The organism is Alteromonas sp. K632G, from assembly GCF_017653625.1.
Lineage (GTDB): Bacteria > Pseudomonadota > Gammaproteobacteria > Enterobacterales > Alteromonadaceae > Alteromonas > Alteromonas naphthalenivorans.
In genome coordinates this window covers 173,015-230,685 of sequence record NZ_JAGGDM010000003.1, presented here as the reverse complement: position 1 = coordinate 230,685, position 57,671 = coordinate 173,015, and the positions used below count along the sequence as shown (strand labels likewise).

The 57,671-nt window shown below is 43.3% G+C and carries 47 protein-coding genes, 2 tRNA genes and 2 pseudogenes (1 of these 51 cut by a window edge); 31 read left to right on the top strand and 20 right to left on the bottom strand.

The annotated features are described in order from the left end of the window. Nucleotides 1-166 precede the first annotated feature (166 nt). From J5X92_RS05175 to J5X92_RS05160, 4 genes are read left to right on the top strand one after another with little or no spacing between them, the layout of a single operon-like run. Nucleotides 167-841: a histidine phosphatase family protein gene (locus tag J5X92_RS05175; protein ID WP_208804886.1), complete on the top strand. Its 675-nt coding sequence runs from the start codon at nucleotides 167-169 to the stop codon at nucleotides 839-841. Between the two features lie 28 nt (nucleotides 842-869). Next, nucleotides 870-2,084 carry an acyl-CoA dehydrogenase family protein gene (locus J5X92_RS05170; RefSeq protein WP_208804884.1) on the top strand — a complete coding sequence of 405 codons (1,215 nt, stop codon included), beginning with the start codon at nucleotides 870-872 and terminating at the stop codon, nucleotides 2,082-2,084. A 30-nt stretch (nucleotides 2,085-2,114) separates the two neighbouring features. Continuing rightward, complete coding sequence (locus tag J5X92_RS05165) at nucleotides 2,115-3,134, top strand: phosphotransferase family protein (protein WP_232363224.1); 1,020 nt, start codon at nucleotides 2,115-2,117, stop codon at nucleotides 3,132-3,134. Between the two features lie 59 nt (nucleotides 3,135-3,193). Further along, nucleotides 3,194-4,168: an NADPH:quinone oxidoreductase family protein gene (locus J5X92_RS05160; RefSeq protein WP_208804882.1), complete on the top strand. Its 975-nt coding sequence runs from the start codon at nucleotides 3,194-3,196 to the stop codon at nucleotides 4,166-4,168. A 136-nt stretch (nucleotides 4,169-4,304) separates the two neighbouring features. On the opposite strand, the gene J5X92_RS05155 is transcribed toward J5X92_RS05160, so the two are convergent. From J5X92_RS05155 to J5X92_RS05140, 4 genes are all read right to left on the bottom strand, one after another. Then, the gene (locus J5X92_RS05155) at nucleotides 4,305-4,652 is read right to left on the bottom strand and encodes a lactoylglutathione lyase (RefSeq protein ID WP_208804880.1); all 348 of its coding nucleotides are present in this window, start codon (nucleotides 4,650-4,652) and stop codon (nucleotides 4,305-4,307) included. A 272-nt stretch (nucleotides 4,653-4,924) separates the two neighbouring features. Then, nucleotides 4,925-5,230, bottom strand: coding sequence for a hypothetical protein (locus tag J5X92_RS05150; RefSeq protein ID WP_208804878.1), 306 nt, complete (start codon nucleotides 5,228-5,230; stop codon nucleotides 4,925-4,927). 211 nt (nucleotides 5,231-5,441) lie between these two features. Beyond that, nucleotides 5,442-6,206: a glucose 1-dehydrogenase gene (locus J5X92_RS05145; RefSeq protein WP_208804876.1), complete on the bottom strand. Its 765-nt coding sequence runs from the start codon at nucleotides 6,204-6,206 to the stop codon at nucleotides 5,442-5,444. A 10-nt stretch (nucleotides 6,207-6,216) separates the two neighbouring features. Further along, nucleotides 6,217-7,131 carry a haloalkane dehalogenase gene (locus J5X92_RS05140; protein WP_159529837.1) on the bottom strand — a complete coding sequence of 305 codons (915 nt, stop codon included), beginning with the start codon at nucleotides 7,129-7,131 and terminating at the stop codon, nucleotides 6,217-6,219. A 245-nt stretch (nucleotides 7,132-7,376) separates the two neighbouring features. On the opposite strand from J5X92_RS05140, the gene J5X92_RS05135 reads away from it, so the two are divergent. The 4 genes from J5X92_RS05135 (at nucleotide 7,377) to J5X92_RS05120 (ending at nucleotide 13,526) form a co-directional block, all read left to right on the top strand. After that, the gene (locus J5X92_RS05135) at nucleotides 7,377-9,497 is read left to right on the top strand and encodes a 3-hydroxyacyl-CoA dehydrogenase NAD-binding domain-containing protein (protein WP_208804874.1); all 2,121 of its coding nucleotides are present in this window, start codon (nucleotides 7,377-7,379) and stop codon (nucleotides 9,495-9,497) included. A 10-nt stretch (nucleotides 9,498-9,507) separates the two neighbouring features. Further along, nucleotides 9,508-10,689, top strand: a complete 1,182-nt coding sequence (locus J5X92_RS05130) for an acetyl-CoA C-acyltransferase (protein ID WP_208804872.1) — start codon at nucleotides 9,508-9,510, stop codon at nucleotides 10,687-10,689. A gap of 9 nt (nucleotides 10,690-10,698) precedes the next feature. Further along, nucleotides 10,699-12,498 (top strand): acyl-CoA dehydrogenase C-terminal domain-containing protein, encoded by a 1,800-nt coding sequence (locus J5X92_RS05125; protein ID WP_208804870.1) that lies wholly within the window; start codon nucleotides 10,699-10,701, stop codon nucleotides 12,496-12,498. Nucleotides 12,499-12,569: 71 nt separating this feature from the next. Further along, nucleotides 12,570-13,526 carry an alpha/beta hydrolase gene (locus J5X92_RS05120; protein WP_208804869.1) on the top strand — a complete coding sequence of 319 codons (957 nt, stop codon included), beginning with the start codon at nucleotides 12,570-12,572 and terminating at the stop codon, nucleotides 13,524-13,526. 131 nt (nucleotides 13,527-13,657) lie between these two features. On the opposite strand, the gene J5X92_RS05115 is transcribed toward J5X92_RS05120, so the two are convergent. The 3 genes from J5X92_RS05115 to J5X92_RS05105 all read right to left on the bottom strand — a co-directional run bounded on the left by J5X92_RS05115 (nucleotide 13,658) and on the right by J5X92_RS05105 (nucleotide 16,160). Then, entirely contained in the window at nucleotides 13,658-14,053 is a 396-nt protein-coding gene (locus J5X92_RS05115; RefSeq protein ID WP_013783794.1) for a DUF3718 domain-containing protein, read from the bottom strand. A gap of 479 nt (nucleotides 14,054-14,532) precedes the next feature. After that, on the bottom strand, nucleotides 14,533-15,489 hold the full coding sequence (locus J5X92_RS05110) for a sugar-binding transcriptional regulator (RefSeq protein WP_208804867.1): 957 nt from the start codon (nucleotides 15,487-15,489) through the stop codon (nucleotides 14,533-14,535). Nucleotides 15,490-15,503: 14 nt separating this feature from the next. After that, nucleotides 15,504-16,160: an HAD family hydrolase gene (locus tag J5X92_RS05105; RefSeq protein WP_013783796.1), complete on the bottom strand. Its 657-nt coding sequence runs from the start codon at nucleotides 16,158-16,160 to the stop codon at nucleotides 15,504-15,506. 705 nt (nucleotides 16,161-16,865) lie between these two features. On the opposite strand from J5X92_RS05105, the pseudogene J5X92_RS05100 reads away from it, so the two are divergent. The 3 genes and pseudogenes from J5X92_RS05100 to J5X92_RS05095 form a co-directional block, all read left to right on the top strand. Further along, nucleotides 16,866-18,113: pseudogene (locus J5X92_RS05100) on the top strand (hypothetical protein); the annotation flags it as partial. 13 nt (nucleotides 18,114-18,126) lie between these two features. After that, a pseudogene (locus tag J5X92_RS21390) lies at nucleotides 18,127-18,207 on the top strand (hypothetical protein); the annotation flags it as partial. An 18-nt stretch (nucleotides 18,208-18,225) separates the two neighbouring features. Beyond that, nucleotides 18,226-19,188, top strand: a complete 963-nt coding sequence (locus tag J5X92_RS05095) for a mannitol dehydrogenase family protein (RefSeq protein ID WP_244360250.1) — start codon at nucleotides 18,226-18,228, stop codon at nucleotides 19,186-19,188. Nucleotides 19,189-19,335: 147 nt separating this feature from the next. On the opposite strand, the gene J5X92_RS05090 is transcribed toward J5X92_RS05095, so the two are convergent. Beyond that, entirely contained in the window at nucleotides 19,336-19,728 is a 393-nt protein-coding gene (locus tag J5X92_RS05090) for a DUF3718 domain-containing protein (RefSeq protein ID WP_013783799.1), read from the bottom strand. A 192-nt stretch (nucleotides 19,729-19,920) separates the two neighbouring features. After that, the gene (locus J5X92_RS05085; protein WP_013783800.1) at nucleotides 19,921-20,823 is read right to left on the bottom strand and encodes a LysR family transcriptional regulator; all 903 of its coding nucleotides are present in this window, start codon (nucleotides 20,821-20,823) and stop codon (nucleotides 19,921-19,923) included. A 190-nt stretch (nucleotides 20,824-21,013) separates the two neighbouring features. On the opposite strand from J5X92_RS05085, the gene J5X92_RS05080 reads away from it, so the two are divergent. Continuing rightward, nucleotides 21,014-21,469, top strand: coding sequence for a MaoC family dehydratase (locus tag J5X92_RS05080; protein WP_013783801.1), 456 nt, complete (start codon nucleotides 21,014-21,016; stop codon nucleotides 21,467-21,469). A 39-nt stretch (nucleotides 21,470-21,508) separates the two neighbouring features. Here J5X92_RS05080 and J5X92_RS05075 read toward each other — a convergent pair whose 3' ends face one another. Both J5X92_RS05075 and J5X92_RS05070 read right to left on the bottom strand, forming a co-directional pair. Further along, the gene (locus tag J5X92_RS05075; RefSeq protein WP_197467658.1) at nucleotides 21,509-22,627 is read right to left on the bottom strand and encodes a mechanosensitive ion channel family protein; all 1,119 of its coding nucleotides are present in this window, start codon (nucleotides 22,625-22,627) and stop codon (nucleotides 21,509-21,511) included. A 347-nt stretch (nucleotides 22,628-22,974) separates the two neighbouring features. After that, nucleotides 22,975-23,463, bottom strand: a complete 489-nt coding sequence (locus J5X92_RS05070; protein ID WP_244360248.1) for a hypothetical protein — start codon at nucleotides 23,461-23,463, stop codon at nucleotides 22,975-22,977. Nucleotides 23,464-23,703: 240 nt separating this feature from the next. Between J5X92_RS05070 and J5X92_RS05065 the strand changes: the two genes are divergently transcribed. Then, nucleotides 23,704-24,012 carry a hypothetical protein gene (locus J5X92_RS05065; RefSeq protein WP_057791435.1) on the top strand — a complete coding sequence of 103 codons (309 nt, stop codon included), beginning with the start codon at nucleotides 23,704-23,706 and terminating at the stop codon, nucleotides 24,010-24,012. Nucleotides 24,013-24,089: 77 nt separating this feature from the next. On the opposite strand, the gene J5X92_RS05060 is transcribed toward J5X92_RS05065, so the two are convergent. Next, the gene (locus tag J5X92_RS05060) at nucleotides 24,090-24,272 is read right to left on the bottom strand and encodes an entericidin A/B family lipoprotein (protein WP_057791438.1); all 183 of its coding nucleotides are present in this window, start codon (nucleotides 24,270-24,272) and stop codon (nucleotides 24,090-24,092) included. A 41-nt stretch (nucleotides 24,273-24,313) separates the two neighbouring features. Beyond that, the gene (locus J5X92_RS05055; RefSeq protein WP_208804865.1) at nucleotides 24,314-25,288 is read right to left on the bottom strand and encodes a mechanosensitive ion channel; all 975 of its coding nucleotides are present in this window, start codon (nucleotides 25,286-25,288) and stop codon (nucleotides 24,314-24,316) included. Between the two features lie 402 nt (nucleotides 25,289-25,690). On the opposite strand from J5X92_RS05055, the gene J5X92_RS05050 reads away from it, so the two are divergent. The 14 genes from J5X92_RS05050 to J5X92_RS21385 all read left to right on the top strand — a co-directional run bounded on the left by J5X92_RS05050 (nucleotide 25,691) and on the right by J5X92_RS21385 (nucleotide 43,425). Beyond that, nucleotides 25,691-28,402, top strand: a complete 2,712-nt coding sequence (locus J5X92_RS05050) for a TonB-dependent receptor (RefSeq protein WP_208804863.1) — start codon at nucleotides 25,691-25,693, stop codon at nucleotides 28,400-28,402. A 197-nt stretch (nucleotides 28,403-28,599) separates the two neighbouring features. After that, nucleotides 28,600-28,905 (top strand): 4a-hydroxytetrahydrobiopterin dehydratase, encoded by a 306-nt coding sequence (locus J5X92_RS05045; protein ID WP_013783808.1) that lies wholly within the window; start codon nucleotides 28,600-28,602, stop codon nucleotides 28,903-28,905. Between the two features lie 182 nt (nucleotides 28,906-29,087). Beyond that, nucleotides 29,088-29,164: transfer RNA gene (locus J5X92_RS05040), tRNA-Met, on the top strand. Nucleotides 29,165-29,233: 69 nt separating this feature from the next. After that, nucleotides 29,234-29,310: transfer RNA gene (locus tag J5X92_RS05035), tRNA-Met, on the top strand. A 386-nt stretch (nucleotides 29,311-29,696) separates the two neighbouring features. Further along, the gene (locus J5X92_RS05030) at nucleotides 29,697-33,026 is read left to right on the top strand and encodes an MHYT domain-containing protein (protein ID WP_208804861.1); all 3,330 of its coding nucleotides are present in this window, start codon (nucleotides 29,697-29,699) and stop codon (nucleotides 33,024-33,026) included. Beyond that, complete coding sequence (locus tag J5X92_RS05025) at nucleotides 33,026-34,021, top strand: two-component system response regulator (protein WP_061997666.1); 996 nt, start codon at nucleotides 33,026-33,028, stop codon at nucleotides 34,019-34,021. The genes J5X92_RS05030 and J5X92_RS05025 overlap by 1 nt, the downstream gene beginning before the upstream one ends. Before the next feature lie 344 nt (nucleotides 34,022-34,365). Continuing rightward, nucleotides 34,366-34,824, top strand: a complete 459-nt coding sequence (gene rimP / locus J5X92_RS05020; RefSeq protein WP_126872772.1) for a ribosome maturation factor RimP — start codon at nucleotides 34,366-34,368, stop codon at nucleotides 34,822-34,824. Between the two features lie 45 nt (nucleotides 34,825-34,869). Next, complete coding sequence (nusA, locus tag J5X92_RS05015) at nucleotides 34,870-36,363, top strand: transcription termination factor NusA (RefSeq protein WP_126872773.1); 1,494 nt, start codon at nucleotides 34,870-34,872, stop codon at nucleotides 36,361-36,363. A 25-nt stretch (nucleotides 36,364-36,388) separates the two neighbouring features. After that, on the top strand, nucleotides 36,389-38,995 hold the full coding sequence (infB, locus tag J5X92_RS05010) for a translation initiation factor IF-2 (RefSeq protein ID WP_126872774.1): 2,607 nt from the start codon (nucleotides 36,389-36,391) through the stop codon (nucleotides 38,993-38,995). A 182-nt stretch (nucleotides 38,996-39,177) separates the two neighbouring features. Next, the gene (gene rbfA, locus J5X92_RS05005; protein WP_013783814.1) at nucleotides 39,178-39,579 is read left to right on the top strand and encodes a 30S ribosome-binding factor RbfA; all 402 of its coding nucleotides are present in this window, start codon (nucleotides 39,178-39,180) and stop codon (nucleotides 39,577-39,579) included. After that, entirely contained in the window at nucleotides 39,580-40,554 is a 975-nt protein-coding gene (truB, locus tag J5X92_RS05000) for a tRNA pseudouridine(55) synthase TruB (RefSeq protein ID WP_057791453.1), read from the top strand. A gap of 103 nt (nucleotides 40,555-40,657) precedes the next feature. Beyond that, nucleotides 40,658-40,927: a 30S ribosomal protein S15 gene (gene rpsO, locus J5X92_RS04995; protein ID WP_013783816.1), complete on the top strand. Its 270-nt coding sequence runs from the start codon at nucleotides 40,658-40,660 to the stop codon at nucleotides 40,925-40,927. Nucleotides 40,928-41,066: 139 nt separating this feature from the next. Beyond that, complete coding sequence (locus J5X92_RS04990) at nucleotides 41,067-42,287, top strand: YjgN family protein (RefSeq protein WP_126872775.1); 1,221 nt, start codon at nucleotides 41,067-41,069, stop codon at nucleotides 42,285-42,287. Between the two features lie 4 nt (nucleotides 42,288-42,291). Continuing rightward, entirely contained in the window at nucleotides 42,292-43,425 is a 1,134-nt protein-coding gene (locus J5X92_RS21385; RefSeq protein ID WP_126872776.1) for a M48 family metallopeptidase, read from the top strand. Between the two features lie 78 nt (nucleotides 43,426-43,503). Here J5X92_RS21385 and J5X92_RS04980 read toward each other — a convergent pair whose 3' ends face one another. From J5X92_RS04980 to J5X92_RS04965, 4 genes are all read right to left on the bottom strand, one after another. After that, on the bottom strand, nucleotides 43,504-44,418 hold the full coding sequence (locus tag J5X92_RS04980) for a GGDEF domain-containing protein (protein ID WP_348272382.1): 915 nt from the start codon (nucleotides 44,416-44,418) through the stop codon (nucleotides 43,504-43,506). Beyond that, complete coding sequence (locus J5X92_RS04975; RefSeq protein ID WP_208804857.1) at nucleotides 44,415-45,230, bottom strand: alpha/beta hydrolase; 816 nt, start codon at nucleotides 45,228-45,230, stop codon at nucleotides 44,415-44,417. Before J5X92_RS04975 ends, J5X92_RS04980 begins: the two co-directional genes overlap by 4 nt. A gap of 190 nt (nucleotides 45,231-45,420) precedes the next feature. Further along, entirely contained in the window at nucleotides 45,421-46,245 is an 825-nt protein-coding gene (locus tag J5X92_RS04970) for a hypothetical protein (RefSeq protein ID WP_208804856.1), read from the bottom strand. A gap of 136 nt (nucleotides 46,246-46,381) precedes the next feature. Then, on the bottom strand, nucleotides 46,382-47,938 hold the full coding sequence (locus tag J5X92_RS04965) for a bifunctional GNAT family N-acetyltransferase/carbon-nitrogen hydrolase family protein (protein WP_057791465.1): 1,557 nt from the start codon (nucleotides 47,936-47,938) through the stop codon (nucleotides 46,382-46,384). Between the two features lie 253 nt (nucleotides 47,939-48,191). Between J5X92_RS04965 and J5X92_RS04960 the strand changes: the two genes are divergently transcribed. Both J5X92_RS04960 and J5X92_RS04955 read left to right on the top strand, forming a co-directional pair. Then, nucleotides 48,192-48,863: a 2OG-Fe(II) oxygenase gene (locus J5X92_RS04960; protein ID WP_062087284.1), complete on the top strand. Its 672-nt coding sequence runs from the start codon at nucleotides 48,192-48,194 to the stop codon at nucleotides 48,861-48,863. Between the two features lie 200 nt (nucleotides 48,864-49,063). Continuing rightward, a complete protein-coding gene (locus J5X92_RS04955; protein ID WP_208804854.1) occupies nucleotides 49,064-50,752 on the top strand; it encodes a response regulator in 1,689 nt (562 codons plus the stop codon). A gap of 176 nt (nucleotides 50,753-50,928) precedes the next feature. Here J5X92_RS04955 and J5X92_RS04950 read toward each other — a convergent pair whose 3' ends face one another. The 3 genes from J5X92_RS04950 to J5X92_RS20955 all read right to left on the bottom strand — a co-directional run bounded on the left by J5X92_RS04950 (nucleotide 50,929) and on the right by J5X92_RS20955 (nucleotide 55,096). Then, nucleotides 50,929-53,496 carry an ExeM/NucH family extracellular endonuclease gene (locus J5X92_RS04950; protein ID WP_208804852.1) on the bottom strand — a complete coding sequence of 856 codons (2,568 nt, stop codon included), beginning with the start codon at nucleotides 53,494-53,496 and terminating at the stop codon, nucleotides 50,929-50,931. Nucleotides 53,497-53,780: 284 nt separating this feature from the next. Then, nucleotides 53,781-54,524, bottom strand: coding sequence for a DUF2252 family protein (locus J5X92_RS20960; RefSeq protein WP_244360243.1), 744 nt, complete (start codon nucleotides 54,522-54,524; stop codon nucleotides 53,781-53,783). After that, entirely contained in the window at nucleotides 54,476-55,096 is a 621-nt protein-coding gene (locus tag J5X92_RS20955; protein ID WP_244360240.1) for a DUF2252 family protein, read from the bottom strand. Before J5X92_RS20955 ends, J5X92_RS20960 begins: the two co-directional genes overlap by 49 nt. A 341-nt stretch (nucleotides 55,097-55,437) precedes the next feature. Between J5X92_RS20955 and ahpC the strand changes: the two genes are divergently transcribed. Together ahpC and ahpF are read left to right on the top strand one after the other, a co-directional pair. Continuing rightward, nucleotides 55,438-56,001, top strand: coding sequence for an alkyl hydroperoxide reductase subunit C (gene ahpC / locus J5X92_RS04940; RefSeq protein ID WP_013783827.1), 564 nt, complete (start codon nucleotides 55,438-55,440; stop codon nucleotides 55,999-56,001). A 148-nt stretch (nucleotides 56,002-56,149) separates the two neighbouring features. Further along, nucleotides 56,150-57,671: the 5' portion of an alkyl hydroperoxide reductase subunit F gene (ahpF, locus tag J5X92_RS04935; protein WP_208804850.1), read on the top strand. 68 nt of this gene lie beyond the right edge of the window; only the first 1,522 of its 1,590 coding nucleotides appear in the window; the start codon lies at nucleotides 56,150-56,152; its stop codon lies off the right edge, out of view.

Here is a 57,671-nt window from a genome sequence, read left to right as displayed (position 1 = left end):
TGGTAGAAATAAACCCAAAACCAACAGCTTCAACGTCATTGGGGCGTGTGCAGTCGCCTTTACTCCCCATAGCCTAACATGATGTATTCCCATTCAAAATATCAATTAAACTTATGGTGCTACTTTTCTTACCATGGTTAACATAATGATAACATCAGAGAGTAGTATGACTGACATCTATCTAGTACGCCACGGACAAGCATCTTTTGGCGCAGCAAACTACGACAAGCTCAGCGATTTAGGCGCGCAGCAGTCACAGTGGCTCGGGCACTATTTCAAGCAGCGTGATATTACTTTCGATAGCGTTTTTATGGGTGACATGGTGCGCCACAGAGAAACCGCCGAAGGTATTGCCAAAGGAATAGGTTCTTTACCTGAAGCGAACATCAACAGCGAACTGAACGAATTTAATTTTCAGGCTGTGGCAACAGCGTTTTTAACCCGATATCCAGATCAAAAAGTGCCAGAAGGTGCGTCTCGGGCAGAATATTACCGGTTGCTTAAAAAAGCCATGCTGGCATGGGCAGCTGATGAACTCGACCATAACTTATTGGATGAGAGTTGGGCAGGCTTCGAAGATAGGGTTGCTACTATGCTGGGCGCGCTTCAAACCACAGAAGCTAAGCGAGTCTTAGTAGTGAGTTCAGGTGGTGCAATTGCCATGATGTTAAAACACATACTCGGATACGACGCTTCAACGGTTATTAACATGAACTTGCAGATCAGAAATGCGAGTTTTTCTCAGTGCTTCGCGAATACTCGTGGCGTGCATTTGAACAATTTCAACAGCGTACCACATTTAGATGTTGTGGATAGATTGCACGCTGTGACATACAGCTAACCAGCGCTATTAGCGGATAAGGACAGTTATGAACTTTGAATATAATGAAAGAACACAAACGCTTTTAAAGCAATTAAGAGCCTTCATGCAAGAAGAAGTGTATCCAATTGAAAAGGAATATGTTCACGCGGTAGAAAATGGTGAAAATCGTTGGCAAACCCCCGATATGATGCAAACCCTCAAGCAACGCGCTAAAGACGCGGGCCTGTGGAACCTTTTCCTACCTGAGGAATACAAGCCTTATGGCGCTGGATTATCAAATGCTGAATATGCCCCTTTGTGTGAAGAGATGGGACGGGTGCTGTTTAGCTCAGAAATTTTCAATTGCAGCGCGCCTGATACAGGCAACATGGAAGTATTGGCGAAATACGGAAATGAAGAGCAGAAAAAGCAATGGTTAGAGCCACTGCTTAATGGCGAAATTCGTTCTGCCTTTGCCATGACCGAGCCAGCAGTTGCTTCAAGTGATGCGACTAACATTGAAACCTCAATTACCCGAGATGGCGATGAATACGTCATCAACGGGCGCAAATGGTACACCAGTGGTGCTATGAACGAAAATTGCAAAATCATGGTGGTCATGGGTAAAACCGATTTTGAAGCTGCTCGTCATCAGCAACAGTCACAAATTTTAGTGCCAATGGATACGAAAGGGGTCACCATTGTGCGCCCAATGGCCGCAATGGGTTATTTTGATGAACCTGTAGGGCATGCTGAAGTTTTGTTCGATAACGTACGTGTTTCAGTAAGTAACTTATTACTCGGTGAAGGTCGCGGTTTTGAAATAGCGCAAGGTCGCTTAGGCCCTGGCCGTATTCATCATTGCATGCGTTTAATTGGCTGTGCCCAGCGCGCCTTAGATTTAGCCTGCGAGCGAGTAGAACAGCGAGTAGCGTTTGGTAAGCCACTTAGCAAACAGCAGTCTGTGCGAGAAAGTATTGCACAAATGCATTGTGATATTGAGCAAGCGCGCTTACTAACGCTGAAGGCTGCCGATAAAATGGACAGATACGGCAATAAGGTCTCTCGAGATATTATTGCTGCTATTAAAATTGTTGCACCCAAAATGGCCTGTAAGGTTATTGACGAAGCTATTCAAATGCATGGCGCTGCCGGTACAAGTCAAGACTACGCCTTGTCAGCCATGTACGCGTATGCCAGAACCATTCGTCTAGCCGATGGGCCTGACCAAGTGCATATGATGCAACTAGGTCGCAATCTGATTGCCGAAAAGAACGCTTAAGGAGTATCTGTGGCTACGCACACGCTAGATATAGAAACGCTAAATCACTACCTAAATAAGGCGTGCCCAGAAATAGGCACGGTGTTGTCGGCAGAGAAATTCTCAGGTGGGCAATCTAACCCTACGTTTAAACTAAATGCTGATTCTGGCGTTTACGTGCTGCGTCGCCAACCGCCGGGGAAACTGCTTAAGTCTGCCCATGCAGTTGACCGCGAGTATCGCGTTATCAATGCGCTAAGTAATACAGAAGTACCTGTGCCTAAGGTTTATCACTTGTGTGAAGATGCCGACATCATTGGCAGTATGTTTTACATTATGGCCTACGTTGAAGGCACCATTTATTGGAACAGCGCTTTACCGGAAGTAGAGAGCCCGAAAACTCGGGGCGCTATGTACGATGAAATGAACCGCGTGCTGGCAGTGATGCACAGTGTTGATATTGAAGCCGCTGGGTTAACAAGTTACGGCAAGCCAGGAAGTTACTTTTCTCGCCAGTTAAGCCGGTGGACTCAGCAATACCGTGCTTCTGAGCTTGAGCATGTTGAAGATATTGAGCAGCTTATTACTTATTTAGAAGAAAATTTGCCTGAAGATGATGGGCAAATAGCCTTGGTTCATGGCGATTTTAGGTTAGATAATATGATGTTTGATATGTCTAATCTTGATGCACCTAAAGTCATTGCGGTGCTTGATTGGGAGCTGTCTACCTTAGGGCACCCGTATGCCGATTTGGCCTATCAATGCATGCAGCTGCGTTTACCGAGTGACATTGCCCACGCTTCCGGTTTGGGTGGATTAGACCGAGACGCGTTAGGAATTCCTAGTGAAGAAGAATATGTAGATGCATATTGCAAGCGACGGGGTATCGACAAAATAGACAACTGGACGTTTTACCTCGCGTTTAGTTTTTTCCGTTTAGCAGCCATCCTGCAAGGGGTAGTAAAGCGTGCACATGATGGAAACGCATCAAGCGACAAGGCAATGCAGTTAGGTGCTATGGTGCGCCCTCTGGCACAAATTGCGAATAAAACGATTCATCAAAACAGCTAAACCACCGCGCTCATTAATAAGCGAGCGGTAGGCAAAGAAACGAATTATTAGGAGTGGCTATGAAAGCGATTGTATGTGAAGCATTCGGACCAATAGACGATTTAAAATGCAAAGAAATTGATGACCCAGTAGTTAAGCCTGGTCACGTAGTCGTTAACGTAGAAGCGGCTGGTGTAAATTTCCCTGATGGGCTACTTGTACAAGGTTTATATCAAATGAAACCGCCATGCCCCTTTGTGCCAGGAAATGAAGTGGCTGGTGTGGTAGCCGAAGTGGGTGAAGGCGTAAAGCATATTAGTGTAGGCCAGCGCGTTATTGCATTATCTAATCTAGGTGGCTTTGCCGAAAAAGTACTGGTACCTGCTACGCATGTTATGCCACTACCGGATCCTATCGATGTGAAAGAAGGTGCAGCATTAGTGACTGCCCATGCTACTGCCCATCATGCACTAAAACAGCGTGCTAAAATTCAACCGGGTGAAACGCTTGTGGTCACGGGGGCGGCTGGTGGTACTGGCTTAGCGGCAGTGCAAATTGGTAAAGAAATGGGGGCAAGGGTTATAGCCGTTTGTTCTACCGAAGAAAAGCTTGCATTAGCCAAAGAGCATGGCGCAGATATACTTATTAATTACAAAGAAAAGAATTTAAAAGATGCTATTAAAGAAGCCACCGACGGCAAAGGCGCCGATGTGGTTTACGAATGCGTTGGTGGCGACACATTCCACGCTTGTAGCCGCAGTATGGCGTGGGAAGGGCGATTGCTTGTAGTTGGCTTTGCAGGCGGTGAAATTCCTCAATTTCCTGTGAACTTATCGTTAGTAAAAGGCTACGCGGTAGTAGGCGTATTTTGGGGTTCGTTTACGCAGCACGATCCAAAAGGGTTTGCTGCTAACATGCAAGAGCTTTTAACCTGGTATGTGCAAGGTAAAGTGAAAGTAGTGGTAGATGAGGCCTTACCTATGGAGCGTGCCACTGAAGCCATGGCTAAAGTGATGAACCGTGAAGTAAAAGGTAAAATGGTTATTACGCCGTAGCTTTTAAAAGAGCATCTTAAAATAAGCTCTTAAATTAACCTCTTCAGAGAACAGCCCAAAAGGCACAATAGTTAAAGCGTAAAAGCATGGCTAACCAAAGGTGATTATTCCACTAGGTGCCATGCTTTTTTATTGCCTAAGTTTTTCTAAGCTCAGTAATATGTAATAGTTCGCCGCTTGGCCCCCATAGATAAAATACCTTCCCCCACGTTTCTATAGAAACATCCGAAATCTTAAGCTTATCGGTAGCTTTTTTACATAATGAATGTGCTGTTTCAATATCCAGTACACAAACCTGCAGCATAAAGTTTTTCGCCAAATCTTCACTGTAGAAGTTCTGTAAAAAAAATTGGCAATCGCCATTTTCAAATAAGGTTAACGCATCGGAAACAAATTCACCTTTAAAGCCGATTAGTCTGTAAAACCTTTTCGATACTTCGTAATCTTTACTGGGAATAAATACTTTAATGTGGTCAACGTCCATGCGTTTCTCCAACCAATGTCTAACTGACTTTTAGCCGTATTGTGGCATACTTATGACGTTGATCATAGGCGGCCAAATGTAGATGAATACAGATAAGTGTAGATAAGAAACGGCGTTTATATCAGCAATGTATTTAGCTATTGCCTATAAGAAGCAGATGCTAATAGGCTTGAATAATCTGGGGGCAAAAGCAGGTTGGTCAAGTTAGAAGCAGAGCGGCGATTGCTTACCGGCATGCTAATAATTATGGGCTTACGAGCATTAACTGGCAATTACTGGGCTACAACTATGCCTTGTGGTAACGCAGTATGTAGCAGGCGCGTAGCGTTAGAAGCAGAAGGCTTTTGTGTTGAAACAGAAATCAAACGTTTAAGCACAAAAGAAGAAGACTGGCTTCGTACTTTTTTAACCGTCACTGGCGAATTCTGCGTAGGGTTTACATGCTGAAAATCAGATGTTTGAACTGAAGAAGACGTTGCGAATTGCGTTGATAGTTCGTTAGCGAAACCGTTCGAAGATAGGCCCAAACCAACAACAACGCTGCTTACAGTAATGAAGTGTCTTAGTGTCATTTTCATAAGTGCTCTCAGTGTATAGTCTCTAAACGTATACTGTGGTTGGGAAAAAAGTCAGAAGCGACCAATAAGTCGCTTCGTCCGAAGGTTTTGTTTGTTCCCCTTCATTACAACTAAAGTCGCACTAAAACAAAACATCACTCTTCATACTTAGGTATGAGACCTAATACTTTTGGATGCCCCCCCAAACCATCAACAGGCATCTACCAAGTGCTTACCATGCTGTTACCCCGCCATCTACCGCAATAGTTTGTCCATTCATATAGCTGTTACCGGGGGACAACATGAGGATCATGGCATTCACAATTTCTTGAGGCTCGCCTAACCGTTTCATTGGGCTTCCCATACCTAGTTGGGCTTGCGCCTCTTTGGTGTTGTAACCATCCACATTTAAAATATTGGTAGGGCTATAAAAAGGGCACACTGCATTTACCCGTACATTCTTACGTCCATATTCAACAGCAGCAGTTCGAGTCACGCCAGCAACCGCATGTTTGGCAGCAGCATAAGCGCCACCTTTTGGAGCCCCGCCTAATCCAGCAAGGGAACTAACGTTTAATATATGTCCTTGCTTCTGCGATAACATTTGTGGAAGTTGGTACTTCATGCCAAACATCACGCCTTTTACGTTTACAGCAAACTGAAGGTCTATTATCTCTTCGGTCATTTCATGCATGGGGGCAGGTACATGAGCGATACCCGCATTGTTGATGGCGATATCTAGGCGACCAAACTTCTCTTTTGCCAACGCCACCAAGGCTTTGTTTAATTCTTCACTGGCAATATCGCCTGCTTTCGTTACCACATCAGTATAGCTCGCCACGTCTGATCGACATGACGCCAAGTTTTCTTCATTAATATCCGATAACACCAGTTTGGCACCTCGGCTACCTAGGCCTTCTGCTAATAGGCGGCCGAAACCGCTGCCCGCGCCAGTGATCAATATCACTTTATCGCTAAAATCTAATAATGAATCCATAGTGGTTTCCTTAAGCTTGTCCAGTTGAATTAATAAAAGTGATAAGAAGATCGGCCAATTCCGGGCCTTTATCTTCTTGCACGAAGTGTCCGCCTTTCACTACTGTGGTGTGCGGCACGCCGCGACAGCCAGGTATGAATGACTGCATTAGCTTGTCACCGCCAGCGGTAACTGGGTCGCTGTCACTGAATGCGGTCATAAATGGTGTATTAAATTGTTTTAACCTTACCCATGCTTCACGGTTTGCTTGAGTTTGTGGATCGTCGGGTGTGGCGGGCACTAATAACGGAAATTGTCTGGCCCCTTCTTTATATTCTTCAGAAGGAAAAGGGGCGTCGTAAGCATCCAAAGTTTCTTGAGAAAGCATAGATACAGTTCCCCCCTTAACCACACCTGATACGGGAAATACAGGAACATCTTGCGAGAAGCGACGCCAGTTCAAAAATGCCTCGGGGGGCTTGTGCTCACCGGTAGGTAAAAACGTATTAGATGCCATGACGCCAGCAAAGCGGTCGGGCATGTCGGCTACCAGTCTTAAGCCTAGCAATCCGCCCCAGTCTTGGCAGAAGAGGGTTACTTTTCCTTCAACGGTTTGATTAAACCAGTCTTTAAGCCAAATAAGGTGGCGGGCATAGGTGTAATCTTCTCGCCTAGTGGGTTTATCTGAACGGCCAAAGCCGATGAGATCAGGTACTAGCACATTAAAGCCTGCATCGGCTAGTATCGGAATCATGGTGCGATACAGGTAAGCCCAAGAAGGCTCGCCGTGCAGAAGAAGAATAGTGTGGCCATCTTTGGGTCCGCACTGATAGTAGGCCATGACTATTTCGCCGCTTACGGTATCGGTAACGTGTACGTACCTCGGCTCATAGGGAAAGTCGGTAATAGAAGAGAATGCACTTTCAGGGGTTTTTAAAACTTGCATACTTGCCCACCTCAAATGTGAATCAGATGTAACTAATTAGTGTGTTCATTAACAAAAGCACTAGCGAGGTAATCTGTCAATTCTTCCTTATACCCCATCGAATATGCGCTTAAGGGCAGTTGGGCACAAATAAAGGGGTTGCTGTCCATATTAAATATTGTGATGAATGTCTATAACACCAATAAACTTGGATGATTGACAACACTGCAATAACATCCGGTTAACGTGAATAACAGGATACCGTTATGACAGAGATGGAAAACAAGGCAGTGGACTACAAAGTCCAACAGGGCATAGCAACTATTACTATGCAAAGCGCGCCAGTAAACGCACTTTCTCGCGCAGTACGAGTTGGGCTAATAGATGGCATCGAAAGCGCATTAAGCGACGACAGTGTTAGTGCTATTGTAATCACTTCTTCTCTCGCCTTATTTTCAGGTGGCGCTGATATTAGTGAATTCTCCGGTGGCGATTTATCGCCAAATCTTCCTGAAGTCCTCGATAAAATTGAAAATGCTACCAAGCCCGTGGTGGCAGTATTGCCAGGGCCTGCGTTTGGGGGCGGATTAGAAGTCGCGCTAGCGTGTCATCACAGAATTACCTTTGCTGGAAACCAAGTGGGCCTTCCAGAAGTCAACTTAGGTATATTGCCAGGCGCGGGTGGAACGCAGCGTTTACCGCGTTTAGCCGATCCTGCTACCGCGCTAACTATGATTGTTACAGGTAAGCCTACTTCGGTAGTGAAGCTTCCAGGTGTATTCGACAAAATTTCAGACAAGCCTGAGCATTTGCTTGAAGACACCAAGCAGTACCTTGGTTCATTGAATACTGAGAGTGGTATTAAACGCACCTGTGACATTACCCTGACTATGTCTGAAGAAGTGCAGGGCGTATTTGATGCCGTTACCGCACAAACGAAAAAAGCAGCACGCGGATTTTTTGCCCCCTTAAAATGCATTGAAGCGGTAAAAGGCGCATATACATTAGCCTTTGAAGATGGCCTTAAGCACGAAGGTAAATTGTTCATGGAATGCATGAACACCCCACAAGCCCGTGCACAACAGCATTTCTTCTTTGCCGAGCGAGCAGCGGGTCACGTGAGTGATTTCGACAAGAGCACGCCAGAGCGCAGTATTGAAAAAGTCGCGGTTATTGGTGCTGGCACCATGGGTGGCGGTATCGCCATGAACTTTGCGAACGCGGGTATTCCAGTCACTATGCTAGAGCTTAAGCAAGAAGCGCTAGATAAAGGCTTGGCGCTTATTCGTAAAAATTATGAAAACTCAGCCAAAAAAGGCAAGTTAACCCAAGAGCAAGTGGAAACACGTATGGCGCTGTTAAGCGGCACCACAACGTATGACGACCTAGCTGATGTAGATCTTGTTATTGAAGCTGTATTTGAAAAAATGGAAGTGAAGAAAACCGTTTTCACTACCTTAGATAAAGTCTGTAAGCCAGGGGCTATTTTAGCGTCTAACACGTCTACCCTTGATGTGAATGAAATTGCCGCGTGTACCTCACGTCCACAAGATGTTATCGGTCTTCACTTCTTCTCGCCAGCTAACGTTATGAAGTTGCTTGAAGTGGTTAAAGCTGAAGATACGTCGGCTGACGTTATCAAAACCTGTATGAAATTAGCCAAGCGCATTAAGAAGGTAGCGGTATTGGTTGGCGTATGTTTCGGTTTTGTTGGCAACCGCATGATTGAACCTTATGGCCGTGAAGCTAACCGTTTATTGCTTGAAGGCGCAAGCCCTGAGCAAGTCGATCGCGTGCTTACACAATTCGGTATGCCTATGGGGCCATTCACTATGGGTGACATGGCAGGATTAGACATTGGTTACTACGTACGCCAGTCTCGCCAAGCCTTTATTTCACATGACCCTACATACGGTGCTGTGGCAGACCGTTTAGTTGAGAAAGATCGTAACGGTCTTAAAACGGGCAGGGGTGCTTATCTTTATGAAGCTGGCAGCCGTGTTCCCATTCCAGACCCTGAAGTACTAGAAATTGCTAAACAAGAAGCTGCTCGCCTAGGGGTTACGCAGCGCGATGACATAAGCGATGAAGAAATTTTGGTGCGTTGTCTATACACCCTAATTAATGAAGGCGCATGTATTCTTGAAGAAGGCATAGCGGCTAAGTCTAGCGATATCGATGTTATCTATGTCTATGGCTATGGCTTCCCAGTTTATCGTGGCGGCCCTATGCAGTATGCAGACGAAGTTGGACTGGGTGAAATCGTCGATAAGCTATCTACCTACGCTGAGAAACTGGGTGACTACGGAAAAATGTGGTTACAACCAAGCGACCTATTAATCAAGCTAGCGCAAGAGCGCAGTAGCTTCGCAAAATTTAAAAACTAAGGAGTACGCTATGCGCGATGCAGTAATAGTAAGTACCGCAAGAACGCCTATTGGCCGTGCCTATAAAGGTGCACTTAACAATTTACCTGCCCCTACATTAGGTGGTCATGCTATTCGTAACGCCGTACAACGTGCCGGTGTCGATCCTGCCAGTATCGACGATGTGATCATGGGCGCTGCCCTAACGCAAGGCAGTGGCGGCATGAACATCGGTCGTCTAGCTGCATTAGCTGGCGATTTGCCAGTTACCGTTGCAGGTATGACGTTAGACAGACAATGTAGCTCTGGTATGTATGCTATTGCTAATGCCGCAAACAGTATTCGCACTGGCGACACCAATATTATGGTTGCTGGCGGTCTAGACTCAATTTCTTTGGTACAAACCAAGGCAATGAACATGTCTCGCGCCGTTGACCCACAACTAGTGGCTAAGCATAAGAATATTTATATGCCTATGCTGCAAACTGCTGAGGTTGTGGCACAGCGTTACGGTATTAGCCGTGATGTGCAAGATGAATACGCTTATCAAAGCCAAATGCGCACAGCGGCGGGTCAAGAAGCAGGTAAGTTTGACGACGAAATTGTGCCAATTACGGCCACTAAAGCCATTTTCAATAAAGAAACCGGCGAGACCAGTGAGCAGGAAGTCACGTTGTCGAAAGACGAAGGTAACCGCCCTGATACACAGCTTGAAGGTTTGCGTTCATTGAACCCTGTGATTGAAGGCGGGTGTATTACTGCGGGTAATGCGAGTCAACTGTCTGATGGTGCAAGTGCTACTGTCATTATGGATGAGCATTCTGCCGCTAAAGGCCAAGCGCAACCATTAGGTATTTACCGTGGTATTGCGGTAGCAGGTTGTGAGCCAGATGAAATGGGTATCGGCCCAGTGTTTGCCATTCCTAAGCTGTTAAAGCAACACGGCTTAACCATGGACGATATTGGTTTGTGGGAATTGAATGAAGCCTTCGCAGTGCAAGTGCTTTATTGCCGCGACAAGCTAGGTATTCCTGATGAATTATTAAACGTAAACGGTGGCGCAATTTCAATTGGTCATCCTTACGGAATGAGTGGCGCACGTATGGTGGGTCATGCATTAATCGAGGGCAAACGACGTGGTGCGAAATACGTTGTTTGTACTATGTGTATTGGCGGCGGTATGGGTGCTGCTGGTTTATTTGAAGTTATATAGGTATTTGGTATGGAAGGTTATAAAGCTCCACAACGCGACGCCATGTTTGTTACACATGAGCTATTAAACTATCAAGAACACTATCAAAAGCTTGGCTTTGATGAAGCATCAGAAGATTTAGTATCAGCTATCTTCTCTGAAGCGGCTAAGTTTTCTGAAAACAGCCTAGCACCCATCAATATGTCGGGTGATGAAGAAGGATGCAAGTGGGTAGATGGTGAAGTCACTACGCCGGCTGGTTTTAAAGAAGCTTATCAGCAATATGTTGAAGGCGGCTGGCCAAGTATGTCTCACCCTGAAGAGTTTGGTGGTCAAGCACTGCCTTATTCACTTTCTTCTATTATTGCTGAATGGTTTTCCGGTGCAAACCACTCGTGGGCTATGTATCCTGGCTTAAGCCAAGGCTGCATGGAAACTATTAAAGCGCACGGCACTGAAACACTTCAAAACCAGTATTTACCGAAGCTGATTAGCGGTGAATGGACAGGTACCATGTGCTTAACAGAAGCGCATTGTGGCTCAGATTTGGGCATGCTTAAATGCCGCGCAGAACCACAAGACGATGGCAGCTACAGTTTGACGGGTACGAAGATTTTCATCTCGGCCGGTGAGCACGATATGTCTGAAAATATCGTTCACATTGTACTTGCTCGTTTGCCTGGCGCGCCAGAAGGGACAAAAGGTATTTCGTTATTTGTTGTACCTAAGTTCAACGTGTCTGATGAAGGCGAAAAGCTAGATCGCAACGGCGTTGCGTGTGGCAGTATTGAACACAAGATGGGTATTAAAGCCAGTGCAACCTGTGTGATCAACTTCGACGGTGCGAAAGGCTTCTTGATTGGCCAACCTAATCGCGGCCTCAACTGCATGTTCACCTTTATGAACACTGCCCGAATCGGTACTGGCCTTGAAGGCTTAGCTGCTTCTGAAGCGTCTTTCCAAGGTGCATTACGTTACGCTAAAGATCGTATTCAGTTTCGTTCTTTAACGGGTCGTAAGAACCAAGATGGCCCTGCAGATCCCATTATTGTACATCCTGATGTTCGTCGTATGCTACTTACGCAAAAAGCGTTTGCAGAAGGTAACCGTGCATTAGCTGCTTACTGCATGCAGTTGGTTGATGTGACCCTTTACGGTGATGATGCACAAGAGAAGACACTGGCAGATACTAAGCTTGCGTTCTTAACACCGATTGTTAAAGCCTTCTTGACAGAAACAGCGCAAGAAAGCACTAGCTACGGTATGCAGGTGTACGGTGGGCATGGTTTCATCAAAGAATGGGGCATGGAGCAGTTAGCACGTGATACCCGTATTTGTACTATGTACGAAGGGACTACAGGTATTCAAGCTATCGATTTATTAGGCCGTAAAGTGATGGGCTCTAATGGCGAATTGCTCAATGTATTTGTGCAAGAAGTGCGTGAATATTGCGAATCGCTTCGCGGTAAAGCGCAGTTCAGTGCATGGACTAATGCATTAACGTCTCATTTAGATGAGTGGCAGCAACTTACCATGGATATTGGTAAAGCAGCAGCGTCTAATCCTGATGAGATTGGTGCCGCGTCGGTGGATTACCTTATGTACTCAGGCTATGTGACAGTCGCTTATTTCTGGCTGAAAATGGCCGTTAAAGCACAAGAGCAACTTGATGCAGGTAGTACTGAGACCGAGTTCTATAAGAGTAAAATCTTAACTACTGGTTTCTATTTCGATCGCTTACTAACGCGTACCCGTTCACTTGTATCAGCAATGCATTCAGGTGCAGACAACCTTATGTCTATGCCAGAAAGCATGTTTGCTATCGAGTAAACACGATATGTAATGAAATGCCGAGCACCTGCTCGGCATTTTTCTTTTTACCGTTTTGCGAAAGGCTAGGTATGCCACTAAACGCAGTAACATCTCACACCATTTCTATTCAACGTCACTCTATTTATTATCTAGAAAGAAAAGGGCAAAGCTCAGATAGCCCGTTACTCATTTTGTTTCATGGATTTCCTGAAAATGCCCATGCTTGGGAAGCGCTCATAGACGCCTTGCCAGCAAATTATCATGTTATTGCGCCTGATTTACCGGGTTACCATCAATCAGAGCCATTAAAAGATAGCAGCGATTACCAAGTTCCTTCGCTGGTTTCTCGTATGGGGGAATTTGTTCAAACGGTAAGCCAAGGTCGAAAAGCGATATTGGTGGGTCATGATTGGGGTGGGGCGATAGCTTGGCCGCTAGCAGCTTTTCAACCTAATTTGTTTACTAAGCTGGTTATTTTAAATGCCGCGCACCCAAGCACTTTCACCCAAGCGCTTAAAACCAGTCGCGCTCAGCGCAAGAAAAGTGAATACATAAAATCGCTAGTGGCAGACGATGCAGAGGCAGTTTTAAAGCAGACCGATTTTGCGTTGCTTAAGGGGATGCTCGGCTCTGCTCTGTTTGACGGAGACATGCCCAAAAACGCGATGTCCAAAAGCGCCATGCCCAAAAATAAAGATCATAAAGCTAGCCCAGATAGCTACGGGCAAAGACTACTTCGTAGTTGGCGCAATACTCCAACATTGTCAGCCATGCTGAACTATTACCGAGAAATGCCACAAATGGCACCCGATGAGCACGCACCTGAAACAGAATTGTCACGCTTACGCGTACCGGTTCTACGCGTCACTTTACCTACATTGGTATTATGGGGGCGTTTAGATGATGCGTTTGATGAAGGTATCTTGAATGGTTTAACAGTGTACGTTCCCGACCTACGAATTGTGTATCACGATACGGCAACACATTGGGTTCACAGAGAGCAAGCGAATTGGGCGGCAAAAGAAATAACTGATTTTGCAACGTAGGATTATTTAAGAAAGTGTGAGAAAAGCGATATGGGAAAAGGGGCGTGGCCCCTCTCGGGGCCACAAGCACGGCATCCTGCCGTTACCATGTTGAACTGCTGTATCTTTACATGGTGCGAAGTATCTTAAAACTAGATACGTTCGTTAAGCTCGCTAGAGATAGGGCTTGATTGAAGACCTTGCTCAGCAATCCACGCTTGAAGTGTTTTACCGTCTGCTTCTGGGTTTTGTAGTTCACGACTTGGCATTTTCTTAACCAAAAGTGTACCTACATCTACCGCGTTGTTTACGATAGCAGTACGGATTAGGCTGTTGCCGTTACACGAAATACCTGAGTAGTAATCATGTAATTTTAATTTGAAATCTGATTGTACACGACGCATCTTTTTACGTAATTCGCCTTTATCGTCTGCTTGAACGATAGTACAGATGTTGGCTAGCGCTTCGTTTACATCGGCTTGTGCTGCGTTAGAGAAAGCTAGAGTAGATGCTGCGATAACTAAAGAAGTTTTAACAATTTTCAACATGGTTAATTTCCTTTCGTATTTAATATTTAATTTAAAGTTTGTCTGTTCGGTTCGGGAATAATTAAAAACCAAATGGGCAGGTCAGAAAACATGCAAGCAAATAACAGGGTATCCCAAAGTATACCTTATACCAAAGTTGTGGGATGGGAGTTGGGTTCTAGCCCTTTATTTACAAGGTGCCAAGCTAAAGTATAAGAAAAATTTGAAATAGTCGAACTACTTCAATTTATCACCAGATAAGCGAAAAAATAAACTTGAAAGGGTAATTCAACGAAAATTTTGTCAGCTCAGAAAGCTCAAAATTACTATTTTTCACGCTTTATTTGAATTTTGTTGGATGACAAGCAACGTTATGGGCAAGTCTACTTTTTAATGAACAAGAGGGGGGGCTATTGAACTGCAGTATTGAATCAAAATAATAAAAGGCGTAGATAAATAACCAATCCGATTACTCATCTACGCGTTACTGAAAAGCCCCGTTAGCTACTGAGTAAGGCTTGGGCAGTGGTTTCATTGGTAATGAGTGAATTGATAAGTTTAGATCGCAACGCGCCTAAAATAGCGTCTTTCTTATTCATACCTGCCGCAATACCCACAACTGGCTTATCAGACGCTAGGGTTAATTTGCTACTGGTTACTCTTCGATTTACTTCGCAATCCACAATAGCGCCTTCACGATTGTAAACCCATCCGATGACCTCTCCAGTGGCCCCCATAGACGACAAGCTTTGCGTTTCGTTATCGTTAATGAAGCCATCAACATGCAGTGGCGATGTGTTGCCTAAATTACCAATGCCTACAAAAGTAATGTCTGCTTGTCGAGCCAGTTTGTGAATTCGCGCAATGTGAGCTTGTTGATGCAGTTGCTCGCGTTCAATTTCAGAACCCGCAATAACAGGCAGTGGCATGGGGTAATGTTGGGCCTTTACTCTATCGGCAATGTGTACTGCAACATCATAGCGGGTGGCTTCACCATTGTTGGCAATATTCCCTACCAAAGACACAATTTTGTGCTGCGGGCAGTTCATTAATGCTAGTTCGTCAGCACACGCGCGTAAAACGCGGCCAGTACCAAATGCAATTGTTTGTGGTGAGTCAGATTTAAGCGAGCGCTCTATGGCACTGGCTCCTGCTTGCCCCAAGCCTAAGGTAGAGTTTTCGTCGCCAACCACAGAGGGCACGACTTCACAAAATTGCAAACCGAAGCGCTGTTGAATAGTTTCAGCTAACTCCATGCAACGGGCAATAGGGTGCTCGAGTCGCACCTTCACGAGCCCTTCAGACATGGCCAGCGCCACTAAGCGCTGGGCACTTTGTCGAGAAGTATTTAAACGTTTCGCAATTTCGTCTTGTGTCTTACCGCCTACATAATAAAGCCAGCCAGCACGAGCGGCTTCGTCGAGACGTTGATTTTCTAGTTGTTGTTTTTTACTCATTTATTCTTGTTCCATCAATCAGATACCAACTTAGGGTAGGCTTGTATAAAGTTATCCCAATGGGAAATGGTTGTCGTGTGGTTTGTTGGCATATCCTTTAAATGACTCCCCCCCGTGTAATGAATAACCTGCATGTTTGCGGCAATACCAGCCTCAATGCCCGCAGGGGAGTCTTCAATAACAATACATTGTTTAGGCGCAACACCCATTTTTTCAGCCGCGTATAAAAAAAGATCGGGGGCTGGCTTCCCATTTTTTACTAAAGAGCGTGTAAATATATTGCCAGTGAAATACTGGCTTAAACCAGTACAAGATAAGGCGTACTCTGTGCGCTCGGGCGAACTGCTAGTAGCAAGACAATAGGGAACCGTTAGCCTAGATAGTAGGCTTTCAATGCCCAGCGTAGGCATCAAATTTTTAGCAAAGCTTCGCTTCAGCAAAATATGAAATTCATCTTTAATTTGAGTGGTGACAGTCAGGCCAAAATCATGATGAATTTGTTGTTCAACATGTTGCATACTTTTGCCAAGAAATTTGCTGATAAAATATTCCGCGTTAATCGACACTCCATAAGTCTCAAGTAAGCGCTGCCAGCTTTGCATCGACAACATTTCACTATCAATTAACACGCCATCACAGTCGAAAATGACAAGGCTGCTTTCAATTGTCATGTAATTCCTTAATGCATTCCAGATACGCATGTACTCCATTAAGAAGCAATTTTACGTACAAGCCCGAGAATAAACCAATTCAAGTTTACCTAATTAAGCTATTTAGCTCTATGAGTAAAATGAAGGGAAAGCCCTTTGGGTTAACACGCTACAACTGGGGGAAAAAACGCCTCTTCAGGCTATTCTTCATCATTTCTCACCATTTTGTCAGTAGAATACTTCCATTGAGGTAAATGACGAAAGAGTATTAAACAGGCTGCCAGGCCGTATCACTTCAAAATACTTATTTTACTTACGCATAACATATCGTGCCCTTACCGAGTTTTTAAGTCAACAAGCCCCCTATAGGCACAGTAATAACAGTTAAATTCAAACAAAAATGAACCTACAAGTAATAACATTTATTGGATACAAATTAACTTGTTAACCGAATTATAACGTTAGGCTTGTTAATTCCGTTTACATTTAAACATCGATATGTAAGTATTGCCCGTGAGAAATAACTCACAGCTGTGGCAAATGCCCATTTGGGTTAACGGTTACTGAGCCAAACCTAAAAATTTCCAATTATGTTTTGGGTGAAGGCGTCGTTTTATGAGTGTTAACGTACTGATAATAATATTCATAACAAGTGTAGTTTTGGTAGCTAGCAGTAAAATGCACTTTGGACATACCAAAGCGGTGAATAAAGTAGCGAGATAGAAAATGAAAACAGATTCAAGCAATGGCGACATTGCACAGATAGGTGACGAGCAACTCCCAGTTGCAAAACACCAATTGAAGGGCTGGAAGCACTTCATGGGACTTTATGCTGGTGAGCACGTTGCAGCCACCGAGTTTGTGTTTGGTGCTACCTTTGTTGCCTTAGGCGCAACCATGACCGACATTCTGTTTGGTTTACTTATCGGTAATATATTAGCGGTACTTAGTTGGACGCTAATCACTACGCCCATCGCCGTAGATACACGCCTAAGTTTATATACTTACTTGCATAAAATTGCGGGTGATTCGATGACCAAGCTCTATAACTGGGCCAACGTCATCATATTTACCGTTATATCTGCCGCAATGATAACCGTATCTGCTACGGCGGTCAGGTTCGCATTGAATATTCCCGCCCAACTTGATTGGTATCCAACGAACCTGGCGTTTGTAGGTGTTGTTGCAGCGGTTGGCGTCATCGTGGTGTTTGTCGCCATGTACGGCTTCAATGCGGTGTCTGATTTTTCTCGTATTTGCGCACCTTGGTTATTCACTATGTTTGTGTGTGGTCCATTAGTGCTAATGCCAGCATTGGCTGATGCAGTAATTGGTCAAACATTCTTAACAAGTTGGGCTGACTTCATGCACATAGGATCTGTGTCGGTATGGACTGGTTTAACCCCCTCTGGTGAACAGGGTATTGGCTTACTCGAAGTTATTGGCTTCTCTTGGGCAGCAAATACAATCACCCATTTTGGTTTGATTGATATGGCTATGCTTCGTTTTGCTAAACGTAAAGTTTACGGCCTTACTACTTCTGCTGGTATGCTTTTCGGTCACTATGTGGCATGGATTTCTGCAGGTATTATGGGGGCAGGTACTGCTATTATCGTCCAAAAATCTATTACAGAATTAGACCCAGGTGATGTCGCCTTCCACGCATTAGGTCTATCAGGGTTGGTCATTGTTATTGTTGCTGGTTGGACAACCGCGAATGCTAACTTGTACCGCGCGGGCTTAGCAGCTCAAGCTATTTTTAAAGATAAATCTCGAATTAAAACCACCGCCACAGTAGGCATGGTTACCGTTGTTATCGCGTGTTTCCCATTCGTATTTACTAAACTGCTTCCCTTATTAACCTATGCTGGATTATTAGTAGTTCCTGTTGGCGGTATTGTATTCGCTGAACACGTCATCTTCCCGCGTATTGGTTACACTCGTTATTGGGCACATTTCCAAAACTTAACCCACTACCGGCGAATTTATTGCACAAAATCCTGACGTTCAGCACGATTTAGCCAATCCAGAATCGCCAAAATTAGTGTTTGGCTATTTAACGGCAGCACTTAAAAAGCGTAAAGAAATGGGCATCGCACCTTTTACGGTGATGTCGTGCGATAACATTCAACATAATGGTGATGTACTCAAAGCCATGTTGTTGTCTTATGTTCGTCTTGCGGATACCGATTTTGCTAATTGGGTTGAGGAAAACGTAAGCTTTCCTAATTCAATGGTCGATCGCATTACTCCCGCAACGACTGATGAAGACAAAGCGGCATTAGTTGAATCAGGTATTGAAGACAGCTGGCCTGTAGTATGCGAACCGTTCGATCAATGGATTATTGCTGATAAATTTTGCAATGAACGCCCAGCGTTTGAAGATGTTGGTGCACAGTTTGTAGACAATGTGGCACCTTATGAAAAATTGAAGCTAAGAATGCTAAACGCGGGTCACTCTGTGTTGGGGTTAACGGGTTCACTTGCCGGGCTTGATACAATTCATGAAAGTGTAGCCCAAACGGAACTTCGTTCTCTGCTAGCAACCTTCATGGTAGATGAAGTAATGCCAACCCTAGATCCGGTTGCAGGTATTGATGTTCACGATTACAAAAATATTTTACTAGCACGATTTGCAAATCCGTACATTAAAGATTCACTGTCCAGAATTTGTTTGGAAAGCTCAGCAAAAATTCCTGTGTTTTTGTTACCTACCATTCGTGAGAACTTAGCAAATGGTGGAAAAGTTGATATTAGTGCCCTAATACTTGCAGCGTGGAGTTTCTATTCAGATAAACGCACGTCGCAAAAAGGTACGCCGCTCGTTATTCAAGATCAACTTGCTGATGAATTGCACAATGCTGCTTCACGTTACCAAGATGATGCTTTGTCTTTCTTGAAAGTGACCAGTGTTTTCGGTGATTTAAGCGATGAGGCAGGCTTCACGCCTGTATATCAAGGTTACTTGAGCCGAATTTATAGCGGTGAGTCTATTTTAGAAATAGCTAAATCGCTAACAAGTGCACCAAACGAGCCAGCTCTCGTCTAGTAGATACAAAGAAAAGAGGCGACCTTGTGGTCGCCTCTTTAAGTGCAGATTACTCTGCAACCATGTTGAATCTTTTCACATGGTATGTGAATTTTTTATTTGTAAACGTCCGCTCAGGGCTGCTTATAATCTTCCGCTCAGGGCTGCTTATAATCTTCCGCTCAAGACTGTGGCAATTTCGTTACCTTCCAAACCATTCTCAGCAACCCATGCTTGCAACGTCTTACCGTCTGTTTCTGGTGCTGATAAATCACTCTTTGGCATCTTTTTAACTAGCAGTGAACCTGCTTCTACAGCGTTGCTCAGCATTGCTGTACGTATCAGGCTGTTGCCGCTACAGCTAACACCCGAATAATAATCTTTTAGTTTAAGGCGATAATCTGATTCTACAGAACGCATTTTCTTGCGTAGCTCACCTTTATCATCTGCTTGTACGATAGTACAAATGTTTGCTAATGCTTCGTTTACGTTGGCTTGCGCCATGCCAGATACACCCAGAGTTGCTGCGATAACTAGCGAAGTTTTAACGATTTTCAACATGGTCAATTCCTCGGTTTAATTTAAAAGTATGTTCGTTCGTTGGGTTCTATTAAACGCAAAATTTTTGAGGTTAGAAAGCCTTGGTCTAATACTAAGGTATACAGTTTAATATCTAAGTGGCGTTGAAAGGGTAAGCGCAAAAAAAGGCACACCACTAAGAAGAGGTGTGCCTTAGGGAATAACGAGTAAACGTTAATGGCTTTTAAAGTGGCTCGACACTTCCATAATCTGCTCACGCATCCACATATGGGCGTAATCGTGATCTGCACTTACGTGCCAATATAAGAAGTACTCTACGGTAGGTAGATCGAAAGGTAATTCATAAATGGCTAAGTCGTAGTGTTTAGCTAGATGAAATGGCAAACAAGCTATAAGGTCGGTTTTCACAATTGTACTGGGCACAGTTAAAAAGTGTTGGCTTCGCATAACTTCTTTACGGCGTTTACCCATTCTATCTAGTGCTACATCAATAGGGCCGGCACCTGATTTACGTTGCGACACATTAATGTGACCTAAGCGTAAAAAGGTGTCTAAATCTAAACCGTTCTTTAACGCAGGGTGGTTCTTTCGTGCTAAAACCACAAATCTGTCTTGCGCTATTTTTTCTTTGCATAAATGCGGATCGCTAAATGTGGACGCATCGGCGAAGAAATCTAAGGTACCGCTGGCCATCGCAGATACAATCTGACTACGAGGAATTTCGTAATTAGTTAGGCTAATATTGGGCGCTAGGTTTTGTAACCGCGAAACCAGCCTTGGCATTATGCTAACTTCTAGCAAATCTCTGCTAGCAAAGTTAAATGCCTTTTCTGCAGTTAAAGGGTCAAACGTATGACTCTCTTGCACGCTTTTTCTTAACAAGGCTAAGGCTTGTCTCGCAGGTACAATAATATTCTGTGCAACAGGGGTGGGTGTCATGCTATGACCGGTTCTTACGAACAATGGGTCGTTCAGCATTTCCCGTAAACGAGCCAGTGAATTACTCACCGCAGGTTGTGTAATACACAATACATCAGCTGCTTTTGTTAGGCTTCCCGCAGTATATATGGCGTCGAATACGGCGAAGAGGTTTAAATCAATTCTATTAAGATTCATTGCGCAATCCTTGTCTGGCGAGTGCCAGTATGAAAATACCAAAAAGTAACTGGCGAATTCTTTGGTTAATATTATTTTTACCTTATTGTAACAAGGTTATTTATAAATACCTATTATTAAAAGTTAATTGAAATATTCAATACATCAATAGTACTGTTCGTCTTAAATTAACTACCATTGGTCAAAAAATATGAAAACACTCATCGACTTAGAGGTTGGGGAAACCCTTGAACAAGCTGAATGGCTCACCATTTCGCAAGATATGATTAATCAGTTTGCTGAAGCTACGGGTGACTATCAATGGATACACCTTGATACTGAACGGTGTAACAAAGAGAGCCCATTTAGAACTACTATTGCGCATGGCTTTCTCACCGCGTCGGTTATGCCTAAGGCCTTTGAAGGTGTACTTGCTGCATCTGACGAAATTGCATCAACCATTAACTATGGTATCGATTCATTACGTTTTTTGGAGCCCGTGAAATCAGGCGATGCAATCAAATATCACTTCAAATTGGTAGAAGTCGTCAACAAACCTGCTGGTAAACTATTTAAAATGGAATCAAGCTGCGAGCTGGCCTCGTCAGGCAAACCAGCACTGGTGGGGACTTTTCTTATGTTGGCAGTAATGCAACCTAGCGAGTAATAAATTCGCTGTGAGTACACTATATTTTTACTGTGTACTCTACTGGCTAGGAGGCTCGCCCGCGTTGTTGGGGATGTTGGTAGTTTGAACATCAATACGCGGGCTCTCTTGTTCGGTATTAATGGCGCGTATTGGATAGGGAATAATAATACCTTCTGCGGCATATCGCTTATGTAATGCCTTTATGAATGCTGATTTTATAAAGAAGCGATGGAAGTACTCTTTTGCTCTCAACATCACCGTGAAATTGATGCTGGAATTATCAAAGGTGTGGTACACCACGAAGGTATCGTAATCATCAATTCCCCATTCATGGGAAACCAATATTTCTTTGGCTACCTCAAGGGTGACTTTCTCTACGTGCTCAAGATCAGAGTTATAATGTACACCTACATCAACCGGTACTGATAACTCTTTACTCGGGTAGAAATAATTAATTATCTTAGATTCAGCTAATACACTATTTGGTACAATAATAGTGTTGTTGGGTAACATTTTTATCCACGTGGAGCGCCAACCAATACGCTCTACAAAACCTTGCTCTTTACTCTCTAATTCAATGAAGTCGCCTACTCTAATAGGCTTGTCCATAACCAGTTGTACCCCTGAAAAGAAGTTCTCTAGAGTGGGTTGAAGGGCAAGCGCAACGGCAAGCGATGTGATACCTAACGACGCGATAATAGGGGTAATTGAAATGCCTAACGTACCCAACATTATTAATATACCAATACCTACGATAAGGCCTTTCACTATGCCTTTAATAATGCCCGTGCTACTTCTAAGTGAATCTGAGCGCTGTGTTTGATTGGCAAGTAACCCAACAGCAAAACGATTTAAGAAAAGAATAGCGGCAGTGATCAGTAATATTTTAGACGCAAGGGAAATTGAGCTCGCATAGGACGCGTTTACAATACCGTACTTGTCGAACAGCCAGTTTAAAATCCAAATATCGATGACGAAAATAAGGATGGTGAGGGGCAGGTTTAAAGAGTGTGCCAGTAACGAGTCGTAGAAATGTGAGGTGCGATCGGTAAGCAACAAAAACTTTCGTAGAAAGATGCGCTTAATTAAGAACATAAAAAGGTTCGCAATTATCACAGTAAAGGTGATAACTAATTCAGGCACTAACAGTAAGCCTGCAAAGTCAACTTCTGGCATGGCTATCCCTTGACCAATAACATACAAATACGCGACGAAGTCATTCACACTAAGACCGATTTGAAATCAATGCGTGAATATACACACTTACATGCAGCAAATAACGTTCCAGCCAAGTTTACTCAATTGAATCTAGAGAGTAATTAAGAGTATCGGGGTTTATTATTATCCGCAAAGTCGTTGATTGTTATTACTATAGGCCTTTCAACACGGGTAGTCGCGGCATGTTTGTGATTTTACTTAAAAGGAGTGTCAGTGTTAGGCCGCGAAGAAGTAAGCTGGGAAGTTGTTTGATTCAACGCCAAACAAATGCACTAAGTTAGTGCAAATCGGTTTTTCTTTTATTCTTATATTTTCATCTTCAAATCGTTAAAAAGACATACCAATTGCAAGACCGGCAACCACAGCGCTTTCATGGTTTCTATGATAGTCATAGTGCAGTTGCGGCGAGACCGTAATACCAGATATCTCGAACTCATATAAAAACCTAATCGTGCAACTTCCATTTTATGGCTACCGTGAAATTCTACCCCGGGGCCAATCTGGGCGATAAAGCGGTTAGTAATGTGGAGGTCCGCAACCAGTAAATACGTGTAGGCGTCTAAATCTTCAAATGCATATTCGGCAACGAAGCCAAGCCCCAAGAAATCGCTAATACGATATTCATAGTCAATACCTAGGGTAAACGCATTACCGCACTCTTCTGTATACGTTGTGCCTACAAGGGCGGAAAGATGATGAGGTGACGTTTGCCAATGATGAGCATTTCCTTTTGCAGCAACAGTAGGGGCAAATGCCAAGGCTGTAATCAATCCTGTAGCTATTTGTAATCGCATGGTGTGCTCACTACTCTTTATGGTGTATTCCTAGAAAAACGTTTCTAACACTCCCTAAATCGTAGGTAAGATATTAAAAGCTTACCAATGAACTTTAGTTGAAATGCACATAAAACAGATAAATTAGTCATTCCACTTCTATTACTTAAATAGGTAAACTCTAGGCAAGGGATGCTTACAAGAAGGGCAACTGAAAGCTCATCTAGAGGCAATAACAAATTAATAGTAAGGAGCGCTGCGATGAATAACGAAGAAGAAACGACTAAGTTCCTGGAGGCTTGTACTACTCAGCTTGTTAGTTTGTACAACGCAAGTAAAGAAGGAAAAAACGTAGATGCAGATAAATACCGGGTGCAAGGGTTTATGCATGCAGGCGAGCTTCTTGGGGTAATAAGCAAAGGCGAAGGGCAGGCGCTTATCGCTGACTTACACTTACAGGTTTTTGGAGAAACCATTGACGAACGAGCAAAAAGAAAGAGTAAACTGGAAGCGTTAAAGGCGTCAGATCCAGATGCCTATATTGAAATTCCAGCGATAGAAAGACGTTAACTGGCATTAAGCATTTGTATTGTAAGCCACGACTATAGGCGTCTACAGCGTGGCCTAAATACAATATTCGTGTGAAGTTAATTAGATGCGTCTTCAGCACCTTCTTCAATCGCTTCACCAGCGCTTTGAATGTCTTCTCCCGCACCTTCTACCGTTGCACAGCCATTCATACCTACTACAGCAGATGAAAACAACAGGGCAGTAAAACTACCTCTAAGTAATTTCGATGTTAAAAATGACGACAAAACTGACTTTTTCATGGCATATCTCCTGGTTTAATAATCAATGTTACTTTGATGCTTTACTCATCACTTGCTTCGCCATCCGCATCTGGTTGATCGCCAGAACTGCGAGTTGGACTAGATTCGGTTTCTAATGTGGCCTCTTGCTTTTCAAGCATATTGTTAAGGTTATCGCTTCCCTTGGAATTAAAATCCAATGTACGAATAGGGAAGGGAATTAAGATATCGTTTTCTTCCAATACACGTTTAACAGTGCATATCGCTTCATGGCGTACCACCATAAAGCCGGGGTCGCCTGGGTATCGTATCCAAAACCAAAGCAATAGATTAATACTAGAATCACCAAATGACGCTGCGTAAACCGCCGTTTCGTCTTTCTTTATTACATAGTCTTTTTCATTCATAGCGTCGGTAATGACTTCGGCGGCTTTTTCAATGTCATCGGCATAGGAAATGCCAACAGGAACCTCAATACGTCTAATACCTTCCACTGAGTAATTAGTTAAGATATTTCTAAAGAGAATTTTATTGGGAATGATTTCACGTTGCCCGTAAAAGGTAGATACCAAGGTGTTTCGCAGGTTAATTTCCTCTACCGTGCCGAAAACCCCCTCAGCTTTAACCACATCACCGATTTCGAATGGTTTACGAATACCCATCGCAATTCCCGCAATAAGGTTTTCCGTCATATCTTGAAAAGCAAAGCCGATGGCCAAACCCACAATACCCGCACCGGCAAGTAACGAAGTAACCGTTCCCTTAAGGCCAACAAAATCCAGCGCAATGAAAATACCGAAGACAACAATGAGCGACTTAATAATAGAGGTAAGTAATTTGGCGATTTGTCGAGACTCGAATGCTCTTCGCATTACCTTTCCGACAATATTTCCGACTACTTTTGCCAGTATTCCGAAAACAATAGCGATTAATATTGCTACTACAAAGTTGGGTAAGTGCTTAATTCCGCTCTCGATCCAACCCTCAAGCTTCTGGTTTATCAGTTGGTAAAAGTCATCAATATTCGGAAAATCCATAGAACTCTTTCATTTAGCAAACAATATGCAGTGTCTATTCAAGATTTATTCCGTCATAGTTTTTCTTTAACTTTATGTTTTGTAAAAGAAAATTAAATCGGTTTTTTTGGCGGTGAAAAATTGATAAGCAAAAAATACAAGAGTGGGAAATAACTACGCAATAACTAAATGAATTTTATAGGTGTTAGACAAAAGTTTGTGTGGTCTGACCATGTGTAAAATTAATGTAAATGTATTATTCACAATAAATTTACAAAGTGTGTGATGACGCTTAACATCAATATTGCAGGTCAAAGATTGTTCATTGACCTTTCACAATAACAATGAGAAATCGTCCAGCCTGTTGCTAGCGGAAAGTGTGGGTTTTACCGGTAGTGATGCGCCCAGATTTGGAATCACACTATGAAATTTAAAACGCGTAAGACTGCAGTAGCTGCCTTAGTCAGTTCTGCCTTATTTTGTTCTCCTTTTTTAGCGTATGCGCAAGATGCTAACGAAGAAGTTGAAGCTGAATCTAAAAGTAAAAAAGATGTAGAGTTAATTCTCGTTACAGGGAGCTTTGTTCGTCGCAGTGAGAACTTTGAGTCACCTTCACCGTTAGCGGTAGTAGACAGCGTTGCTATCGATTCAATAGGTGCTAAAAATATAGCGGATATTACACAAACATTAACGATTAATACTGGCGCAGAGAACAACCCTGATGCCTTTACACAAAACGCCACAGCCGGCACCTCAAACATTAACTTACGTGGGTTGGGTGTTGCATCTACCTTAGTATTGTTAAACAACAAACGCCAAGTGGTAACCGCTCAACCTACGAACGAAGGGTTAAATTTCGTAGATACAAGTTCACTCGTGCCTATGATTGCCATTGATAGAATGGAAGTCGTAAAAGACGGTGCATCAGCCTTGTACGGTTCTGATGCGGTTGCAGGGGTGGTCAACTTTATTACCAAACGTAATTACGATGGTGCGATGGTCAGTGTTGATTATCAAGACGGCGCCCATGGCGATAACAAAGAATACATATTCCAAGGTTTATGGGGAGCAACAGGTGACAAGGGCAGTGTACTAGCAGCAATAAGCTACACCAACCGTTCACCGCTCTTTCTAAGTGACCGACGTCTAAGTCGTCCTGAAGATGACACCAGTGCGTTAGGTAACCCTGCATCATACTTTGTGACTATTCCAGGCGCTGGCTCATTACCTATCATCGACCCTTATGGGTGTGAGGAATTCGGTGGTGCACCAAGCTTGCTTGCTCCAAGTGGTACAATTCCAGGCTTAGAGGTTGGCTTCTGCGGCTTCGATTTTGGTAAGTTCTATTCTTATGTTGCCGATGAAAGTCGAATAAATTCCTATGTAAGAGCAGACTATGAGTTTGCTAATGATATTACATGGACAGCTGAGCTTAGTATGGCGCGTAACCGTGCTGAACGTGGCGGAGCGCCAAGTTTTCCTATTTTAACATCACCGATTGTTCCTGATTACCACCCTCAAAATCCATTCGGTCAGTCTGTTGCCTTCTTTGGCCGCGCTGAAGGAAATGGCTTCGATGGTGATCCAGCAAACACAGAATCAGATACCTTTAGATTCAGCACCAATTTGCAAGGTGTGACTGACAGCGGTTTCTGGGAGGTGAGTTATACCCGTGCAGTGAATGATTTCTTATTCAAAGTACCTGATGTATTAAACACTGAATTTCAGCTTGCGCTGTATGGTCTAGGTGGCTCGGCATGTGATCCTATTGCGGGAACACCTGGCGAAGGGAATTGTGAATTCTTCAACCCTTTTGCTACTGCTTATTCGTCAGCACCTAACTCTGATTATGTAGTTGACTCGTTCACCGGCACAGAAATCATAGATTCAAAAGCTGATCTTGAAGTGTTCGAAGCATTTACTTCATTCGATATCTTTGAAATGAGTAGTGGGTTTGCTGCGTTAGCAGTAGGTGTGCAATATCGCGAAGAGCAGTTAAGCCAAGATTATGATGATTTGGCTAACCAAGACAGCTTCACCTTCGTTATAGGTAATCCAGATATTGATGGAAGCCAAGACGTATGGGCTGCCTTTGGTGAACTTGCTTTACCATTAAGTGAAGATTTAGATATGCAACTCGCCGTTCGATATGAAGACTACGGCGGTAGCATTGGTAGCACAGTAGATCCTAAGCTTGCGGTTTCGTATCGTGCAACTGATGAATTCTCGCTACGGGGATCGATATCTACGTCGTTTAGAGCGCCTACCGTGTTCTTAGCACAAGGTGGGGCTACGTCACTACAACAACTTATTGACCCAGTACAAGGTGCTACGGCGTTTGTTGCGGTGAGGACTTCAGGTAACGAAGATCTTAAACCAGAAGAATCTACTGCATATAATATTGGTTTTTCATACGAGCCTTTCAGAGATTTCTCTATTGAGCTTGATTACTGGAACTTTGAGTTCAAAGATTTAATCATTCAGGAAAATGCGCAAGCAGTATTAAATCTTGACCCTACCGATACCGACCGCATTATTCGTGCTGGCGACCCGTTAAATGGCCCTGTGTTACAAGTTAACAACACTTACGTGAATGCAAGTGAGATGGAAACGTCGGGTATCGATTTTGTGACTAGTTACAAGATTGACACTGAGTTTGGTAGTTTCACGCCGTCTTTAAACGGTACCTACACCATGAAATATGACCTGATGGATCCGCAAGCGGGTAATATTGACGGGGCAGGGCGCAGAAACTTCAACAATATCGGGGTTTCTTCACCTGAACTTAGAATGAACTTCGGTCTTGCGTGGAAAAACGACATTCACGCGGCTAACTTATTTGTTCGTTACATTTCTTCGTACGATGATGACCAAAACTGCGCAGATGGCACTACAAACTTAGGTGCCTGTACAAATGGTTTATACGAAGTAGATAGCCATGTCACAGTAGATGCTCAGTACAACATCGACTTAGGTTCGCTATTTGAAACGGAACAAAGTTATGTTGTCACTGTAGGCGGATTGAACTTATTTGATGAAGATCCTCCTCAGTTGTTTACCAATAGTGGTTTTGATTCAAAAGTGCATGACCCCCGTGGGCGTCAAATTTATGCACGGTTAGCGGTAGAGTTTTAACACTCAACCTTTTTAGCCTGAATAAACCCAGCGGCCTATGCTGAGTGCTCATGACAATGCGCATTCGCTTAGGCCGCTTTTTTATGTAAAGAATTCTCGCCAATATTTGTATTTTTACTTCATCACTTTCTTATCTAAAAAGCTGAATTCATAACGCGTATTGTTTACATTGTTTACTTATAAAAAAGGAGGCTTAAATGAGTACGCTATTAACCCGTGAACAAATTCAAGACAACCTTGAAACTTTAAATGAAGGTTTAGAGGAAAACGAACGGTGGGCATTAAGCGATAATGCTATTGAAAAGACATTTACCTTTAAAAGTTTCATTCGTGCATTTGGTTGGATGTCACAAATTGCTATTTGGGCAGAGAAATTAAAGCATCATCCAGAATGGTTTAATGTTTATAACCGGGTTGAAGTGAAATTAACTACTCATGATGTGGGTGGTTTAAGCGAATTAGATTTTAAACTGGCAACAAAAATGGAAAGCTTTAAACCCTAAACGTTTAAGTTTTGACCTTAAATTGTTTGGCGATTAAACATAACGATTAATAATGAAGCGAACAGTCAGAAAAGTGAAATAATTAAGTAATAAGTCCTTGTGTTACAAAAGTGCGTATGTATAATACGCCCCACGTTGAAGGGAGACATCAAACACCTCAAACCAACAACGTTATTTTCTGGCGCGGGATGGAGCAGTCTGGTAGCTCGTCGGGCTCATAACCCGAAGGTCGTAGGTTCAAATCCTGCTCCCGCAACCACAGAAAATTAAACGATTTAAATACTGAGTTGTCTAAGTATAGAGACAAGCAGTAGTTCAAAAGAACAGACGCGGGATGGAGCAGTCTGGTAGCTCGTCGGGCTCATAACCCGAAGGTCGTAGGTTCAAATCCTGCTCCCGCAACCACATTATAACCCTGGCTTATGCCGGGGTTTTTTGTTTCTAAAGCACAGCTTCTTGATTTTCATTTCTCAATTACTTCACTTCATTATATGTCTTCACGCTAACCCCCTGTTTTGTTGTCAATACAGACCATCCTAAATTTCTCAGTAAAGCCTTTGCATGCACCAAAGGTGGTAGCTTTCGCTTAATTGCCAAAGCTCATATATAAGCCCGGCTCTTAAGCGGGATTGCCGGCACACGCTTGGCCAATTTAATTTACAGCGCATATTTAATTAGTGAACGTAAAATGGTAAAAGTAACCCTAATAATAGAAAAAGAAGAAATATACCCTTGGTATATTTGATAATTCTTAAATTTCCTTCGCTTCGAAATGCGCGCTTTTGGGTAGTATGATTCAAGAATATTTTACGATAGGGCAAGAGGTCACCTTGCTCGATGGAAGTTATGACTTTGGCTTAGTAGCACTATCGTTAACGATTGCTATTTTTGCGTCATTTATGGCATTTAACGTCGCCACTCAGGCCGCCGTTTCTACTAATAAATTCAGAAAATACACCTTACTCAGTGCGGGTAGTATCGCCATGGGGGGCGGGATATGGGCCATGCACTTTTTGGGTATGCTCGCCTTTGAGTTGTGCACCGCCGTTTCCTATGACGTAGGGATAACCTTAGCGTCTGCATTACCGGGCATAGCCGCGGCTTGGGTAGCGCTTTACCTCATGACAAAGCCTACCATTTCATTCACCGAAATATTAACTGGCGGCGTGCTTGTGGGGTCAGGCATCGGCACCATGCACTACAGCGGTATGGCGGCTATGGAAATGTCGCCTTTACTTCGCTACAGCCCTTCATTATTTATACTCTCAATTGTTGTCGCAGTTTGCCTCGCGATGCTGGCCCTATGGATCAATTTTGGCCTAAGTGCTGTGGGGATAAAAAAGTCGAGCTTGGGAAGGGATGCTTTAATTGCAAGTATTGTAATGGGCCTTGCCATAGCAGGTATGCATTACACGGGAATGTTAGCAGCCAGATTTGTTATGCCGCCAGGGATGGAGTTTACTTCACAGCCTTCTGAAATATCAATTTATCTAGCACTTTCAATTGCAATGGTTACGGTTACGCTCATTGCATTAGTGCTGGGTATTACCTTGTTGTTTAAGTACAAAGATGTCAGTTCACGTGCTATCGAGAGCGAACGAATTCAGCGGGCTATTACGGATATTGCGGTAGATGCCATTATTACAGTAGACAGTACCGGCATTATTAAAACAGCTAACCCGGCAGTCACTGCGGTGACAGGATATTCACCGGAGGAGCTTATTGGTCAACAAGGAAAAATACTGGCGCCAGATGACAAAAAATCAATTTACAGCAGCGATTTCTTTGAACAAAAATCAGTACCGACTGAGCAAATAATTGGAACCAGCCGAGAGGTGGTCATTGTTGGTAAAGGTGGGGAATATATCCCTGTTCGGGTTGGGATTGGGTATACCAAGGTAGATGGTAATGCCTTATTCGTTGGTTTTTTCTCTGACTTAAGAAAACGCAAAGCAATGGAAGATGCGCTGCGTGAAAGTGAAGCTAAGTTCAGGAGTTTTATTTCTAATATCCCAGGTATGGCTTATCGTTGTTTGAATGAGCCTAATTGGCCCATGGAGTTTATCAGCCAAGCAGTAAGCGAGATAACGGGATATGCCGCAGATGATTTTATTTTGCCACACCCTAAAATTACGTTTGGTTCCCTTTGTCACCCCGATGATGTGGCGCGCGTAGAAGCAGAAGTGGCTGCCCATAAAGCATTCAGTATTGAGTACCGTATTATTAATAAAGCGGGTGATATTCGGTGGGTGACCGAACATGGTGTTCATATCCTTGATGAGCAAGGCAACACTATTTATTTAGATGGCTTTATTTCTGATATTACCGCCCGAAGGGAAATGGAAGAAGAACTTAAAGCGGCAAAAGAAAGAGCAGAGCAGGCTGCCGCTGCTCGCACAAACTTTCTTGCCAATATGAGCCATGAAATAAGAACGCCAATGAATGCCATTATTGGTTTCAGTGATTTAATGCTTGCAGAAAAAATGCCGCCAGAACAGCACGGTCACCTTACCACGGTAAATCGCTCTGCACGTTCACTGCTGCACCTGTTAAACGATATTCTTGATAGCGCTAAGTTAGATAAAGGCAAACTCGATTTAGATTATCGCGACTTCATAATTCGCGAAGAAGTCGATACCGTGATTTCTACATTTTGGCTTGAAGCCAAGCGCAAGAGAATTTCATTAGAAGTACAAGTGGGGAGCGAAGTTCGCGAGGCCTACAATGGTGTTCCAGAGCGTATTAGGCAGGTGCTTAATAACTTAATTGGTAATGCTGTTAAATTCACTGGCGATGGCAGTGTGGTGTTAGAAGTATCCAGTGACAGCTCTTTTGTCTACTTTAAAGTAAAAGACTCGGGTATTGGCATGAATAGCGAGCAGGTCAATCGTGTATTCGACGCATTCGCCCAAGCTGACGCGTCAATGAGTAGAAAGTATGGCGGCACAGGTTTAGGCACAACTATCTCTAAACAGCTTGTTGAATTGATGGGCGGAAACATTTGTGCGCAAAGCGAGCTTGGCGTTGGTAGTACTTTTACCTTCCGCTTACCGCTTGTGCCAGCAAAAGCCCCTATGGCAATGGAAGAAGGCAAACCTGTCCAATTGCCACCAATGCATATTCTTATCGTGGATGATATCGCTCAAAATATTGATTTGTTGTCTTTGTTATTATCGCGTTCTGGGCATACCGTCGAAGTAGCGCGCGATGGCCAAGAAGCACTGGAAAAAATGAATATCCCCGGTATTGAATTGGTGTTGATGGATTTGCAAATGCCGGTATTAGATGGCCTAGAAGCATCAATACTAAGACGAAAATATGAGGTTGAGCATGGCCTACCTCCGATGCCAATTATCGCGTTAACAGCCAGTGTGTTAGTTCAGGATAGACATGCCGCAACCGATGCGGGAATGGATGGCTTTGCGAATAAGCCTATTGATTACCCCGTACTTACTCGAGAGATGGCACGGGTGCTGGGCAAAGAAATTGATGAATCAGCCACATTAGTTGTTAATAATGATAAATCAGAAAAACCTAAATTAAGTAAAGTGGTAGACGTAAATCGAGCAATTATGCTTTGGGGTGACGCACAAACCCATCGCAACGAAGTGGCGCGATTTACCCGTGAAAACGAAGCCAAAATTGCGCAAATAAGTACAGCTATTCTCGATAACGATGCAGCAAAAACAGCATCGCTGGCTCACGGCATTAAAGGCGTTGCCGGAAACCTATGTTTAAACCCTCTGATGTCAGTTTGCCGAGATATTGAGAAAAATGCACATGCTGGTGAATTAGATATTTCAACAGTACAAATACTTAAAAAATCATTCAATGAAGTGATTACATGGCTTCAAGGCACTCACGAGACCAAAACGGTGCACGTTAAGCAAGATGTTAACTACACTGTGTTGTTAGAGCACCTAACTAAACTGAAACAGAGTGTTGAGCAGAACATGCTTGATGAAGATGAATTACAAGAAGTTAAAGCGCTTGCTGGTGGTGAATACAAAGACACCATAGCCTCCATTATTATGGATATTGATGATTTTGAGTTCGAACGTGCCGAAGCGCAGCTCGTCGAGCTTATTGATACGTTGGCCACAGAGACTGAAACGCAATAATGCTTAGAACTATTGAAAAGCCTACCTTGTTACTGGTTGATGATGAGCCAGTAAATTTAAGAGTCTTAAAGCAACTGTTAGCTGCAGACTACCAACTCATTTTTGCCAAGAACGGTGAAGAGGCGATTAGATTAACCTCGCAGCGTCAACCTCAACTTATTTTGCTAGATATTATGATGCCAGGACTTACAGGCTTCGAGGTATGTAGAATATTAAAAGGTCAAGACGATACACGTCATATTCCAGTTATATTCGTTACTGCGTTAAATGATGAGCACGATGAAGCAGAGGGTTTTGAGGTTGGGGCAGTTGATTATATTACTAAACCCATTTCACCACCGGTGGTAAAAGCCAGAGTTAAAACCCATTTGTCGTTAGTGCAGTCTGATGAACTTATGCGTACTCGATTGCAAGTGGTACAGCGCTTAGGCCGTGCAGCTGAATATAAAGACAACGAAACCGGCATGCACGTATTACGCATGAGTCATTACTCAAAAGAATTGGCACTCGCTTACGGGTTTAGTGATGAACAAGCTGAAATATTACTGCACGCAGCGCCTATGCACGATATAGGTAAAATTGGTATTTCCGATAGTATCATGTTGAAGCCGGGTAAATTGACAGACGAAGAGTTTGCAATAATGAAGACCCACCCTGAAATTGGTGCTGAAATTTTAGGGGAATGCGATTCTGCATTGTTGGTGGTAGCCAAGTCGGTATCACTGACTCATCATGAAAAATGGGATGGTAGTGGCTACCCGAACGGACTAGCAGGTGAAGATATTCCTATTGAGGGAAGAATTTGTGCCGTGGCAGATGTATTCGATGCGCTTACCAGCAAACGGCCTTATAAAGAGCCATGGAGCGTAGACAAAACATTAGCCTTTATGGAAAGTCAGAAGGGCAAGCATTTCGATCCGGCGCTAATTGATTTGCTGATGGCAAAATTACCGCAGATATTAGAAATAAAAGAAAAGTGGAAAGACGAAGACTAGACAAAGACTAATAGAGTCTGTGCTATAAATCATGGGCTACTAACTAATAGTCGAGTGTTGTTGCTTAATGTGACGTCAATCAGTATAATGCGCTTATTAAGTGATGGTAGCGGGCTCCCTCAGTGTTTAGGAAAGTAACGCTTCCATTCTCAGCAAACTATCACCTACCGGTGTTTTTTACCCATGTGTTTGCATTTGTCTTTTTGACAAATTTGGGTTCAGAATTTTAATAAAAGCCCCGCTAGTCCGGGGCTTTTTGTTGTATTAGACCCTGGAGTCAGCCTAGCTGAGCTAGGTGATGACAGGTGGGCTTAAGGCCCTTTTTTCGTTTTTGGAGGTTTGCATTGGCAAAACTTGAAGAGAAACTAACCGAAATGCTTAACCCAGGTGTAGAAGCTTTGGGGTTTGAATTGGTTGGGATCGAATTTGTACGAGCGGGGAAACATTCAATTCTTCGCGTTTTTATTGATCATGAAAACGGTATCTCCGTAGATAATTGTGCAGATGTAAGTCATCAAGTGAGTGCGATATTGGATGTTGAAGATCCAATTAGCACAGAGTACAACCTAGAAGTATCTTCACCAGGTATGGATAGACCGCTTTTCAAAGAAAAGCATTATGTTGATTCTGTAGGTGAAGTTGTTCAGGTTCGTTTATCTATGCCGATGGACGACAGACGTAACTTTATAGGCAAAGTATTGGCTTGCGACAATGGCGTAGTCAGTATTGAAGTGGATGGCCAGCAGTTCCAGTTAGCTGTGGCGAATATCGAAAAAGGTAACGTTGTTCCCACATTCGAATAACGGAACAGCAATGCTTTCATCGACGAAAGCTTGAGTGAGGCTAAAATGAATAAAGAAATTTTGTTAGTGGCGGAAGCCGTTTCAAATGAAAAACAAGTGCCTAGAGAGAAGATTTTTGAAGCGCTGGAATTTGCAATAGCCAGTGCCACCAAAAAGAAAAATGAAGGCGATATTGAAGTACGAGTAAGTATCGACAGAACCTCTGGCGACTTCGACACATTCCGTCGTTGGTTAATTATTCCTGATAATCAGGAACAAGAGAACCCGTTCGCAGAAATCACCCTTTCTGCTGCACAAGTAGAAGAGCCTGAGCTTCAATTAGGCGATTATGTGGAAGATCAGATTGAATCTATCAAATTTGACCGCATAACTACGCAGACCGCGAAACAAGTTATCGTACAAAAAGTACGTGAAGCTGAACGCGCGCAAATGATTGCAGAATACGAAGATAAAGTCGGCGAGTTGGTAACCGGTACGGTTAAGAAAGTAAACCGCGACAATATTATTATCGATTTAGGTAATAACGCCGAAGGTGTTATCTACCGTGACGATATGCTTCCTCGTGAAACGTTCAGACCAGGCGACCGTGTTCGCGGCTTACTATATGTAATTCGCCCTGAAGCACGTGGCGCTCAATTGTTTATCAGCCGTACTCACCCTGACATGCTTGTAGAGCTATTCAGACTTGAAGTACCGGAAATTGCTGAAGAAACACTAGAAATTAAAGCGGCGGCTCGTGATCCGGGTTCCCGTGCAAAAATTGCCGTTAAAACTAACGACAAACGCTTAGATCCAGTTGGTGCGTGTGTGGGTATGCGTGGTTCACGCGTACAAGCAGTATCGGGCGAATTGGGTGGTGAGCGTGTTGATATCGTATTGTGGGATGAAAACTCTGCACAGTTTGTTATTAACGCCATGGCCCCTGCAGAAGTTGCCTCTATTGTTGTGGACGAAGACAGTCACATGATGGATGTAGCAGTAGAAGCTGACAACCTTGCTCAGGCAATCGGTCGTAGCGGTCAAAACGTTCGCCTTGCTAGCCAGTTAACTGGTTGGGAACTGAACGTGATGACAGTAGAAGATCTGAACAAGAAACATGAAGAAGAAAACGCGAAGGTATTGAACATCTTTACCGCTGGCCTAGATGTAGACGAAGAGTTTGCTGCTATGTTAGTTGATGAAGGTTTCACCACCTTGGAAGAAGTGGCATACGTGCCAGCAAGCGAGCTTCTTGCCATCGACGGACTTGATGAAGATACCGTTGAAGAATTGCGTAATCGTGCACGTGCATTCCTTACGACCCGTGCATTAGCAAACGAAGAATCGCTTGAAGGCGCAGAGCCTACCGAAGCCTTACTAGGCCTTGAAGGAATGAGTAAGCACGTGGCCTATGTGTTGGCCAGCCGCGGCATTACCGACCTTGAAGAACTGGCCGAGCAAGGCACAGATGAAATTAGTGATATTGATGAACTAGACGAAGCTACTGCGGGTGCGCTGATTATGGCAGCACGTAATATCGTTTGGTTCAATGAAGAGTAAAGGTCAACAGGGGGAATAATACGTAATGGCAGATGTATCTATTGAAAAGCTCGCCAGCGACATTGGTACGACCGTTGACCGATTGGTTGGCCAGTTTAAAGACGCGGGTATTACAAAGAATGCCGGCGCTCAGGTTACTGAAGAAGAGAAAAAGAAACTGTTGGATCATTTAAGTAAGCAACACGGTAGCGCGTCCGAGCCACAGCGCATGACACTTAAACGCAAGACAACCAGTACTATTAGCGTAGGCAAGTCTAAAGAAGTTAAAGTAGAAGTACGTAAAAAGCGTACTTACGTTAAGCGTACTGATGCTGAAGAGCAACAACGCATAGCTGAAGAAGAAGCGAAGTTAGCCGAAGAAGCACGTTTGAAACGTGAAGCAGAAGAAAAAGCTGCTGCTGAAGCAAAACAAGCTGCTGAAGAAAAAGCACGTAAAGCGGAAGAGTCAAGAAAGGCTGCTGAAGAAGAACGTGCTCGTCGTGCTGAACAAGCGAAGAAAGAGGCTGAAGCACGTAAGAAAGATGAGCCTGAAATGTCTGCTGAAGAAAAAGCGGCTCAAGAAGCTGCTCGTCTTGAAGAAGAACGTCTTCGTAAGGCTCAGGAAGAAGAAGCACAGAAGAAGCTTGAAGAAGATGCTAAGAAAGCCGCTGATGAAGCGCGTAAATTAGCAGAAGAAAACGAGCGTCGTTGGAAAGAAGAAGCTGAAGCTCGTAAGAAAGCGGAAGCTGAAGAAGTGCATTTACATTCAAATCGCTATGCGCAAGAAGCAGAAGACGAGCAAGACGCGCAAGTTGAGCGTTCTTCACGTCGTCGCAGAAAGTCTAAGCGAAATGCAGGTGAGCACTTGAAGCAAGGCTTCAACAAGCCAGCTCAACCTGTAGAGCGTATCGTTAAGCTTGGTGAAACTATCACTGTTGGCGAACTTGCTAGCAAGTTAGCGATTAAGTCGAACGAAGTTATCAAAACCATGATGAAAATGGGTGAGATGGCAACAATTAACCAAGTTCTTGACCAAGACACAGCAGTACTTGTTGTTGAAGAAATGGGTCACAAATTTGAACTGGTTAACGACAACGCGCTTGAAGAAGAATTGTTAGCTGATGATGGCACAGGCGGTGATAAAACTTCACGTGCACCTGTAGTTACCATCATGGGTCACGTTGACCACGGTAAAACGTCACTACTTGATTACATTCGTCGCGCGAAAGTGGCTGACGGTGAAGCGGGTGGTATTACACAGCATATCGGTGCTTACAAAGTACAAACTGATAATGGCGAAATCACCTTCTTAGATACGCCTGGACACGCCGCGTTTACTGCAATGCGTGCTCGTGGAGCAACAGCTACCGATATCGTTATCTTGGTTGTTGCGGCAGATGATGGCGTGATGCCACAAACGAAAGAAGCGGTTCAACATGCTCGAGCAGCTGGTGTACCGTTAATCATTGCCGTGAACAAGATGGATAAAGAGTCAGCCGATCCAGATCGTGTTAAAACTGAGCTTTCTCAACTTGAAGTTATTTCAGAAGAGTGGGGCGGTGAGCACCAGTTCTGTAACGTTTCTGCTAAAACCGGTATGGGTGTTGATGGTCTTTTAGAAGCCATTAACCTTCAAGCTGAATTACTTGACCTACAAGCAGTAGCTAAAGGTCCTGGTCGCGGTATCGTTATTGAATCACGTCTTGATAAAGGTCGTGGTCCAGTAGCTTCAGTACTTATCCAAGAAGGTGAGCTGAAAGCTGGTGATATCCTGCTATGTGGCGAAGAGTACGGACGTGTTCGTGCAATGCGCGATGAGCATGGTCAAGAGCTCAAGCTAGCTGGTCCTTCTACCCCTGTTGAAGTACTAGGTTTATCTGGTGTTCCAGTAGCTGGTGAAGATGCTGCGGTAGTTAAAGATGAGCGTAAAGCCCGTGAAGTAGCGGCTAAACGTCATCAGAAGAAGCGTGAGCTTAAACTAGCTCGTCAGCAAAAAGCCAAGCTTGAAAACATGTTTGCGAACATGGAAGCAGGTGACGTTAGCGAACTTAACATCGTACTTAAAGCTGACGTACAAGGTTCTGTTGAAGCAATTGCTGAATCGTTGATTAAACTATCAACGGCAGAAGTTAAAGTGAACATTGTGGGTAGCGGCGTAGGTGGAATCACTGAAACTGATGCGACATTGGCAGCAGCTTCTGGCGCTATCGTACTTGGCTTTAACGTTCGTGCCGATGCAACTGCACGTCGCGTACTAGAAGCTGAAGAAATTGATTTACGCTACTACAGCGTTATCTATAGCCTAATTGACGAAGTGAAAGCAGCAATGAGCGGCATGCTTGCGCCAGAGTTCAGACAAGAAATTATTGGTCTGGCTGAAGTGCGTGATGTATTTAAATCGCCTAAACTTGGTGCTATCGCTGGTTGTATGGTTACAGAAGGTGTGGTTAAGCGTAGCAATCCAATCCGTGTACTTCGTGAAAACGTAGTAATCTATGAAGGTGAACTAGAATCTCTTCGTCGCTTCAAAGATGACGTACAAGATGTACGTAACGGTATGGAATGTGGTATCGGCGTTAAGAACTACAACGACGTAAAAGTTGGAGACCAAATCGAAGTCTTCGAAATCGTTGAAGTTAAACGCGAAATCTAATTGCCTAACTAAATCAGTATAAATAAAGCGGGGGCACAAGCCCCCGTTTTTGTCTGTCACTTTTCAAAATGAGACTAGGTTGTTTATAGACTAAGCTTTAAAAGGTTATACCTTAAAGCGGCTTAGCTTCTAAGAGCCTGAGTGACTGGCAACAATCGCTGATTTAAAGACAGGAGAAAGTTATGGCTCGTGAATTTTCACGTACCGACAGAGTGTCGCAGCAAGTTCATAAAGAAGTGGCTAGCATTCTGCAAAATGAATACAAACACCGTGTAGGCGATATGCCGCTTATTACTGTGTCTGATGTAGATGTAACACGAGATTTAGCCCACGCTAAAATTTATGTGACTATCTATAACAGCACAGAAGAAGAAGGCAAAAGACAAATAAAACAGCTGGCCGAGTTTCAGCCGTTTATTCGTAGTATTTTGGCTAAGCGCTTACGCATGCGCTCTGTGCCACACCTTCACTTCTTTGAAGATAAATCAATTATTGAAGGTATGCGCATTTCTAACTTGGTATCGCAAACCGTTGCGGCAGACGACGCGAAGCGAGATACCGACGAGTCAGAAGAGAAGGAATAAATGGCAAGGCGTCGTAAAGGCCGTGATATTAACGGCATAGTATTGCTAGATAAGCCATTAGGCGGTTCTTCAAACCAACTTCTTCAAAAGGTACGTTGGTTGTTCAAAGCTTCAAAAGGTGGTCATACGGGCGCGCTAGACCCTTTAGCCAGCGGTATGCTGCCTTTATGCTTAGGCGAAGCTACGAAGTTTTCTCAGTTCCTATTAGACGCAGAGAAAACCTATGAAGTGACCGCAACCTTAGGTATTCGTACTACTACCTCTGACGCAGATGGTGAAGTCGTTGAAGAAAAGCCGGTGACGGTGGATGAAGAAACGGTTCGAAACACGTGTTTGCAATTCTTAGGGAAGAGCAAACAAGTGCCTTCCATGTTTTCGGCGCTAAAACACCAAGGTAAGCCTCTTTATCACTATGCTCGTCAGGGGATAACAGTTGAGCGTGAAGCCAGAGACATCGAAATATTTGAACTTGAAGTCACGCGAATTGCGTTGCCAGAAGTGGATATGCGCGTTAAATGCAGTAAAGGCACTTATATTCGGTCGTTAGTAGACGATATTGGTCAAATCCTTGAGTGCGGCGCTTACGTCACACGATTGCACCGTACTGAAGTAGCCGATTACCCAACGGATAAAATGGTATCTCTTGATACGCTAATTGCTACTCAAGAAGCATTAGATGAGGGCGACTTTGCTGCACTTGATGCTTTTATGATACCTATGGACACCGCGGTCAGTAGACTGCCTTTGGTCTGCATTAACGATGCTGAAAAACAGCGTTTCGATAATGGTCAAAGTGTTAAAGGCACTTGTAGCGAAGCATTAGTTGTCGGCCAGCCTTACCGAGTTTATTTTGGTGAAAACGAACAAGGTTTGTTTTTAGGCGTAGGTGAAGGCGTTCAAGATCCAAAAGACCAAGTGGGGTCTAATGGCGATATTTTTGTGAATCCAAAAAGACGGGTTGTGTACAACCAATAAAGTTTACACTTTCCCTTGCTAACTCGCGCGCTGTCATTATAATACGCGCTTCATTCCGTCTGGCTGAATTAGTGATCGGCCGGACATAATTTAGGAGAATGTTATGTCACTAACTAAAGACGAAACTGCAACAATCATTGCTGATTATGGCGTAAAAGAAGGTGATACTGGTTCACCTGAAGTTCAAGTTGCGTTGTTAACTCACAACATCAACAAGCTTCAAGGCCATTTTGCTGATCATAAGAAAGACCACCACTCACGTCGCGGTCTTCTACGTATGGTTAGCCAGCGTCGTAAGCTTCTAGACTACCTTAAAGGCAAGAACGCTGAGCGTTATCTTGACCTAATTAAGCGTCTTGGCCTACGTCGATAAGCTTAAGTTTTTAATGAAAAAAGCACCCTAGGGTGCTTTTTTTATGCCTGTAAAACATTGCCTCCATAGTAAATGTTGCGTATGTTTAGCATTGGTAATGCTTTAAGCATATGGAAATGATTAATAATAAGAGGGATGTATGTCATCAAATATTGATTACTCAACGTATTCATTGGAAGAATTGAAGCAAGCTCGCGCCACAATTGATGAAATTGAGCACCCAGAACGGGCGCAAGAGTTAGAAGAGCGAATTGTGAAGTTTGAATTACCAGAAGCTTCATCCACAGAAGCTTCGTCCACAATAGCTACCTCCCCAGTAGCTACCGCACGAGTTTTAAGAAAGGGAAAGGTTTCCTTTCATGGTAAAGCGTCAGAATTCTTTTCTATTTGGATTGTGAACCTATTGCTTAGTATTGTGACACTGGGTATCTATTCTGCGTGGGCAAAAGTAAGAACCAATCGATATTTTTATGGAAATACTGATATTGATGGTCATCGGTTTTCCTATCTAGCGAATCCATTACAAATTTTAAAAGGCCGTATTATTGCGGTGTGTTTATTTGCTAGTTATTTCATTTTAAGTGCAGTAAGTCCTATTGCAGGCGCAGTCATGGTGTTGGCTTTAATGCTACTCACGCCCTTTATGATAGTGCTAGGTCAACGTTTCAGTATGCGTATGACGGGCTATCGAAATGTTCGATTTAAATTCAATGGTGGCTTTGGTGGCGCGTTTGTGGTTTTCGTAGTATTGCCTATCGTTAGCATGTTTACCTTGTACTTAATGTTGCCATGGGCGCTTAAGAAGATAGACGAATACCTAGTTGACGAATCTGCTTTCGGTGACATCAGATTTACTACGAAATTGAGCACGGGATCTTATTATCTTGCGTCACTTGGCGCTGTGGGTATAGTCGTGGCAGTGTTTATCGTTGGTGCTAGTGTAATGGGTTTTGGCTTTAGTAGCCTTATTGAAACATTAGAAAACGGCGCACCTTTAGTGATGCTCGCTCTGCTCGGCATGTACCTTATTGCTTTTGCCATTTCATCTAGCTTTTATACCGCCCTTATTCGCAATCATATTTATGAAAATAGTGAAATACCAAACGTGGCGCAGTTTAATTCTAATGTGGGTGTAATGCCTTTGGTATGGCTTAGAACCACTAACGTTATTGCTATTGTTCTTTCCTTAGGGTTCGCTATCCCATGGGCGAAAATTCGCAGTGCTCATTTCTTTGCTAATGCAACTGAGGTCACTGTGTTATCAGGTATTGATAGCGTTACATCCGTTAACACCGGTTCTGTGGGCGCTACAGCTGAAGAAGCGGCTACGTTGTTCGATGTTGATGTCGCATTAGGCTAGCCTAGTGATACACGGGCAGTTATATCAATCAAAAGATTCAGCGGTAACATCAGTTATCGCGAATATTGAAAACAATACATTGATCATTCGTTTATTAAATGGTGACAAGCGTGTTAAGGATGAGCAATGTGTGACAACAAGCCGTCTAGAAATAGACGCGAGCGATATTGCTGAAAATGGTGAAAGTGCCGGCGTTGGCAGAAGTGAAAGCACTGAGCCGCTAAGGTTTCAGCAATCTGAAGTTAATGCGAAGTCGAAACTGGGCAACTTGCCTCGAGAAATCATCTTACCTAATGCTCGCTTACTGGTTTGTACTCCATCACCACTGTTAAATCAGTGGTTAGATGGTGGGGCAGGTAGTCGTATCTCTCAAATGGAAACGAAAAAGCCTTGGTTAATCGCGAGTGTTTTATTAGTACCACTTTTACTCTACGTTATTTTTGTACAGGGTATGCCATGGGCGGCCGTTAAATTTGCTGACCAAATACCATATTCCATTAAAACCGTAGCTTCACAGCATACGTTGAGTGCATTAGATTATTCTATGCTGGAGCCTAGCACGCTACCCGATTGGCAACGTGAGCAGTTAATGATGGGGTTCAACGCCGTTGTAGAGCAAGTTAGCGAACCCGGTACTGAGAATGATATTCGGGTACATTTCAGAAATTCCGAGCTCATTGGCCCCAATGCCTTTGCGCTACCCGACGGTACCATCGTGTTTACCGATGATTTGGTTGCACTGGTAGATGGTGACCAAGCATTACTTGACGCCATATTGTTACACGAAATTGGCCATGTGGCGCAAAACCATTCCATGCAAATGGTGGCCGAGTCTTTATTTGCCACCCTGGCGATAAGTTACTTTTTCGGCGATTTAAGCGGAGCAATTGAAGCTTTTATGGGAATAGGTTCTAGTGTTGTACAAAACCAATACTCACAAAAGCATGAATGGCAAGCTGACAACTTTGCTATTTCGAAATTAAAATTAATGCACCGAGATACCGCTGACTTTGCGGACGTAATGCGTAAACTATCGAACGAAACTGACCAGCAGGGCGCTGAAAATAGCTGGTTTCAATCTCATCCCTCAACCAAAGCACGTATAGAGAATGCTGAAAGCGCAGCATATCATGATTGATTGGTATTAGTCGTTCTAGTGGTAATACCGGGTGGAATACTTAGTGTTTATACCTAGTAGAATGCCTAGTGTTAGTGCCTAGATTTTGGCGTGTTTGTCTGTGTGGAAGATAGTGCGATTTCGGCCGTCATCTTTTGCCTGGTAAAGTGCGTCATCGGCTTCTTTAATTAGCGTTTCAACCTGCAAGACAGTGTCATGTTGAGACATGGGTATTTGCGTCACGCCAATACTTACCGTAATTCTATCTGCGCGTGAATAGCGCATTTCGGCAATCCTTTCATGTAAATATTTACAATATAAGCGGGCATTGTCTTGGGTTGAATTATATAACACTATCAGAAATTCTTCGCCGCCCCAACGGGCTACAACATCGGTTTTTCGGGTGGCCGCTTTTAACGTTTTAGATAACAAACCAATAACCTCGTCACCTACATCGTGTCCGTGTTTATCGTTAATGTTTTTAAAGAAATCAATATCAATAAGCAAGAAAGATACGGGAACAAATTTTCGATTCACCTGATCGAGAAGCTTACGAATATCTGCAGAGGCAGCACGGCGATTAAGTAAATTAGTAAGCGGATCGAGACGGGAAAGTAGTGTCAGTTCGTCAGTTTTTAATTCCAAACTGTCTCTTACCTCTATCAACTCTTGATAGAGCTTGTCGCGGCTTTTTGCTGAATGCATAGACCAGTACAGTTGTTCGCCATGCAGTGCAACATTTGACAATACAGGTAACCGTTCTTGCTGCGCAGTGACCAATGTCATTTGAAGTTCTGAAAATCTACCCGTTGCGAGCACAGATGGCCTAACATAGCTTTCAAAAAAAATTAAACTTGCCCGCGAAATTATATTGGAAACATTATTACCTACCACCTCTTCGCGAGAAGAGCCGATGAACTCCAGCGCATCTTTATTACAATAATCGATGCGTCCTGAGCGTAAATTCGATACTAAAAGTAAACTAGGAAAGAGATCGAGCAGCGCCTTGTTCAAGATATAAACAGCTCTATTTTTTCTGCAATGATGTGGGGGTTCGTCATATGTAAACAATGACCGTGAGCATCAATAACTTCAAGTGATGACAACGGCGTTTTCTCATGCATATATTTCCCAACCTCTACTGATGCTAATGAGTCGCTGCGACTTTGCAAAATAAGTGAGGGAAAAGAAATTGTCGGAAGGACATTCCTATAATCAGAAAAGAAAGTAGCCTTAGCAAAAGGTTTCGCATATTTAGGGTCGGTAGAACAAAAGCTGCTTTCCAATTCTTTTACTAAAGTGGGGTCGTTCTCTCCCCCCATCACTAATGGCGCAAGGTAACTCGCCCATCCAATGTAGTTTTTGTCCATTAGGTTAATAAGCTCTTCCAAGTCTTCTTTTTCGAAACCACCAAAGTAGTCTGGCGGTAAATTCAGAAAACAAGGAGAAGGGCATATTAATACAAAATTTGAGAAATGTTGCGGGGCGATAACTGAAGCGAGGTAGCCAATAATGCCGCTCACTGAATGCCCAATAAACGTGACCTCGGTTAACTCAAGCGCTTCACAAATATCGATAACATCTTGTGCATATCCTTCTAATTCTTCATACCGAGATTTATCAAAAGCACTAACATTAGATTTTCCACAACCCAAATAGTCAAACAGCACGATTTTGTATTTTTGCTCAAGATAGGGGGTAAGGTACTTCCACATGTTTTGGTCACAACCAAATCCATGTGCAAGCATAAGTGTTTTTGTGCCTGATCCAATAACGTTTACGTTATTGTTGTCGATAATATGATTAGCACTGGATTGAAAAATCATAGTAGTAGCCTGTTCTAACTTGAGCAAAAAAATAGCCTGAAAATAGCAACACAATGCTGCCCACTTATATAATGTTTATAGCATCGAAGAGAAACAGAATATATGCTACTTAAGGTGAATAACGTCAGCGCAAAAAAAAGGAGCTGATAGGCTCCTTTCAAAATACATTCAAATTTGAGGCTAAGATTAATTAGCCTTCAGATACGCTCGCTGTAGATGAAGGCGCAGAGTTTGTAGAACTCGTTGTACTTCGTGAAACTACTTTGGTGGCTATCTCTCTTAACTCATTTTCAAGGCTGGTAATGCGCCCAGAAAAGGAACTGTTACGCTGCTCTAACACCGATAATTTGTCAGACAAGTTGCGTACTTGTTGTTCGCTGCTGCGTTTATCGCCAGAGACTTGTTCTAGTTGAACATTCAAGGCTAGAATTTCATCAGCCAAAGAAGCCAGCTGATTTTTCACTGAGCCAACTTGGCTCTGCTGGCTAGTCACATCATCGGCAACCTTCTTAATGTTGCCCTGAAGCGCAGTTTGAACATTACCCACTCTATCACCCAAGTCAGCAATTTCTTTTTGATTGCGGCGCCACGCTGAAGCCCAAAGTTTGTCCATCTGTTCCCACAAATCATTGGTCTTACTGGCCAGTTCATTTACTTTAACCTGCAATGCAACAGTCGACTCACCCATTTCTTCACCAGTAGCAGAAAGCTTTTTCTCTAATTCAAGAATGCGTTTTTCAGCTTGAGAAGCGACTACTTTTTGTTGTTCTACCAATGTGTACAAGTAATAACATCCGCCACAGGCACCAAGCGCAATAAGTGCGATAAGGAATACCCAGAGACCATTACCGCCACCACTGCTTTTTTCTGGGGTTTTAGGAGAGGGGCTGGTAGGCGATGAGGAATTCGAAGGCGCTTTAGTTGGCGTAGGCTGACGCTTTTTTTGATAATCGCGACGATCTTCATCATCTAAACGAATAGTTGGAAAATCATCATTATTCGAATTATTTGCCATAAGTTCTCTATTTTCTCTTGTTAAAGCATTGGGTTAGCTGCTGCCTACCTAGATGTAGGCGCAGTAACCGAAATATCATTGTTAGCGCATAATAACATCGATATTATATTGAATTAATTATAAATACCAATGGCGATTACGTATCGCTGTCAAACCATTCTACACGATACAAATCGCGACGACGATCTAGATAATTCCTAACAGAACCTTCATTTTGAAGTTTAGTCAGTTTATCTAAATCTAGGTCTACGATCAGCGTCATTTCCGTATTTGGTGTGGTTTCTGACACAATAGCATCGTGGGGGAATGCAAAGTCGCTAGGTGAAAACACCGCAGTTTGACCGTATTGAATATCAACATTGTCTACTTTGGGTAAATTACCCACACTGCCTGCTATAGCCACATAACATTCATTTTCAATGGCGCGGGCTTGGGCACAACGTCTAACCCGTAGATAGCCGTTCTTGGTATCTGTCCAAAAAGGAACAAATAGAATCTGCATTTCTTGCTCAGACAGCAACCGTGCAAGTTCAGGAAATTCTACGTCGTAACATATCAGTACCCCGATTTTCCCGAAATCTGTATCGAACACTTTAAGGCTATTACCGCCTTTCATTATCCAATCTTTCTTTTCGTGTGGGGTAAGGTGTAGTTTGTACTGACTTTCTATGGTGCCATCGCGCTTACAAATATAGCTAACGTTGTATAGCTCATCTTCTTCTACCACAGGCATAGAGCCCGCAATAATAGTGATATTGTACGACACAGCAAGGTGCGAAATGGAAGTCAGAATTTCATCGGTATAGGTGGCTAAGTGCCATATAGCATCAATTGAAGTATCAGACGGGCTCAGCCCCATTAAAGGTGCGTTAAAAAATTCAGGAAACAATGCCACATCGCAGGAATAATCCGATAACGCGTCTACGAAATATTCAACTTGCTGAAGGAGTTCTTCCACATTGTTGAAGTAACGCATTTGCCATTGAATACATCCGATACGGGCGCTCGACTTGCGACCAGTTATAAGCGATGGATTATTAGGCTCATAATAGATGTTGTGCCATTGCAGTAGCGTGGCATAGCCTTTCGAGGCTTCATCCTCAGGCAAATAGGCACTGAGGACCTGTTTTACTTCAAAACCATTTGATAGCTGAAAAGTGAGAATAGGATCGTAAATGTCTTTAGATTTTACTTGTTCAATGTATTCATAGGGAGACAGTTCTTTCGCATAATTTTTATAAGTAGGAATGCGCCCGCCAGCCATTATTGACTTCAAGTTCAGGTTTCTACATAACTCTTTGCGCGCCTCGTACAAACGACGGCCTAGTCTTAGCCCTCGATAGTCGGGGCAAACGATGACTTCAACACCATACAATACGTCTCCATTTGGATCGTGAGTAGTAAGATAAGCATCGCCAGTAATTTCATCGTAGCTGTGTTTATCGCCGAATTGGTCGTAATCCACAATGACTGAGATAGCGAACGCCACCACCTTTCCTTTGTCTTCAATACATATTTGACCTTCGGGGAACGTGGTGACTTGTGCCTTAAAGTTATTGTAAGGCCAAGCTCCTCCAACGTTTGCATACACGTTATCCATTAACGCTTTAACGTCGTTATAGTCATCTAGGCGCAAATTACGCAGCGCTAAATGATGTTCGGTTTCTTCAATGACTGTTTGATCCTGACTCATGCCTTTACCACCAGTGGTTGTTTTCCATATTTGAGCATAATTATTTCCGTGGGGCTAACGGTATTAATACTTGTGTCATCTAGGTTTTAAAGCAAGTTTTATTCCTATTAAAACCAATGCGTTATAATCAAGAGGTTAGGCTTTTATTTATTGTTCGTTAATTGTGCATTTAAAGCTTGCTGTGTGAGTAACTTAAGCGTATAAATCCGCATCCAATTACTCGTGCTAACGCCGTATAAAGTCAAAATTAATCATGGAACGTTTCTCGTTAGATTTACCTTCACCCCTTTATGTTTTTGATGAAAATTATTTCAGTAATATTGTCAGCGATTTACAAGAAAAGGGCTTTAGTATTAGGCCGTTAGGCGTGCCAGAGTTTGTTATAGATGCATTGGTCGCCTGCCAAGATACATTGTCCAAGCAAGCATATCGGCGCGCGGGGATTGGTCGGGCTCAACAATTTCAACACCACGAAAAAGTAAGAAGCGATGAGATATGTTGGATAGACGGCACCTCTTCAGAAGGGCAGTTGTGGCTAGAATGGTGTGAAGCGTTAAGGCTCTATATTAATCGCCATTTATTCATGGGGTTATTTTCGTTCGAGAGCCACTTTGCCTGTTACGCCCCCGGTAATTTTTACAAACGTCATCTCGATGCTTTCAAAGGTCAAAGTAATAGAATGCTATCGGTGGTGACCTATTTAAATGATGATTGGCAAGCTACAGAGGGTGGCGAGTTAGTATTATATGCTAGTGAACAAGATGACATTGGGGTGAGAGTGTTACCTGAAAAAGGCACTATCGCCATTTTTCTTAGTGAGGTATTTCCGCACGAGGTACTCACCGCAAAACGTGAGCGGCATTCAGTTGCGGGGTGGTTTAGGTTAAATACCAGTATTAATGAAAATATTGATCCACCAAAGTAATTCACCTATGGCTAAACCCTTGCTTCTAATGCTAGTATCGAAACTATAAGTCAAAAGTATAATTCCCAAGTAATGCAGTTACTGTTAAACCCCAACAGTAGGTTATTGGCTTATAATATCGTAGATAGTTAAACCCTCCATTTAACAGATGTGGTAACTACGATAAGTCTTAGGGACAAGAAAAAAAAGTGATTGGTTGAATGTTGGAAAAAATTCCTGCTCCCACCTCAAAAGAGGATTTGCGCGTTCTGGTTATCGACAACCAGGGTTTAGTGCACGATGTAGTAGCCTCTGCGTTGCATGCTATTGGTATCAAACATGTTGTGAGTGCATTTAATGCCTTTCACGCTATTCGTTTGTGTGAAGAAAAGCGTTTTGATTTCGTGCTGCTTGCATTCAATGTGAGTCACGACAAAGACGGCTTTCATTTATTCGAAGAGCTAAAGCACTTAAATCATATCAATGACACCACTACGGTTATCTTTCTAAGTGCCGAAACATCACCAGAATTGGTTAATTGTATTGTTGAGTTGCAGCCTGACGATTTCTGGGTGAAACCGTTGAAGCCAAGCAGTATCGAGTCTCGTTTAAATTACTTACTCCAGATACGCTATAAGCTTCATAAAATGCTGCATTGTATGAAGGTTGGCGACTATTCTACTGCGATGTACTATGCAGAGCGCCAATTAAAAGACATGTCATTATCCGACTATCACCCCAGAATTAGGCGCCTAATTGGCGAATGTTTGCTGCAACTGCGTGACTATGAAACGTCTGAAAATTACTACCGAGAACTACTGCAAACCATGGATCATGCGTGGGTGCATATTGGCTTAGCCCGTTCGTTATTGCGTCAGGATGAGCTAGAAGAAGCTCAACTCTTGGTTGAAGACTTATTACTACGCCCAGACACTCGATTTTTAACCTACGACTTGCTAGCACAGTACTTTATTGAAAAAGAGCAGTTCGAGTTGGCTTACGAACAAATGAAACAAGCGAGTAAGTTAGCACCTCGTAATATTGAACGTAATAAGCGATTGTGGGATTTGGCCAGGCTCAACCACGACAAAGTAGGTCAGTTGTCTGCGGTTCAAAATATGGCGAAGTTTGCCAAAAATTCTATTCATGATTCACCTGAGCTTTCTTTAAATGTAATTCGTTCTACCATCGATTTAGCCACTAGCCTTGGCGCTGGGGAAGGTGATAGATACATACAACGTGCGCAAAATGACTTGGAAGAGATCAGTCAGCAAAAAGGGGTTCAAATCCAACTTGGCGACCAAATTGATGTTATTAAAGCGCGTATGTTGTGCCTTCGAAATCAAAAGAAGTCGGCTGAGGAAATCATGAACGCCAGTTCAGTGCATACCACTGGGCAATCGATGGAAGATAACCTAGACAAAATGAAAGCTTTTCATGAGCTAGGCATGCGTGAGCAGTGCATCAGTATTTTAGAAAAGCTTAAAACGCAAATTGAGGGTGATACCTTTTCTTCGCAAGTCGTCGATGAATATCTCAAGCAAGAGTCTATTGAACGCACAGAGATACAGTTCACGACTAAAGAATTGAAGAACATGGCTACGGTGCACTATAAAGAGAACCGGTTGCAGCCTGCTTACAATAACTTGCGACAAGCACTTACTATTTCGCCTAAAGACAAACAAATTGCATTGAGTTTAATGAAGGTGTTGCTTCAACTGCACAGTACTCAGCCATTAAATGATGAGCAGTTGGAAGTGGTCACACTGGCAGCACGTATGTTAACCAACGAAAAGTTATCACCTTCACAAGCGGAAAAGCGCGATCAGTATATTGATAAGTTGGGGCTTGAGGTAGAAGCACCACAGGACAAAGAAGCCTTAGGCGTTCTTGGTCACCCTACACCTTAAATGAGTAAAGCGGACAGTGAATCTGCCTGCGTAAACTAAACCATGCGCCAATAGGGCATTACACGGATACAAAGCAGATACAAAGTACATATAAAAAGGGGATGGTTTATAAAACCATCCCCTTTTTTTATTTATAAACCGCCAGCGTTTATTTGTGGCGGTTACGTTTGATGAATTTACTTAGCTGAACGGCGGCGAAAGGTTAGAACACCAGCCATTAATGCTAAGATGAAACCCATAGAGCCGCCTGAATCGTTGTCATCTTCAATAGGATCAGCTTCATCAGGTAATTCTGCTTCTAAGTTGAAGGTTGCAATGAACGGGTCGTGATCTGAGCTGCGGAATGGACCTACATCAGTAAATGCATAGCCGTCTTCATCAGGGTAGTAAGAAAGCGCTTGGTCGTACTGGAATTGGTAAACTTCAGGAGAGTTAATGCTCCAATGCGCACCGTCTACCGCATCAGCAAGCATGGTTTCACTTGCTAGCACATGGTCTAAGCTGCCCACTTGCTCTGTACCGTAGAACCAGTAAGAGTAACCTTCAGCATCAAACTCTTCTGCAAGATTTACGTAACCATAATTAGCCGTTACTTCTACAGAGGCACCATCGTCCATACCTGTATTTGCTGCGGTCATTACCGTGTAACCTTGGGTTTCAGCGGTGTAGTCGGTAAGTACTGCAACCGGATCTTCAGCACTGTACGAGTTCAAGTCACCTAATACTAAAATACGCTCAGGTAAGCTTTCATCGCTTAATGCTTCACCTAGTGTAATAGCAGCAGATACACGAAGTGCATTACAGCTACCTTGGATGGTATCCGTTTCACTGACTGCTTCAGCAAGATCTTCACCACACTCTGAACCTTTCGATTTAAAGTGGTTAACGGCAACAGCAAAGGTTTTACCGCTTTCAATGTGGGCAAACGATTGAATTAAAGAAGGGCGCATTTGTGCAACGCTGTCTTCATCAATTTGCTGCATTGGCATGTCTACTACTTGTGCATCACCTTCAGGCGTTACAATAGTTGCGCGGTATAACAAACCAACAGTAATTGCATCAGTACCAATTGCTGTGCTATCAGCAGTGCTGATGAATGAGTACTGTTCGGTATCGGCAAGTTCTGCATTAACAGCAGCGACTAGGCTAACGATAGCGCTGTCATCGCCAAAACCGTCGTTTTCAATTTCCATTAAGCCAACCACATCAGCGTTTAAGCCTACAATGGCTTCAACGATACGTGCTTCTTGTAAAGCGAATTCAGTTTCGTCTTCAGCGCCACGGTTTGCATCGAAATCGAAGGTTACATCGCCGTTTGCATCTACTTCGCCATTGAAGTAGTTCAGAACGTTGAAGGTAGCAATTGATAAGTTACCTTCAGTTACCACTGGGTTCGCTTCGCGAGTAGAAGTTACTGTAATCACTTCGGTAGGGTTAATTCTAAACGCACCGAAGCTGTAGTTTAGCGGACCGCTTGCAGACACAGTATCACCAATACGAATAGCATTTGCGTAGCTAAAGGTAGGGAAGTAGTTAATGCTGTCTGGGTAACTAGCACTGCTGTTATCTTCGATTTTAAGTAAGCTGGCTTCTGAGGCTGCAACTGCTTCAACGTATGCGTCTGAAAGTGGTGCTGCTACGTCGCTAGGCTGGCGTTTAACGCTGTCACTTACTTGAATTTCGCCGTAACGCCACAAATCGTTTGTGCTAGTTACCGTAGCGTCAACAACAGAAGCTAACATACCTTCAAATGGTTCAAGAGAATAATCGAAAGGCATATCGATAGTCGTCATCAGAACGTCATCGCTTGCACCACAATCAAGTGCAGTAACATCACTGTCTTGGTTTAGCGTAGTCATGCCGTAGTTTTCAACTACTTCACCGTATAGGCGAGCCACGTTACCTACCGCAATAGTAGTGCTACCGTTAACGAAAATACCTTCAGAAGTGGCATCATCACCATCGCTATCCGCTGTTTCTTCTTGTAAGAAGAAACCGCCCGCACCCATGCCAGTGACTATGGCTTCAACAATATGGCTGTTACCAACTTCTTCTGAAGCATCGCCGCTCCCTTGAATGGTACTAATAAGGGTTGCTGCATCAGCACAAACGCCTAGCTCAATAACGGGCTCTTCTGGTGGAACTTCATCATCACCGCCGCCTTCAGTACTAAAAGTACCTTCAGGGAAGGGAGTTGTTGCACCCGCATTGGTCGCGGTATCATCTAATGCGTCAACGCCACTGTAAGTCCAGTTGTCAGACGAGAAAGTCCCGCCATTAGCGACTGAACCATCTTTTCGGTAAGCCCAACCGTCTAGGTATTCCCATGCTGTGCCGTTACCATCAACATTAATGTCACCGAAAGTATCAACAACGACTTCGTTTTCGAAAAGCTCTACCGCATCATCGCCATTAATACCCATGGCCGTAGTATCGTAGTCTGGTGCATAACCGAAAAATTCAGTAAAACCATCAATTTCAGATGCTACATAAATATAGCTACCCGCTGAGGCGCTATCTGCTGGGAAAGTAAATTCTACGCCATCAGTGCCGCCGCCATTGTTGGCTGAGCCAAGCCCGTATACTGATAAGTCGGCAATATCATTTACAACGTAAAGCTCAACAGCTTTAGGAAGGCCACCGGTAAGTGACGCATCAACAACACCGCTGATAACTAAGTCGCTGGCATTGGCCGAAAATGCAGTAAGAATACCTGCTGTTATGAGTGACAATGAAGTTTTCACTGGTTGTTTCCCTCTTAGGTCTTTTATTATTAGGTCTGTCAAAGCAGACCCTCTTTGTTATTGCTAGACCTAGCCTATAACTATAATGTCAACGCAGGAATGACTTAACGTTATTCAAGTTTATTTTTAATAAAGTCTTAATAATCAGGCATTTAATCTATTCAAATAAAGTTATTTATGACATTGGCTCGTCATAAAAGGCATTTCGGCATCTATAAATAACCCTACAACGACTAAAAAGTTTTGAATGCGCTCGCGTTGTTACTAGACAATAAACGCCTGTATTAAGTATTTTTTAGCGTATCGCAAAACCAAGTATGATCATCAATAACTTGCTTTGCATAATGATTAGCACTACTGATTAGCGCACTATTTGTATGGTGGTTTAACGCTTTTACGGCGCTTTTCGCAAACCGTGTACTTCGCCTGTCACCACGACAATGGGCTAACGCAAGGGTGTAGCCGCACAGTTTAGCGAAATAACCAAAGTCTCCATTTCGCGCTTTATTTCCCATACCAATATCATGGGGATCTAATCCTACTTTGGCGTGGTGGCGTGAGCGAATTAACCAGTGTGCATTGTCCCAAATAACTTCATCTAGCAATAAATCTGGACGGCGCTGCATTCGTCGTTGGCTCCGTGCGGTTAAATGAGCAGGGTTCAATCGATTCACCGGACACACATTATCGAAGTAGAATAAGGGCGCGGCTTTTCGCTGTTGTTTTACCTCAACAATATGGCAATAACGAAAACTTTCAGCGTTATGCGGTTTTTTGGGGCCAACTAAGAAATAGAAACGGCGCATATTTACCGAACCGGTTCCGGCATTTTCCCTGCTGGTGATATCAACAATGTCATCATCCATATAGGGTGCGAATGCCGTTAACACCTGCTGATGTTCTGCTGGGCTCAGCGGCGTGTATTTATCGGTGATGTGTTTAAATTTTAGGCCATCCTGCGTTAAATGAACCGCTTTAGCTAGCGCACTTTTAGATTCGAACTTTTCACCGCAAGACGAACGTTCCAATGCTTTGCGATAGAATTTTTCAATTTTCCATCAGGCTCTTGTTCCATTGCTTCATTGATAACCGTCGCATCTTCAGTTACGCGTTGGCATGTTGCCACGTACTCTTGAATGAAAAGAGATTGAGCATGTTTAACCTGGTGGGGGTCTACTGCAGGTTTTAACGGGTCTGGCATGTCTATCAAAAAGCGGCCTTCAGAAATACCTTTGCAATGAGCTTCTACCAGAGACAGTGAAGTAAGATAGCGAAGAATATCCCAATGTGCATAGCCAACACAGGCATCGTCAAAATCGTTCGGCGTAAAAATAACGGTGTCGCCGTGTGAGCCTTCCTCAGTGAGAAAACCAAAATTAGACGTATGGCAATCACCCATTACACTGGTCAGTGACATCGAAAAGCATGCCTCTGGCACTGGTAAGTGGCGATTTGCTAGGTCTGCATAAAATAGTTGTGCGCTACCGCGGTAAAATACAAACGGGCTTAAGGCCATTTTTAAATGTTTAGCTAAGTGGGGAGAAGGTCGGGTGCCATCAATTTTAGCAATTTCTTGATTAAGAAATTTCGCGCGATCCATAACTGCAATGCCGTTGTAACAATGATGGCGTTAACATTACCTTTATTGGTTTTTGAATGCGAGGCTTGCGTGGGGAGGTGGAATGTGAGAAATTTCGCTTGTTCGGGATTTTTGCGATTAATTTATATTATTGATTGGTAAATTTGATTGAAACATTCAAAAATACCAATTAGTTTTTTTAAAAAAACCGCGCTATTCTTATCACCAGTTTCAACGAAGTCGAGTTTAACCAAAACCGATTCTGGTTGGTTGCACTGGGCTTTGTAATATTTCGTACTATTTGTATTGGTTAGGACTTTACTAACAATACAAAATTTATTCACTTAATGGAGAAAGTAAACATGGCATTAATTAACACTGCTATCAAACCGTTCAAAGCACAAGCATTTAAAGACGGCGAGTTCATCGAAGTAAGCAGCGAAGATATCAGCGGTAAGTGGGCAGTATTTGTTTTCTATCCAGCAGATTTCACTTTTGTATGCCCAACTGAGCTTGGCGACATTGCTGATAAGTACGAAGAGCTTCAGTCTCGTGGCGTAGAAGTATTCTCAGTATCTACTGATACTCACTTCACTCACAAAGCGTGGCACGATTCGTCTGACACTATCAACAAAATCAAGTTTGCAATGATTGGCGACCCTACTGGTGAAATCACTCGCAACTTCGATTGTATGCGTGAAACTATGGGTCTTGCTGACCGTGCAACATTTGTTGTTGACCCAGAAGGTATCGTTCAAGCGATGGAAATCACTTCTGAAGGTATCGGCCGTGATGCAGACGACCTAGTTCGCAAAATCAAAGCTGCTCAGTACGTTGCTTCTCACCCAGGTGAAGTTTGCCCAGCTAAATGGAAAGAAGGCGAAGCTACACTAGCTCCTTCTCTTGACCTAGTAGGCAAAATCTAAGCAACCGCTTAGCGCTTATAAGTAATTTATAAGTAAGTATGGGAGTGGGTCTCCACTCCCTATCTAATTAATTTCCAATTCCTGCTTATATTGTTAGCCTGAAAAATGGTTGGCGGGGATCGGCGTGTCGAAAATAAGGCAGACTACCGTGTTAACTAAAGAAATTTTACAAGCGTTGAAAGGCTATGCTGAGTCAATGCAGAAAAACGTAACCTTCGTCGTACAGACCGGTGAACACAGCAAGCGTGAAGAGCTTGTGTCGTTTCTGTCCGACATTGCTGGTGTAAGTGACAAACTAAGCCTTGAAGAGCGCGACACTAACGGTGTTTTACGCAGCTCAATCAGCTTTTTACTAGAGGCTGATGGTGAAGATACAGGCATTCGCTTTTCTGGTATTCCTGGCGGTCACGAATTTAACTCGCTTATCTTAGGTATGCTTCACGCATCAGGTACCGAGCTTAAAATTGATGACAGCGTAAAAGCGATTGTTAAAGGCGTTAAAGAAGAACTTAACTTTGAAGTATTTATCAGCTTAAGCTGCCATAACTGCCCAGAAGTCGTTCAAGCGCTTAACCAATTTGCACTACTTAATCCAAACATTACGTCTGAAATGATTGACGGTGGATTGTATCAAAACGTAGTAGCAGAACGTGATATTCAGGGCGTTCCAAGCGTTTACCTAAATGGTGAGCTATTCGCTAATGGTAAGGTCGATGCATCGGTTCTTATCGATAAACTTATCGAACGTGACCCTTCGCTAAAAGAGGCGAACAAGGGTGAGTCGTTACCGCTACAAGACGTTACCGTAATTGGTGGTGGTCCAGCGGGCGTGGCATCAGCGATATACAGCGCACGTAAAGGTTTAAAAGTGACTGTGGTTGCCGATCGTTTCGGTGGTCAAGTGAAAGATACAATGGGTATTGAGAACCTTATCTCGGTATCTAAAACTACCGGCCCTGAGCTAGTAGGTAACTTAATGGAACACATGAACGATTACGATATTACGCTTAAAGAGCACGTTCGTGTTGATTCTGTAGAACAAGGTAATATTAAAACTATTACGCTTTCTTCTGGTGAGCAAATTCGTACTCGTTCAATTGTTGTTGCAACAGGCGCACGTTGGAGAGAACTTGGTGTGCCAGGTGAGAAAGAAAACGTAGGTAATGGCGTGGCGTACTGCCCACACTGCGATGGTCCTTTCTTTAAAGGTAAAGACGTTGCAGTTATTGGAGGTGGCAACTCGGGTATTGAAGCGGCACTTGATTTAGCGGGTATTGTTAAATCGGTAACGGTATTTGAATTCATGCCAGAACTTAAAGCTGACCAAGTACTGATTGACCAAGCTGAAAAACGTGAAAATATCACGATTATCAGAAACGCAGCGACGCATCAAATCACTGCTGAGAATGGAAAAGTTAATGCTATCGAGTATCAAGATCGCAATACTACAGAACTCCATACTCTCCCGCTTTCGGGTGTGTTCGTACAGATTGGCCTAGTACCAAACAGTCAATTCATGGAAGGCGTGGTTGACATGAGTAAGTACGGTGAAATCGTTATCGATACTAAGTGCAACACGTCTGCACCAGGTATATTTGCAGCCGGTGATGTTACAACAGTACCTTACAAGCAAATCGTTATTTCAATGGGCGAGGGTGCAAAAGCGTCAT

What these genes read in the sequence shown, in the direction of transcription:
- J5X92_RS05115 (WP_013783794.1), bottom strand. Translation starts at nt 14,053, where the DNA reads ATGTTGAAAATTGTTAAAACTTCTTTAGTTATCGCAGCATCTACTCTA.
- nusA (WP_126872773.1), top strand. Translation starts at nt 34,870, where the DNA reads ATGAATAAAGAAATTTTGTTAGTGGCGGAAGCCGTTTCAAATGAAAAA.
- J5X92_RS05140 (WP_159529837.1), bottom strand. Translation starts at nt 7,131, where the DNA reads ATGCAAGTTTTAAAAACCCCTGAAAGTGCATTCTCTTCTATTACCGAC.
- J5X92_RS20955 (WP_244360240.1), bottom strand. Translation starts at nt 55,096, where the DNA reads ATGGATCGCGCGAAATTTCTTAATCAAGAAATTGCTAAAATTGATGGC.
- J5X92_RS05025 (WP_061997666.1), top strand. Translation starts at nt 33,026, where the DNA reads ATGCTTAGAACTATTGAAAAGCCTACCTTGTTACTGGTTGATGATGAG.
- J5X92_RS04965 (WP_057791465.1), bottom strand. Translation starts at nt 47,938, where the DNA reads ATGAGTCAGGATCAAACAGTCATTGAAGAAACCGAACATCATTTAGCG.
- J5X92_RS05145 (WP_208804876.1), bottom strand. Translation starts at nt 6,206, where the DNA reads ATGGATTCATTATTAGATTTTAGCGATAAAGTGATATTGATCACTGGC.
- J5X92_RS05055 (WP_208804865.1), bottom strand. Translation starts at nt 25,288, where the DNA reads ATGGATTTTCCGAATATTGATGACTTTTACCAACTGATAAACCAGAAG.
- J5X92_RS05045 (WP_013783808.1), top strand. Translation starts at nt 28,600, where the DNA reads ATGAGTACGCTATTAACCCGTGAACAAATTCAAGACAACCTTGAAACT.
- J5X92_RS05110 (WP_208804867.1), bottom strand. Translation starts at nt 15,489, where the DNA reads ATGAGTAAAAAACAACAACTAGAAAATCAACGTCTCGACGAAGCCGCT.
- J5X92_RS05080 (WP_013783801.1), top strand. Translation starts at nt 21,014, where the DNA reads ATGAAAACACTCATCGACTTAGAGGTTGGGGAAACCCTTGAACAAGCT.
- J5X92_RS05160 (WP_208804882.1), top strand. Translation starts at nt 3,194, where the DNA reads ATGAAAGCGATTGTATGTGAAGCATTCGGACCAATAGACGATTTAAAA.
- J5X92_RS05130 (WP_208804872.1), top strand. Translation starts at nt 9,508, where the DNA reads ATGCGCGATGCAGTAATAGTAAGTACCGCAAGAACGCCTATTGGCCGT.
- J5X92_RS05070 (WP_244360248.1), bottom strand. Translation starts at nt 23,463, where the DNA reads ATGCGATTACAAATAGCTACAGGATTGATTACAGCCTTGGCATTTGCC.
- ahpC (WP_013783827.1), top strand. Translation starts at nt 55,438, where the DNA reads ATGGCATTAATTAACACTGCTATCAAACCGTTCAAAGCACAAGCATTT.
- infB (WP_126872774.1), top strand. Translation starts at nt 36,389, where the DNA reads ATGGCAGATGTATCTATTGAAAAGCTCGCCAGCGACATTGGTACGACC.
- J5X92_RS05125 (WP_208804870.1), top strand. Translation starts at nt 10,699, where the DNA reads ATGGAAGGTTATAAAGCTCCACAACGCGACGCCATGTTTGTTACACAT.
- J5X92_RS05095 (WP_244360250.1), top strand. Translation starts at nt 18,226, where the DNA reads ATGGGCATCGCACCTTTTACGGTGATGTCGTGCGATAACATTCAACAT.
- J5X92_RS04975 (WP_208804857.1), bottom strand. Translation starts at nt 45,230, where the DNA reads ATGATTTTTCAATCCAGTGCTAATCATATTATCGACAACAATAACGTA.
- J5X92_RS05030 (WP_208804861.1), top strand. Translation starts at nt 29,697, where the DNA reads ATGATTCAAGAATATTTTACGATAGGGCAAGAGGTCACCTTGCTCGAT.
- J5X92_RS05135 (WP_208804874.1), top strand. Translation starts at nt 7,377, where the DNA reads ATGACAGAGATGGAAAACAAGGCAGTGGACTACAAAGTCCAACAGGGC.
- J5X92_RS05075 (WP_197467658.1), bottom strand. Translation starts at nt 22,627, where the DNA reads ATGCCAGAAGTTGACTTTGCAGGCTTACTGTTAGTGCCTGAATTAGTT.
- J5X92_RS05155 (WP_208804880.1), bottom strand. Translation starts at nt 4,652, where the DNA reads ATGGACGTTGACCACATTAAAGTATTTATTCCCAGTAAAGATTACGAA.
- J5X92_RS04960 (WP_062087284.1), top strand. Translation starts at nt 48,192, where the DNA reads ATGGAACGTTTCTCGTTAGATTTACCTTCACCCCTTTATGTTTTTGAT.
- J5X92_RS04970 (WP_208804856.1), bottom strand. Translation starts at nt 46,245, where the DNA reads ATGGCAAATAATTCGAATAATGATGATTTTCCAACTATTCGTTTAGAT.
- J5X92_RS05065 (WP_057791435.1), top strand. Translation starts at nt 23,704, where the DNA reads ATGAATAACGAAGAAGAAACGACTAAGTTCCTGGAGGCTTGTACTACT.
- J5X92_RS05170 (WP_208804884.1), top strand. Translation starts at nt 870, where the DNA reads ATGAACTTTGAATATAATGAAAGAACACAAACGCTTTTAAAGCAATTA.
- J5X92_RS05175 (WP_208804886.1), top strand. Translation starts at nt 167, where the DNA reads ATGACTGACATCTATCTAGTACGCCACGGACAAGCATCTTTTGGCGCA.
- J5X92_RS05060 (WP_057791438.1), bottom strand. Translation starts at nt 24,272, where the DNA reads ATGAAAAAGTCAGTTTTGTCGTCATTTTTAACATCGAAATTACTTAGA.
- rbfA (WP_013783814.1), top strand. Translation starts at nt 39,178, where the DNA reads ATGGCTCGTGAATTTTCACGTACCGACAGAGTGTCGCAGCAAGTTCAT.
- J5X92_RS05105 (WP_013783796.1), bottom strand. Translation starts at nt 16,160, where the DNA reads ATGACAATTGAAAGCAGCCTTGTCATTTTCGACTGTGATGGCGTGTTA.
- J5X92_RS05150 (WP_208804878.1), bottom strand. Translation starts at nt 5,230, where the DNA reads ATGAAAATGACACTAAGACACTTCATTACTGTAAGCAGCGTTGTTGTT.
- J5X92_RS05120 (WP_208804869.1), top strand. Translation starts at nt 12,570, where the DNA reads ATGCCACTAAACGCAGTAACATCTCACACCATTTCTATTCAACGTCAC.
- J5X92_RS05090 (WP_013783799.1), bottom strand. Translation starts at nt 19,728, where the DNA reads ATGTTGAAAATCGTTAAAACTTCGCTAGTTATCGCAGCAACTCTGGGT.
- J5X92_RS05085 (WP_013783800.1), bottom strand. Translation starts at nt 20,823, where the DNA reads ATGAATCTTAATAGAATTGATTTAAACCTCTTCGCCGTATTCGACGCC.
- J5X92_RS05050 (WP_208804863.1), top strand. Translation starts at nt 25,691, where the DNA reads ATGAAATTTAAAACGCGTAAGACTGCAGTAGCTGCCTTAGTCAGTTCT.
- J5X92_RS04990 (WP_126872775.1), top strand. Translation starts at nt 41,067, where the DNA reads ATGTCATCAAATATTGATTACTCAACGTATTCATTGGAAGAATTGAAG.
- rpsO (WP_013783816.1), top strand. Translation starts at nt 40,658, where the DNA reads ATGTCACTAACTAAAGACGAAACTGCAACAATCATTGCTGATTATGGC.
- truB (WP_057791453.1), top strand. Translation starts at nt 39,580, where the DNA reads ATGGCAAGGCGTCGTAAAGGCCGTGATATTAACGGCATAGTATTGCTA.
- J5X92_RS04955 (WP_208804854.1), top strand. Translation starts at nt 49,064, where the DNA reads ATGTTGGAAAAAATTCCTGCTCCCACCTCAAAAGAGGATTTGCGCGTT.